Annotated in this window: 63 protein-coding genes and 1 pseudogene (2 of these 64 running past the window's edge); 35 read left to right on the top strand and 29 right to left on the bottom strand. The window is 68.5% G+C overall.

Features of this window, described 5'->3' with window-relative positions; translation table 11 throughout:
• Together BST10_RS01665 and BST10_RS01660 are read right to left on the bottom strand one after the other, a co-directional pair.
• A protein-coding gene (locus tag BST10_RS01665) for a hypothetical protein (RefSeq protein WP_013830020.1) crosses the window boundary here: on the bottom strand, window positions 1–172 show its 5' portion. The gene continues 125 nt to the left of window position 1, outside the view; the window shows 172 of its 297 coding nt (coding positions 1–172); the start codon lies at window positions 170–172; its stop codon lies off the left edge, out of view.
• Between the two features lie 15 nt (window positions 173–187).
• Window positions 188–1,225, bottom strand: a complete 1,038-nt coding sequence (locus BST10_RS01660; protein ID WP_083036039.1) for a hypothetical protein — start codon at window positions 1,223–1,225, stop codon at window positions 188–190.
• Window positions 1,226–1,357: 132 nt separating this feature from the next.
• On the opposite strand from BST10_RS01660, the gene BST10_RS01655 reads away from it, so the two are divergent.
• From BST10_RS01655 to BST10_RS23135, 5 genes are read left to right on the top strand one after another with little or no spacing between them, the layout of a single operon-like run.
• Window positions 1,358–1,927: a type 1 glutamine amidotransferase domain-containing protein gene (locus tag BST10_RS01655; protein WP_041318497.1), complete on the top strand. Its 570-nt coding sequence runs from the start codon at window positions 1,358–1,360 to the stop codon at window positions 1,925–1,927.
• Window positions 1,924–2,274, top strand: coding sequence for a hypothetical protein (locus BST10_RS01650; RefSeq protein WP_083036038.1), 351 nt, complete (start codon window positions 1,924–1,926; stop codon window positions 2,272–2,274). The genes BST10_RS01655 and BST10_RS01650 overlap by 4 nt, the downstream gene beginning before the upstream one ends.
• 57 nt (window positions 2,275–2,331) lie before the next feature.
• A complete protein-coding gene (locus tag BST10_RS01645; RefSeq protein WP_083036158.1) occupies window positions 2,332–3,792 on the top strand; it encodes an aminotransferase class I/II-fold pyridoxal phosphate-dependent enzyme in 1,461 nt (486 codons plus the stop codon).
• 36 nt (window positions 3,793–3,828) lie between these two features.
• Entirely contained in the window at window positions 3,829–4,392 is a 564-nt protein-coding gene (locus tag BST10_RS01640) for a hemerythrin domain-containing protein (protein WP_083036035.1), read from the top strand.
• The gene (locus BST10_RS23135; protein WP_013830014.1) at window positions 4,389–4,544 is read left to right on the top strand and encodes a hypothetical protein; all 156 of its coding nucleotides are present in this window, start codon (window positions 4,389–4,391) and stop codon (window positions 4,542–4,544) included. The genes BST10_RS01640 and BST10_RS23135 overlap by 4 nt, the downstream gene beginning before the upstream one ends.
• Before the next feature lie 30 nt (window positions 4,545–4,574).
• Here BST10_RS23135 and BST10_RS01635 read toward each other — a convergent pair whose 3' ends face one another.
• Window positions 4,575–5,510, bottom strand: coding sequence for an esterase family protein (locus BST10_RS01635; protein WP_083036033.1), 936 nt, complete (start codon window positions 5,508–5,510; stop codon window positions 4,575–4,577).
• A 311-nt stretch (window positions 5,511–5,821) separates the two neighbouring features.
• Between BST10_RS01635 and BST10_RS01630 the strand changes: the two genes are divergently transcribed.
• Together BST10_RS01630 and BST10_RS01625 are read left to right on the top strand one after the other, a co-directional pair.
• Entirely contained in the window at window positions 5,822–6,484 is a 663-nt protein-coding gene (locus BST10_RS01630; RefSeq protein WP_205277482.1) for a cutinase family protein, read from the top strand.
• A 108-nt stretch (window positions 6,485–6,592) separates the two neighbouring features.
• Window positions 6,593–7,879, top strand: a complete 1,287-nt coding sequence (locus tag BST10_RS01625) for an MFS transporter (RefSeq protein ID WP_235673634.1) — start codon at window positions 6,593–6,595, stop codon at window positions 7,877–7,879.
• Here BST10_RS01625 and BST10_RS01620 read toward each other — a convergent pair.
• A complete protein-coding gene (locus BST10_RS01620; protein ID WP_235673633.1) occupies window positions 7,876–8,310 on the bottom strand; it encodes an STAS domain-containing protein in 435 nt (144 codons plus the stop codon). The genes BST10_RS01625 and BST10_RS01620 overlap by 4 nt on opposite strands.
• 285 nt (window positions 8,311–8,595) lie before the next feature.
• Here BST10_RS01620 and BST10_RS01615 point away from each other — a divergent pair, with 285 nt between their 5' ends.
• The 4 genes from BST10_RS01615 (at window position 8,596) to BST10_RS01600 (ending at window position 12,029) form a co-directional block, all read left to right on the top strand.
• Window positions 8,596–9,585 (top strand): glycosyltransferase, encoded by a 990-nt coding sequence (locus BST10_RS01615; protein WP_083036029.1) that lies wholly within the window; start codon window positions 8,596–8,598, stop codon window positions 9,583–9,585.
• Between the two features lie 19 nt (window positions 9,586–9,604).
• The gene (locus BST10_RS01610; protein WP_083036027.1) at window positions 9,605–10,831 is read left to right on the top strand and encodes a glycosyltransferase; all 1,227 of its coding nucleotides are present in this window, start codon (window positions 9,605–9,607) and stop codon (window positions 10,829–10,831) included.
• A gap of 80 nt (window positions 10,832–10,911) precedes the next feature.
• A complete protein-coding gene (locus BST10_RS01605; RefSeq protein WP_083036155.1) occupies window positions 10,912–11,613 on the top strand; it encodes a GAF and ANTAR domain-containing protein in 702 nt (233 codons plus the stop codon).
• Window positions 11,610–12,029 (top strand): hypothetical protein, encoded by a 420-nt coding sequence (locus BST10_RS01600; RefSeq protein WP_109559351.1) that lies wholly within the window; start codon window positions 11,610–11,612, stop codon window positions 12,027–12,029. Before BST10_RS01605 ends, BST10_RS01600 begins: the two co-directional genes overlap by 4 nt.
• On the opposite strand, the pseudogene BST10_RS01595 reads toward BST10_RS01600, so the two are convergent.
• The 4 genes and pseudogenes from BST10_RS01595 to BST10_RS01580 form a co-directional block, all read right to left on the bottom strand.
• Window positions 11,969–13,781, bottom strand: a pseudogene (locus BST10_RS01595) (CheR family methyltransferase). The gene BST10_RS01600 and the pseudogene BST10_RS01595 sit on opposite strands and share 61 nt — an antisense overlap.
• A 70-nt stretch (window positions 13,782–13,851) precedes the next feature.
• Complete coding sequence (locus tag BST10_RS01590) at window positions 13,852–14,580, bottom strand: STAS domain-containing protein (protein WP_235673632.1); 729 nt, start codon at window positions 14,578–14,580, stop codon at window positions 13,852–13,854.
• A gap of 19 nt (window positions 14,581–14,599) precedes the next feature.
• Window positions 14,600–15,604 (bottom strand): chemotaxis protein CheB, encoded by a 1,005-nt coding sequence (locus BST10_RS01585; protein WP_109559365.1) that lies wholly within the window; start codon window positions 15,602–15,604, stop codon window positions 14,600–14,602.
• Between the two features lie 88 nt (window positions 15,605–15,692).
• A complete protein-coding gene (locus BST10_RS01580; protein WP_083036025.1) occupies window positions 15,693–16,361 on the bottom strand; it encodes a PAS and ANTAR domain-containing protein in 669 nt (222 codons plus the stop codon).
• A gap of 290 nt (window positions 16,362–16,651) precedes the next feature.
• On the opposite strand from BST10_RS01580, the gene BST10_RS01575 reads away from it, so the two are divergent.
• From BST10_RS01575 to BST10_RS01550, 6 genes are all read left to right on the top strand, one after another.
• A complete protein-coding gene (locus BST10_RS01575; RefSeq protein ID WP_083036023.1) occupies window positions 16,652–17,131 on the top strand; it encodes an MPT63 family protein in 480 nt (159 codons plus the stop codon).
• 55 nt (window positions 17,132–17,186) lie between these two features.
• On the top strand, window positions 17,187–17,381 hold the full coding sequence (locus tag BST10_RS01570) for an NAD-dependent epimerase/dehydratase family protein (protein ID WP_083036021.1): 195 nt from the start codon (window positions 17,187–17,189) through the stop codon (window positions 17,379–17,381).
• Between the two features lie 3 nt (window positions 17,382–17,384).
• Window positions 17,385–18,056: a UdgX family uracil-DNA binding protein gene (locus BST10_RS01565; protein ID WP_083036020.1), complete on the top strand. Its 672-nt coding sequence runs from the start codon at window positions 17,385–17,387 to the stop codon at window positions 18,054–18,056.
• Window positions 18,057–18,102: 46 nt separating this feature from the next.
• Window positions 18,103–19,920 carry a thiamine pyrophosphate-requiring protein gene (locus BST10_RS01560; protein ID WP_083036018.1) on the top strand — a complete coding sequence of 606 codons (1,818 nt, stop codon included), beginning with the start codon at window positions 18,103–18,105 and terminating at the stop codon, window positions 19,918–19,920.
• A gap of 138 nt (window positions 19,921–20,058) precedes the next feature.
• A complete protein-coding gene (locus tag BST10_RS01555; protein WP_371869224.1) occupies window positions 20,059–20,742 on the top strand; it encodes a HemK2/MTQ2 family protein methyltransferase in 684 nt (227 codons plus the stop codon).
• A complete protein-coding gene (locus tag BST10_RS01550) occupies window positions 20,739–20,966 on the top strand; it encodes a CDGSH iron-sulfur domain-containing protein (RefSeq protein WP_013829999.1) in 228 nt (75 codons plus the stop codon). The genes BST10_RS01555 and BST10_RS01550 overlap by 4 nt, the downstream gene beginning before the upstream one ends.
• Window positions 20,967–20,982: 16 nt before the next feature.
• On the opposite strand, the gene BST10_RS01545 is transcribed toward BST10_RS01550, so the two are convergent.
• Entirely contained in the window at window positions 20,983–21,195 is a 213-nt protein-coding gene (locus tag BST10_RS01545; RefSeq protein WP_242665656.1) for a hypothetical protein, read from the bottom strand.
• Entirely contained in the window at window positions 21,195–21,593 is a 399-nt protein-coding gene (locus BST10_RS01540) for a MerR family transcriptional regulator (protein WP_081465671.1), read from the bottom strand. Before BST10_RS01540 ends, BST10_RS01545 begins: the two co-directional genes overlap by 1 nt.
• Before the next feature lie 124 nt (window positions 21,594–21,717).
• Between BST10_RS01540 and BST10_RS01535 the strand changes: the two genes are divergently transcribed.
• Entirely contained in the window at window positions 21,718–22,140 is a 423-nt protein-coding gene (locus BST10_RS01535) for an Hsp20/alpha crystallin family protein (protein ID WP_041320097.1), read from the top strand.
• A gap of 492 nt (window positions 22,141–22,632) precedes the next feature.
• A complete protein-coding gene (locus BST10_RS01525; protein ID WP_235673631.1) occupies window positions 22,633–22,938 on the top strand; it encodes a J domain-containing protein in 306 nt (101 codons plus the stop codon).
• Here the strand turns inward: BST10_RS01525 and BST10_RS01520 are convergent.
• The 4 genes from BST10_RS01520 to BST10_RS01510 all read right to left on the bottom strand — a co-directional run bounded on the left by BST10_RS01520 (window position 22,868) and on the right by BST10_RS01510 (window position 25,207).
• A complete protein-coding gene (locus BST10_RS01520) occupies window positions 22,868–23,782 on the bottom strand; it encodes an MEDS domain-containing protein (protein WP_083036010.1) in 915 nt (304 codons plus the stop codon). The genes BST10_RS01525 and BST10_RS01520 overlap by 71 nt on opposite strands.
• Window positions 23,779–24,729, bottom strand: coding sequence for a sensor histidine kinase (locus BST10_RS01515; RefSeq protein WP_083036008.1), 951 nt, complete (start codon window positions 24,727–24,729; stop codon window positions 23,779–23,781). The genes BST10_RS01520 and BST10_RS01515 overlap by 4 nt, the downstream gene beginning before the upstream one ends.
• Window positions 24,730–24,802: 73 nt before the next feature.
• Window positions 24,803–24,958: a hypothetical protein gene (locus BST10_RS23130; protein WP_085975726.1), complete on the bottom strand. Its 156-nt coding sequence runs from the start codon at window positions 24,956–24,958 to the stop codon at window positions 24,803–24,805.
• Window positions 24,959–24,973: 15 nt separating this feature from the next.
• Entirely contained in the window at window positions 24,974–25,207 is a 234-nt protein-coding gene (locus tag BST10_RS01510; RefSeq protein WP_083036148.1) for a hypothetical protein, read from the bottom strand.
• Between the two features lie 144 nt (window positions 25,208–25,351).
• Between BST10_RS01510 and BST10_RS01505 the strand changes: the two genes are divergently transcribed.
• From BST10_RS01505 to BST10_RS01485, 5 genes are all read left to right on the top strand, one after another.
• Entirely contained in the window at window positions 25,352–25,849 is a 498-nt protein-coding gene (locus BST10_RS01505) for a hypothetical protein (RefSeq protein ID WP_083036146.1), read from the top strand.
• 13 nt (window positions 25,850–25,862) lie between these two features.
• Window positions 25,863–26,609 (top strand): gluconate 2-dehydrogenase subunit 3 family protein, encoded by a 747-nt coding sequence (locus BST10_RS01500; protein WP_083036006.1) that lies wholly within the window; start codon window positions 25,863–25,865, stop codon window positions 26,607–26,609.
• Complete coding sequence (locus BST10_RS01495; protein WP_083036004.1) at window positions 26,609–28,282, top strand: GMC family oxidoreductase; 1,674 nt, start codon at window positions 26,609–26,611, stop codon at window positions 28,280–28,282. Before BST10_RS01500 ends, BST10_RS01495 begins: the two co-directional genes overlap by 1 nt.
• Window positions 28,279–29,283, top strand: a complete 1,005-nt coding sequence (locus tag BST10_RS01490; protein ID WP_083036002.1) for an SDR family oxidoreductase — start codon at window positions 28,279–28,281, stop codon at window positions 29,281–29,283. The genes BST10_RS01495 and BST10_RS01490 overlap by 4 nt, the downstream gene beginning before the upstream one ends.
• A 76-nt stretch (window positions 29,284–29,359) precedes the next feature.
• Window positions 29,360–30,991 (top strand): HNH endonuclease signature motif containing protein, encoded by a 1,632-nt coding sequence (locus BST10_RS01485; protein WP_083036000.1) that lies wholly within the window; start codon window positions 29,360–29,362, stop codon window positions 30,989–30,991.
• Between the two features lie 9 nt (window positions 30,992–31,000).
• Here the strand turns inward: BST10_RS01485 and BST10_RS01480 are convergent, their stop codons facing one another.
• Window positions 31,001–32,101: an Rv2629 family ribosome hibernation factor gene (locus BST10_RS01480; RefSeq protein WP_083035998.1), complete on the bottom strand. Its 1,101-nt coding sequence runs from the start codon at window positions 32,099–32,101 to the stop codon at window positions 31,001–31,003.
• 116 nt (window positions 32,102–32,217) lie between these two features.
• Here BST10_RS01480 and BST10_RS01475 point away from each other — a divergent pair, with 116 nt between their 5' ends.
• Complete coding sequence (locus BST10_RS01475; RefSeq protein ID WP_083036143.1) at window positions 32,218–32,631, top strand: ChaB family protein; 414 nt, start codon at window positions 32,218–32,220, stop codon at window positions 32,629–32,631.
• A 23-nt stretch (window positions 32,632–32,654) separates the two neighbouring features.
• Here the strand turns inward: BST10_RS01475 and BST10_RS01470 are convergent, their stop codons facing one another.
• Genes BST10_RS01470 through BST10_RS01460 form a run of 3 tightly spaced genes read right to left on the bottom strand, consistent with a single transcriptional unit; the run spans window position 32,655 to window position 34,883 of the window.
• A complete protein-coding gene (locus BST10_RS01470; RefSeq protein WP_083035996.1) occupies window positions 32,655–33,398 on the bottom strand; it encodes a metallophosphoesterase family protein in 744 nt (247 codons plus the stop codon).
• On the bottom strand, window positions 33,395–34,198 hold the full coding sequence (locus BST10_RS01465; RefSeq protein WP_083035993.1) for a nucleotidyltransferase: 804 nt from the start codon (window positions 34,196–34,198) through the stop codon (window positions 33,395–33,397). Before BST10_RS01465 ends, BST10_RS01470 begins: the two co-directional genes overlap by 4 nt.
• Complete coding sequence (locus BST10_RS01460) at window positions 34,191–34,883, bottom strand: HAD family hydrolase (RefSeq protein ID WP_205277414.1); 693 nt, start codon at window positions 34,881–34,883, stop codon at window positions 34,191–34,193. The genes BST10_RS01465 and BST10_RS01460 overlap by 8 nt, the downstream gene beginning before the upstream one ends.
• Window positions 34,884–34,979: 96 nt before the next feature.
• On the opposite strand from BST10_RS01460, the gene BST10_RS01455 reads away from it, so the two are divergent.
• Window positions 34,980–37,124: a catalase gene (locus BST10_RS01455; RefSeq protein ID WP_109559350.1), complete on the top strand. Its 2,145-nt coding sequence runs from the start codon at window positions 34,980–34,982 to the stop codon at window positions 37,122–37,124.
• A gap of 35 nt (window positions 37,125–37,159) precedes the next feature.
• Here the strand turns inward: BST10_RS01455 and BST10_RS01450 are convergent, their stop codons facing one another.
• Both BST10_RS01450 and BST10_RS01445 read right to left on the bottom strand, forming a co-directional pair.
• Window positions 37,160–37,597 carry an STAS domain-containing protein gene (locus BST10_RS01450; protein WP_232062403.1) on the bottom strand — a complete coding sequence of 146 codons (438 nt, stop codon included), beginning with the start codon at window positions 37,595–37,597 and terminating at the stop codon, window positions 37,160–37,162.
• Between the two features lie 193 nt (window positions 37,598–37,790).
• On the bottom strand, window positions 37,791–38,810 hold the full coding sequence (locus tag BST10_RS01445; protein WP_083035990.1) for an iron-containing redox enzyme family protein: 1,020 nt from the start codon (window positions 38,808–38,810) through the stop codon (window positions 37,791–37,793).
• Window positions 38,811–38,900: 90 nt separating this feature from the next.
• Here BST10_RS01445 and BST10_RS01440 point away from each other — a divergent pair, with 90 nt between their 5' ends.
• Together BST10_RS01440 and BST10_RS22885 are read left to right on the top strand one after the other, a co-directional pair.
• A complete protein-coding gene (locus BST10_RS01440; RefSeq protein ID WP_083035988.1) occupies window positions 38,901–39,887 on the top strand; it encodes a TIGR03557 family F420-dependent LLM class oxidoreductase in 987 nt (328 codons plus the stop codon).
• A 44-nt stretch (window positions 39,888–39,931) separates the two neighbouring features.
• Window positions 39,932–40,216 (top strand): MFS transporter, encoded by a 285-nt coding sequence (locus BST10_RS22885; protein WP_049792916.1) that lies wholly within the window; start codon window positions 39,932–39,934, stop codon window positions 40,214–40,216.
• Here the strand turns inward: BST10_RS22885 and BST10_RS23630 are convergent.
• From BST10_RS23630 to BST10_RS01420, 4 genes are all read right to left on the bottom strand, one after another.
• Window positions 40,121–40,525, bottom strand: coding sequence for a GNAT family N-acetyltransferase (locus tag BST10_RS23630; protein WP_083036135.1), 405 nt, complete (start codon window positions 40,523–40,525; stop codon window positions 40,121–40,123). The genes BST10_RS22885 and BST10_RS23630 overlap by 96 nt on opposite strands.
• Before the next feature lie 13 nt (window positions 40,526–40,538).
• Entirely contained in the window at window positions 40,539–42,338 is a 1,800-nt protein-coding gene (locus tag BST10_RS01430) for an acetyl/propionyl/methylcrotonyl-CoA carboxylase subunit alpha (protein ID WP_083035986.1), read from the bottom strand.
• A 91-nt stretch (window positions 42,339–42,429) separates the two neighbouring features.
• On the bottom strand, window positions 42,430–42,846 hold the full coding sequence (locus tag BST10_RS01425; RefSeq protein WP_013829973.1) for a SufE family protein: 417 nt from the start codon (window positions 42,844–42,846) through the stop codon (window positions 42,430–42,432).
• Window positions 42,843–43,736 carry a sulfurtransferase gene (locus tag BST10_RS01420; RefSeq protein ID WP_083035983.1) on the bottom strand — a complete coding sequence of 298 codons (894 nt, stop codon included), beginning with the start codon at window positions 43,734–43,736 and terminating at the stop codon, window positions 42,843–42,845. The genes BST10_RS01425 and BST10_RS01420 overlap by 4 nt, the downstream gene beginning before the upstream one ends.
• Window positions 43,737–43,872: 136 nt before the next feature.
• On the opposite strand from BST10_RS01420, the gene BST10_RS01415 reads away from it, so the two are divergent.
• A complete protein-coding gene (locus BST10_RS01415) occupies window positions 43,873–44,457 on the top strand; it encodes a hemerythrin domain-containing protein (RefSeq protein WP_083035981.1) in 585 nt (194 codons plus the stop codon).
• A gap of 16 nt (window positions 44,458–44,473) precedes the next feature.
• Here the strand turns inward: BST10_RS01415 and BST10_RS01410 are convergent, their stop codons facing one another.
• The 3 genes from BST10_RS01410 to BST10_RS01400 all read right to left on the bottom strand — a co-directional run bounded on the left by BST10_RS01410 (window position 44,474) and on the right by BST10_RS01400 (window position 47,101).
• Entirely contained in the window at window positions 44,474–45,112 is a 639-nt protein-coding gene (locus tag BST10_RS01410) for a Maf family protein (protein WP_083035979.1), read from the bottom strand.
• A 73-nt stretch (window positions 45,113–45,185) separates the two neighbouring features.
• The gene (locus BST10_RS01405; protein ID WP_371869223.1) at window positions 45,186–45,428 is read right to left on the bottom strand and encodes an acyl-CoA carboxylase subunit epsilon; all 243 of its coding nucleotides are present in this window, start codon (window positions 45,426–45,428) and stop codon (window positions 45,186–45,188) included.
• A gap of 23 nt (window positions 45,429–45,451) precedes the next feature.
• Entirely contained in the window at window positions 45,452–47,101 is a 1,650-nt protein-coding gene (locus tag BST10_RS01400; RefSeq protein WP_083035976.1) for an acyl-CoA carboxylase subunit beta, read from the bottom strand.
• A gap of 150 nt (window positions 47,102–47,251) precedes the next feature.
• On the opposite strand from BST10_RS01400, the gene ligD reads away from it, so the two are divergent.
• Window positions 47,252–48,157 (top strand): non-homologous end-joining DNA ligase, encoded by a 906-nt coding sequence (gene ligD / locus BST10_RS01395; RefSeq protein WP_083035974.1) that lies wholly within the window; start codon window positions 47,252–47,254, stop codon window positions 48,155–48,157.
• Window positions 48,158–48,192: 35 nt separating this feature from the next.
• Here the strand turns inward: ligD and BST10_RS01390 are convergent, their stop codons facing one another.
• Complete coding sequence (locus BST10_RS01390; RefSeq protein WP_235673630.1) at window positions 48,193–49,089, bottom strand: alpha/beta hydrolase; 897 nt, start codon at window positions 49,087–49,089, stop codon at window positions 48,193–48,195.
• A gap of 155 nt (window positions 49,090–49,244) precedes the next feature.
• On the opposite strand from BST10_RS01390, the gene BST10_RS01385 reads away from it, so the two are divergent.
• Both BST10_RS01385 and BST10_RS01380 read left to right on the top strand, forming a co-directional pair.
• Window positions 49,245–50,057: a biotin--[acetyl-CoA-carboxylase] ligase gene (locus BST10_RS01385; protein WP_083035970.1), complete on the top strand. Its 813-nt coding sequence runs from the start codon at window positions 49,245–49,247 to the stop codon at window positions 50,055–50,057.
• Between the two features lie 8 nt (window positions 50,058–50,065).
• The gene (locus BST10_RS01380; RefSeq protein WP_083035969.1) at window positions 50,066–50,575 is read left to right on the top strand and encodes a PH domain-containing protein; all 510 of its coding nucleotides are present in this window, start codon (window positions 50,066–50,068) and stop codon (window positions 50,573–50,575) included.
• Here the strand turns inward: BST10_RS01380 and BST10_RS01375 are convergent.
• The gene (locus BST10_RS01375) at window positions 50,539–51,204 is read right to left on the bottom strand and encodes a GtrA family protein (protein ID WP_083035967.1); all 666 of its coding nucleotides are present in this window, start codon (window positions 51,202–51,204) and stop codon (window positions 50,539–50,541) included. The genes BST10_RS01380 and BST10_RS01375 overlap by 37 nt on opposite strands.
• A gap of 154 nt (window positions 51,205–51,358) precedes the next feature.
• Between BST10_RS01375 and BST10_RS01370 the strand changes: the two genes are divergently transcribed.
• The 3 genes in view from BST10_RS01370 to BST10_RS01360 are tightly spaced (at most 14 nt apart) and all read left to right on the top strand, a layout consistent with a single transcriptional unit that may run on beyond the window.
• Window positions 51,359–52,534, top strand: a complete 1,176-nt coding sequence (locus BST10_RS01370; protein ID WP_109559348.1) for a 5-(carboxyamino)imidazole ribonucleotide synthase — start codon at window positions 51,359–51,361, stop codon at window positions 52,532–52,534.
• The gene (gene purE / locus BST10_RS01365; RefSeq protein WP_083035963.1) at window positions 52,527–53,042 is read left to right on the top strand and encodes a 5-(carboxyamino)imidazole ribonucleotide mutase; all 516 of its coding nucleotides are present in this window, start codon (window positions 52,527–52,529) and stop codon (window positions 53,040–53,042) included. Before BST10_RS01370 ends, purE begins: the two co-directional genes overlap by 8 nt.
• A gap of 14 nt (window positions 53,043–53,056) precedes the next feature.
• Window positions 53,057–54,075, top strand: partial view of an acyl-CoA dehydrogenase gene (locus BST10_RS01360; protein ID WP_083035961.1) — the 5' portion only. It continues 151 nt past the right edge of the window; the window shows 1,019 of its 1,170 coding nt (coding positions 1–1,019); the start codon lies at window positions 53,057–53,059; the stop codon falls past the right edge of the window.

Below are 54,075 nucleotides of genomic sequence, written 5' to 3'. Positions count from 1 at the left end.
AGTACGCCAGCCGGCGCAGTCGCCCGGCCAGCGCGGTGCCCCACCGGATACTCAGGTCGTAGATGTGCCAATCGTGCACCTGGGCGCGTTGCCCCAGTTCCCGCAACGCGCGCACCTGCTCGGTGAGCACCGCGACATCGTCGTCGATGCGGATCCGCTCGATCGAGCTCACGTGGACCTCCCGTCGTCACAGCCGGGGTTTGGCGACACTGGCCACGACCGGCTGACCCCGCAGGGTCAGATAGACGCGGTCGGGTCCGATCGCCATGCCGGACAGAGGGGCGGACCGGGCCGGCCCGGACGGTAGACCGGCCCGGTAGTCGATGACACGCAGCACCGGGATGCTGCCGTGTGGATAGCCGGTGAACGGCGCCGACTCGAACACCGTCACGGCGGTGTCGGTGGCGGCATACACCCGGTTGTCGTCGGAACCCAGATAGCGGATCGGCGAGGACACCGGCGAGCGGCCGATCTCCTGCAAACCGTGTCCGCCGCGGGCGGATTCGACCGCGTAGAGCGTGTCGCCACGGCTGTCGGTGAGATAGATCCGGCTCGCCGCGGTGCCGTCACCGGCGGCCGCCATGACGGCGGTGTGGAAGCGGCCGCGGGGCTCCGGCGGCGATGACGTCCCCTTGTAGTGGGAGATTCCGTGCGGTCCCCAGACGTGGAATTCGATGGCACGCCCGCGGTTGGCGCCGTCGACGACGCCGGTGGCGCCGGCGGCCACCCGGGCGGCGGGCAGTTGGCGCAGCCCGTGCTCCTCGACCGGGGTCACCGTCGCTCCGTCGGCGGACAGCGCCAGCAGCACCCGCATGCCCGAATCCTCGGACAGGTAGGCCGGTGCCGGTCCGGCGTCGATGTCGCCGATCTGCTGCAGGCCGGCCAGCTCGATCGCCGCGACCCGGTTACGCCCCGGCTGGGGTACGAACACGGTCCGGTCGTCGGCGCGGCTGATCTGCACGTTGCGCCCGGCGTGCAGCGGCGCCGACAACCGGGTGGTGGCCGCGCCGGGCTGGTCGGGATTGTCGACCGCGGCCAGTCGCCCGTCGTCGGTGAGCGCGATCAGCGAGTCGGTCCGATAGGACCACACCGGGTCGCGCAGCGGTGTCTGCACCGGCACGGCGGCGGCAACGGGCGCGCTCTGCAGCGACTGCCCCGGCAGCGAACAGCCGGCGCAGACCAGCACACCGACAGCCGCAGCGCCGTACCACCCCCGCCATATCATTCCGGCGGGGTACCCCCGTCACCCGCCGGCTACACCGCGCCGTTTGTGCGGGTGGGGCATCGGGTATGGGATGTCCAGCACAAAAAGGGCATGAGCTGCCCGAAAGGCCCGAAGAAGGGAAGGGGGAGGTCGATGTCCGGATCGCGAGAGGGGCGCCGCGTCGCATTTCTGGTGGCGCCCGAGGGTGTGGAGCAGGTCGAGTTGACCGAGCCGTGGCGCGCGGTCGCCAAGGCGGGGGCGTCCCCGGTGCTGGTGTCGACGACCACCGGACCGGTTCAGGCGTTCAACCACCTGGACCGCGCCGACCAATTCGACGCGGACCGGGTGGTCGACGATGTCTCGGCGGATGACTTCGATGCGCTGGTGCTGCCCGGCGGGGTGGCCAACCCCGACCAGTTGCGCACCAACCATCGTGCGGTCGCGTTCGTGCGGGAGTTCTTCGATGCTGGCAAGCCGGTCGCCGTCATCTGCCACGGCCCGTGGACCCTGGTGGAGGCCGGCGTGGTGGCCGGGCGGCGACTCACGTCGTGGCCGAGCCTGCGCACCGACATCGTCAACGCCGGCGGCCAGTGGGTGGACGAACAGTTGGTGCGCTGCGACGGCGGCCCGTCGATCCTGCTGTCGAGCCGCAAGCCCGACGACCTGCCGGCCTTCTGCGACGCGTTGGTCAGCGAGCTGGAATCGCGGAAGGTGGCGCTGTGACCGGAGAACCGATGCCGGTACCGGTCCAGACCGACAACCATCGCGCTCGGCTCTGGGTCAACTGGGTGACGGCGCTGTTGACCGCCGCCGGGGCCGCCCTGGTGATGGTGGTCGCGACAGGGGCGGTGATGAGCACCGCCGCCTGCAGCACCACTGAGTGCCCCGACCTGGGCCCGAGCGGCGTGGTGTTCGGCATCTTCTATTACGGTGCGCCGGTCATCGCCGCGCTGGCCATCCTGATCTCGTTCTGGACCGCGGGCCGGCGGCGCGGATTCCTGGTCCCGCTGGCCGGCTGGGTGCTGTTGGGCCTCGACCTGCTGGCGCTGGTGATCGCCTTCCGGCGCTAGCAGCGGCGTCCGGTTACCCGATGATCGTCGTGGGTATGCCTAGCCGATATGGCCGAGATGGATCACCGCCGGGCACCCGTGCTGGAAGCCCTGGCCGACTATCACCGCAAGGACCGATACGGCTTCAGCCCGCCGGGACACCGCCAAGGCCGCGGTGCCGATCAGTCGGTGCGTGATGTGCTGGGGGACGACCTGTTCCGCGCCGACGTGCTGGCCCGCGGCGGGCTGGACGACTGGCAGGCGCGCGGCGAGGTGCTGACCGGCGCCGAGCAGCTGATGGCCGACGCGGTCGGCGCCGAGATGGCGTTCTTCTCCACCTGCGGCAGTTCGCTTTCCGTTCGCGCGGCGATGATGGCGGTGGCGGGCGGCTCATCCGGTGGGCTGCTGCTGCCGCGCGACAGCCACAAGTCGATCGTGGGCGGGTTGATCTTCTCCGGCATCCAGCCGCGCTGGATCACCCCGCGCTGGGACGCCGAGCGACATTTCAGCCACCCGCCGTCACCCGAACGGGTCGCCGGGGCGTGGGAGGAACATCCCGATGCCGCCGGCGCGCTGATCGTCAGCCCGTCGCCCTACGGCACCTGTGCGGACCTGGCCGCCATCGCCGAGATCTGTCACCGGCGCGGCAAGCCGCTGATCGTCGACGAAGCCTGGGGCGCGCACCTGCCCTTCCACGACGGCCTGCCGACCTGGGCGATGGACGCCGGCGCCGACGTCTGCGTGGTCAGCGTGCACAAGATGGGCGCCGGGTTCGAGCAGGGCTCGGTGTACCACATCCAGGGCGATCTCATCGACCGCGAGCGGCTCACCGCCTGCGCCGACCTGTTGATGACCACCAGCCCGAGTGTGCCGATCTACGCGGCGCTGGACGGCTGGCGGCGCCAGATGGTGCAGCACGGACACGAGATGCTAAACGCCGCACTGGCCTTGGCGCGTGACGTGCGTGCGCGCATCGACGAGCTGCCCGACGTCGAGGTGCTCGACGATGTGCTGCTGGGTGCCGAAGCCTCCCACGACCTGGACCGGCTGCAGGTGCTGGTGGACGTCGCGGCGACCGGCACGTCGGGGTATCAGGCCAGGGACTGGCTGCGCGAACAGCGCTGCCTGGACGTGGGATTGGCCGACCACCGTCGCATCCTGGCCACCATGTCGTTTGCCGACGACCGCGCCAGCACCGACCGGCTGCTGGATGCGCTGAGCGGGTGGCGCGCCGCCGCAACGTCTTTCGATCCCGCGGCGCCGGTCCGGCTGCCCTCGCCCGAGGAGATGCAACTGGAGAGCGTGGCACTGCCCCGCGACGCGTTCTTCGGCCCCACCGAGATGGTCGCCGCAGCACAGGCCGCCGGCCGTATCGCGGCCGAACAGCTCACGCCGTATCCGCCCGGCGTGCCGGCCGTGGTGCCCGGCGAACGACTCGACACCGCCGTCATCGACTATCTGCGGTCCGGCCTGGCGGCCGGCATGGCGTTGCCCGACGCCGCCGACCCCTCCCTCGAACACATCCGGGTGGTGGCCTGAGGGTTTACCCTTCCCGAGCCGGGGTAATCGGTAGCCATGACACAGACGTCGCTGCACACTCCGGTCGACGTGGTCGATTTCCTGACCGGCCAACACGACCGGATCAAGACGCTCTTCGACGAGACGTTGCGGGCCGCCGGTGGCGAGCGCGAGGAGTCGTTCGTCCGGTTGCGTCGGCTGCTGGCCGTGCACGAGACCGCCGAAGAGGAGATCGTGCACCCGCGGGCCGCCCATGAACTCGACAACGGCCGCGAGCTGGTCAAGGCGCGGCTGGCCGAGGAGAAGCAGGCCAAGACGGCCCTGAGCGAGCTGGAGGACGTCGACGTCGATTCGGAGTTCTTCACCGAGAAGCTACGGGAGCTGCGCGACGACGTCATCGAACATGCCGGCCACGAGGAGCGCGACGAGTTCGCCGGGCTGCGTGCCGAACTCGGTGACACCGAACTGCAGTTGCTGGAGCGGGCGGTCAAGCTCGCCGAGGCGATCGCGCCGACCAGGCCGCACCCGGGAGTCGAGAGCGCACCGGCCAATGCGTTCGTGGGGCCGTTCGCCTCGATGGTGGATCGCGCCCGCGACGCGATTCTGGGGTACGACTCATGATCGGACTCGGTCTGCTGCTGCTGATCATCGGGCTGGTGTTCGACGTGTACGTGCTGTGGGCGATCGGGATCGTGCTGTTGGTGATCGGCGTGGTGTTCTGGGTGCTGGGGGCGGTCGGCCGGCCGGTCGGCGGCAGGCGTTACTGGTACTGATCGCGCTGGCCGGCCGGGCCGTCCCGAGTGTCAGACCTGGCCGCCGGCACCCAACGTGCGCTGCATGTCCGGCTTCATCGCGACCAGCTGCGCGTTCCAGTAACCCCAGCTGTGTACCCCGTTGGTGTCGAGGTTGAAGGTCGCGTTGTGCCCGCCCGCGCCGGTGTAGGCGTCCCGAAAAGCGTTGTTGCTCTGCATGACCACCTGCTCGATCACCTGTCCCGGCAGGCTGCCTTCGCCGATCTCCGACGGGGTGCCGTTGCCGCTGTAGACCCACAGCCGGGTATTGGCGCCCGCCAGTCGTCCGGCCTGGACCGTCGGATCGTTGCGCTGCCAACCCGCACTGCCGGTCGGTCCCCACATGTCCTGCGGGTTGAAGCCGCCCTCGTCGTTCATCGCCATGCCGATCAGCATCGGGCCGTTGCCGCTGGACGGGGTCAATAGCGCTGAAAGCGATGCGGCGTAAGCGAATTGCTGCGGATGATAGGCCGCCAGGATCAGCGCCGACGATCCGGACATCGAAACGCCCACCACCGCGTTGCGGGTCGAGCGCACGCCCCGCCCGGCGAGGAAGCCCGGCAGCTCACTGGTCAGAAATGTCTCCCACTTGTAGGTCTGGCCATTGGCCGACCCGTACCAGTCGGTGTAGAAGCTGGAACGTCCGCCGACCGGCGCCACCACCGAGATCCCGGACCCGCTGTACTCGTTGAACGCCGGCGTCTCGATGTCCCAGCCGCTGCGGTCCTCGCGGGCCCGCAGACCGTCGAGCAGGTAGACCGCCGGCGCGCCACCGCCCTGGAATTCGACGGTGATGTTGTGGCCCATGCTCGGCGATGGCACCGAGAGGAATTCCGGAGCGGCGGCGCCGGCCGGCGTGGCCGCTCCCAGGCCGATCAGTCCCGGCAGCAATGCCGCCGCCGCGGCGGCGTGCGTGACCTTGCGCCGACGCGTCGTGTAGTTCCACATTTGTTTCTCCCCTTTCGCATACACCCGAGAGCCAACGCCGGCCGGCCGGGTGCGCGAGAGGGGAGAGATCGACACTGGGCCCGTGAGGCTTTGGTTTTGTCATCGCTCGGCGTCATGAGACGCCGCGGATGGTTGCCCTACAGTCTGAAGACACCACACCTAACCTTCTTGTCTTAACAAAGTGGGAGGCCGTTGTCCAGAGCGGGGCGCGGAAGAAAAAATTGAGATTCGCGGTTTGAGCCGGAGCCGCGGTGGGCACCTACACCGACATGTCCGCGCTTGGCTTCCGTTATCGCATCGGCCCGCTGGCGATGGCAGCATCTGCCGCCGGTGCCGCAATCCTTTTCACCCCCGGCGTGCCCGCCGCGAACGCCCAGCCGTGCCCCGATACCGAGTTGGTGTTCGCCCGCGGAACCGGTGAGCCGCCCGGCGTCGGACCGACCGGACAGGCATTCGTCAACGCGCTGAGCACGCGGCTGGCCCCCAACCCGTTGTCGGTCTACGCGGTCGACTACCCGGCCAACGACCAGTGGGACACCGGCGTCGACGGCATCCGGGACGCGGGTGCGCACGTGGTCTCGCGGGCCACCTCCTGCCCGCGCACCAAGATGGTGCTCGGCGGCTATTCGCAGGGCGCCGCGGTGATGGGCTTCGTCACCTCGGCGCAGGTGCCCGACGGTGTCGACCCGGCGACGGTGCCCAAGCCGCTGGATCCCGATATCGCCGAACACGTCGCCGCGGTCGTGCTTTTCGCGATGCCCAACGAGCGGGCGATGAGGTTCCTCAAGGAACCCACGATCGCGATCGGTCCGTCCTACCAGGCCAAGACCTTGCAGGTCTGCGCGCCGGAGGATGCGGTCTGCTCCGAGGGGCTGAGCTTCGCCGCGCACGACAGCTACGCCGGCGACGACGCAACGATGGTCGAGCAGGGGGCCGACTTCGCCGCTCGCCGGCTGCAGAGCCGGCTGGGATAGACCCTGGCCGGGCGTAGCCGCCGCCGGCGCTGGCGGCGCAACCAGATCCGGGTCGCCGATCCCGCGGATGTTCGCCGCTCCATCCAGGGCACCGCCATCGGCAACTTCATGGAGTGGTACGACTTCGGCGTCTACGGCTACCTCGCCACCACGATCGCGCGGGTGTTCTACCCCGGTGCCGGCAGCCTGATCGGCGCCTTCGCCACACTGGCCGCGGCGTTCGCGATGCGCCCGCTGGGCGGGCTGGTCTTCGGCCCGCTCGGCGACCGGATCGGGCGCAAACGGGTACTGGTCGCCACCTTGGTGCTGATGACGCTCGGCACCACCGCCACCGGCCTGCTGCCCGGCTATCGCGCTATCGGTGTGGCGGCGCCCATCCTGCTCGTCGCGACCCGGATGGTGCAGGGCTTCTCGGCGGGCGGCGAGTACGTCGGCGCGATGGTCTATGTCGGCGAACAGGCCCCGGACAGCAAGCGGGGCATGATGGCCGGATTCCTGCCGCTGAGTTCGCAGGCCGGTTACGTCGTCGCCGGCGCGCTGGTGACCGGACTGCGGACCTGGCTCTCCGATGAGGCCATGCTCAGCTGGGGATGGCGAATCCCGTTGCTGCTCAGCGCCCCACTCGGGCTGGCCGCGCTGTATCTGCGGCTGCGCCTCGACGAGTCACCGGCGTTCCGGCAGGCCGGCGGCGGCCGCGGCGATGGCTCCGGTGACGACGACTCGGCCGCGGCTCAGCTGCGTCGCACCACCAGGCAGTGGCGGCCGCTGGCGCTGTGCGTCGCCTTGGTGCTGACCTACAACGTGACCGATTACCTGCTCACCGGGTATCTGCCCAGCTACCTGCAGACCTCCGCCCGGATCCCGTACCCCGGCGGGCTGCTGCTGATCGTGCTGACACTGCTGGTGATGATGGCCACCGTGGTGCCGATGGCGCGATTGTCCGATCACATCGGCGTCAAGCCGGTGCTCTGGGCGGGAACCATCATGCTGGTGGCGCTGTCGGTCCCGGCGTTCATGCTGATCCGCTCCGCCGGCAGTTACCTGGTGGCCTTCGCCCGGGTGGTGTTGATCGGGGCGATGCTGCTCTGCTTCGACGCCACCCTGCCGGCGACGCTGCCGGCACTGTTTCCCACCCGGGTGCGTTACGGGGCGCTGGCCATCGGCTTCAACCTGTCGGTGTCGGCGTTCGGCGGCACCACGCCGCTGGCCGCCGAGGCCCTGGTGTCGCGCACCGGCAATCCGATGGCCCCGGCCTACCTGCTGATCGCGGCCGGTGTGATCGGCGCGCTGGCGCTGGTCTTCACCCCCGAGGTGGCAGGCCGGCGACTACCCGGCTCGGGGCCCGCGGTCGAGAGCGAAGCGCGGGCCCGCGAGCTGGTCGAGGGCAGAGACTAGTGGACGCGGCGCAGTCCCGGCACGGCGGCGAGGGCCTCGGCTACCGAGGATGTCGTCGGCAACGCGTTGTCGGGGTCGCAGATCCGTAGCAGCCGGCTGACCGCCGGCCCCGGCACCGTGGTGCAGTAGGTCACGGTGTCGGCGCACCGGGCAACGATGTCGCGCAGCGCTGAGAAACCCGCAGTGCCAATGAATTCCAAGTCACTGAGGTCCAGCACCAGCCATTGGCACGAGACCGCGCAATGGTGCACGTAGTCGGCCAGTTGGCCGGCGTTCGCGGCGTCGAGCTCACCGTTCACGCTGATCACCGCGCCGGCACGCCCCCAGCGGGTGACCGACCGGGCGGTGTGGCTCTCCCAGGTGTCGGATGTCGGAACGGAATCTATTCGAGGTGCCGGGAACACCGGCTCGGCCACTTTCAGAGCGGACATTTGATCACTCCATCAGTCGAAACTCGTACTGTGGGATCGCGTCGATGCGAGTTACACCTTCACGGACGAGATGAGAAACAGGGAGTGTGCCTCCCTGGTCTGCGTGCTTGACGCGTCTTCCGGGTGGCTGTGAACTCAACCTGTCCACGAACCTACGCTGATCCCCGCCACTATGCAACGGATTGGTAACGGTGCTGCGCTGATTCCTGGCGAATTGCCTTGCAGCAAACCGCTTCGGGGACCCTTTCGACGTTTAGAGCCGAGGACCGCGGGTAACAAGCGGTTATGGCGTTTCCGCTGACCACCCGGCGTTCGGTGCTCGTCTGGCACGTGCACGGCTCCTGGATGGACTCGTTCGTCGCCGGCCGGCACCGCTATCTCATTCCGGTCGACGTTCCGCATGATCCCGACGGTCGCGGGCTGTGCGGGCGCGACTGGCCGCGGGCCGTGGAGGTCCCGCTGGGCGACTTGCGCGACCAGGACGTCGACCTGGTGGTGCTGCAGCGCCCGCACGAGCTGGAGTTGGCTGCTCGGCTGCTGGGCCGCCGGCCCGGTATCGATGTTCCCGCGGTCTACGTCGAGCACAACACGCCGCGGCCGTTCGTGGTGGAGAGCCTGCATCCGATCGCCGACCGCGACGACATCCCGCTGATCCACGTCACCGACTTCAACCGGCTGATGTGGGACAACGGCCGTGCCCCCACCGCGGTGATCGACCACGGGATCGCCGATCCGGGCCACCTGTACACCGGTGACATCGCCGCGGCGGGCGCTATGATCAACGAACCGGTGCGGCGGTGGCGCACGGTGGGCGCCGACCTGCTGGGCGCGTTCGGGCAGTCGGCGCCGGTCGACGTCTGGGGGATCGGCACCGAAGAACTCAACGACCCGGCTCATCGCTGCGCCGGCGTCACCGGTCACGGCGACCTGCGAACCGCTCCGCTGATGAAGGAACTGGCGCATCGGCGCGTCTACCTGCACACCGCGCGCTGGACATCGCTGGGATTATCGCTGTTGGAGGCCATGTTCCTGGGCATGCCGGTGGTGGCGGTGGCGTCGACCATGGCACCGCTGGTGGTCCCCCCCGAGGCCGGCGTCGTGAGCGCCGACGTGGACACCTTGCGGACGGCGTTGCGCGGGCTGGTCGCCGACCGCTACCTGGCCGAGGTGGTCGGCAAGGCGGCCCGCGACCATGCCCGGGACCATTTCGGGCTCGAGAGATTCCTGCGGGAGTGGGATCGGGTCATCGAAGCGCAGTGCACGGCGGGGCCGTGACTACCGGGGGAGGATCGCGATGAGGATCGCAATGGTTTCCGAACATGCCAGCCCGCTCGCCGCGCTCGGCGGCGCCGACGCCGGCGGCCAGAACGTCCACGTCGGCGAGTTGTCGGCGGCGCTGGCCCGCCGTGGCCACGACGTCGAGGTCTACACCCGCCGCGACGACCCCGACCTGCCCGACCGGGTCGATACCGAGCAGGGCTACACAGTGGTGCACGTGCCCGCGGGGCCGGCGCGGTATGTGCCCAAAGACGAACTGCTGCAGTACATGGGGACGTTCGGACGCTACCTGGATCAGCAGTGGAACCGCGAACGCCCCGACATCGCGCACGCGCACTTCTGGATGTCGGGGATCGCCACCCAACTGGCCGCCAAACGCCGCCGGGTCCCGACCGTCCAGACGTTCCATGCGCTGGGCGTGGTCAAGCAACGACACCAGGGGCACCGCGACACCAGTCCCGCCGAACGGCTGCGGTTGGAGACCCGGGTCGCGCAGGAGGCGACCTGGGTGACGGCCGGTTGCAGCGACGAGGTGTTCGAGTTGATGCGGCTGGGCCGGGACCGGTTGCGGATCTCGGTGGTGCCCTGCGGTGTCGACGTGGACCGGTTCACGCCGCACGGCCCGACCGCCCCCCGATCGGGGCGGCGCCGCATCGTCGCGGTCGGGCGGTTCGTGCCCCGCAAGGGATTCGACACCGTGATCGAGGCACTGACCACCGTCCCGGCAGCGGAACTGGTGATCGTCGGCGGACCCGAACGGGCCGAACTCGACACCGTCCCGGAGGCCTGCCGGCTGCGGAAGCTGGCCACAGATCTCGGTGTGGCGGAGCGGGTTTCGCTGTACGGCTCGGTTGCCCGCGAAGATATGCCGGCGCTGTTGCGGTCGGCGGACGTGGTGACGTGCACGCCGTGGTACGAACCGTTCGGCATCGTGCCGCTGGAGGCGATGGCCTGCGGGGTGCCGGTGGTGGCGTCGGCGGTGGGCGGCATGCTCGACACCGTCGTCCACGACCTGACGGGCCTGCTGATCCCGCCGAAGGATCCCCGCGCATGCGCGAACGCGGTGACCGCGATCCTGCGGGATCGGCGCGGCGCGGCGGCCTTCGGCGCCGCCGGCCGGGAGCGGGCCCGCTCAAGGTACTCCTGGGAGCGCGTCGCCACCGACACGCTGCGGGTCTACGACCGGCTGCTGCCGGTGCGCGCGCCGGTCCGCACCGCCGCGCGGGCGTCGGGGCAGGGATGACCTCCGACGCTGTTGCCGCCCGCGGCGGATCGGAGGAACATTGGGTGCACTCGACCGGGGGCCTGGGACGGAGCGATGCGATGGCGCTGGCGGACCGCGATGACATGATGCGCGAGGTGGCGGACCTGGTCCGCACGTTGGACCAACGCCCGCACGTCGACGCAGATGCTGCGCTGGACGAGCTGATAACCAGTCTGCTCGGCCATATGCCTTGCGCCCAGCATGCCGGCGTCACCCTCGCGACGTCAGAAGCCGAAGTGCAGACGCTGTCGGCGACGGGCCGGTACCCGGCCGCGCTCGATGACATTCAGCGCCGACTCCGGGAGGGGCCGTGCCTGGCCGCGGCGTGGAAACAGCACCTCGTTCGCGTGGACGACATCTGCCGAGAGGAACGCTGGCCGTCGTACTGCCGAGAGGTCGCCGAGACGACACCGATCCGATCCGTCCTGGCGTTCGAGTTGTTCACCGGCCGCGGAAGCACCGGAGCCCTGAACTTTTACGCCGAGAGCGCGAGCGCCTTCGACGACGACGCGGTGGAGCTGGGTCTGACGCTGGCGACTCACGCCGCGCTGGCCTGGCACATGGTGCGCCGCGATGAGCAGTTCCGAAGTGCGCTGGCCTCCCGCGATGTCATCGGCCAGGCCAAGGGCATGCTCATGGAGCGGTTCGACATCGATGCGGTGCGAGCCTTCGAGTTGCTCAAGCGGTTGTCGCAGACCACGAACACCCCGCTTGCCGATGTGGCGCAACAGGTGGTCAGCCGGCAAGGGGCCGGGCAGTGAGTCCATCGGCGGCGGCCGCACGCGGCGAGCTGGCGCGGCTGCGGGCCGACGAACTGCAGCGACGGCGCGACGAATTGGCGGCCGGGCTGGCGGTGACTGCACACCACGCCGGGATCGCCCGTCAACGGGCCGATGCGTCGCGGGCTCGCGCCGAACAGGCGCACCGGGACGCCGCCGCCAGACACCTCGACGCGGTCTCGGCGCATCTGCGGGCCGCCGCCGCGCACGAGCAGGCGGCCCTGTTGGCCGGCAACGGCGACGGGGACGCCCACCTCGACGCCGCCGAACTCCACCGCGCCGAGGCGCAACTACACCGGCTGGCCGCCGCTGAGCAGGACCGGGCGGAGGTGACGGCTCAGGACCGTACCTCCATCAGCAACAGCGCCCCGTTCACGCCGCCCTCGGCGGGCGCCTGAAAGCCGGTGCACATCACCCGGACCGTCGCCGCGCGGCCCCGGCGATTGACGGCATCGACCAGCGCCTCGCCCGGATTGTCCGGATCGACGAACGCGTTGCCGATCAGCGGTCGGATGTTGTCCATGGGCAGTCCGACTATCCAGGCTGGTCAGCGCGGCCCCGACCGTCTCGTCCGAACGCAGCCCCCATAATTCCTCGCAGCCGCGGTTCCACACCACCACCCGCATCTCCCGGTCCACCACGACCATCCCGAGATGGACCGAGTTGACCAGTGAGTCCAGGAAGTTGCGCGCGTCGTCCAACTCGATGCTGCGCTCCCGCAGCGTGTCGTTGATGGTGTGCAGTTCGTCGTTGGTCGATTGCAACTCCTCGTTGGTCGTCTCCAGTTCCTCGACCGTCGACTGCAGCTCCTCGTTCGTCGTCTCAAGCTCTTCGTTGGTCGATTGCAGCTCCTCATAGGCCGCCTCGAGCTGGCGGTTGGTCGCGACCACCTTGTCGACCAGCGCCCGCGTGGCGGTCACGTCGAAGAACACGATCGAGACGCCCAGCAGACCGTTCTCGGCGTCCACTAACGGATTGACGTGGATCTCGAACCACACCGTTTCGGAGCCGGGGCGCTGCCAGCTGACGTCCTGGATCCGGGCGGAGCGCCGTTCCACCTTGGCCTGCTCCAGATAGGCGCGCAGTTCCACCGGGCGATAGGAGATCTCCAGATCGCGTAGCAGCCGTCCGATGTCCCGGGCCGACAGCCCGAACAGCGTCTCGGCGTGCTGGTTGATCATCGCCACGGTGTCCTCGCCGGTCACCACGATCTGCGCCACCGGGCTCGCCCGAAGCGCCATCTCCCGCACCGTTACCAACGCCGGCAGGTCAGCGTGCCGTTCATACATCGACGCCGCCGGGTCGTACCGTTCCAGGCCGCTGTGTGAGCCCGCGGCCTTGCGGAAGACCCGGTGCCGCAGGCTCATCGGGGTGAAGCGATCACTGTGACTCAACAGCATCTCGGCGTGGCCGAGGAACAGTGTGCCCTGCGCGGAGAGCGCGAAATGTAAGCGGCCCAACACATTGCGCTGTGTCTCGGCGTTCATGTACATCAAGGTGTTGCGGCACACCAACAAGTCCACCCGCGAGATCGGAGCGTCCTTCACCAGGTCGTTGCGGCCGAAGATCACGCCGCGTCGCAGATCCTTGTGAAAAACGTACCGGCCGTTGACGGCTTCGAAATACCGGTCCAGGTACTGCTGCGGCACCGACTCGACAGCCTTGGCGTCGTAGGTGGCGGCCCGCGCCTCGGTGAGCGCGTCCTCGTCGACGTCGGTGGCATAGATCTCGACCCGCTGGCGGAAACCGTCGGGGCCGAGCGCTTCGGCCAGCAGGATCGCCAGCGTGTACGCCTCCTGGCCCGAGGCGCAACCCGCACTCCACACCCGGACCGGGTCGTCGGGGCCGCGTTCGGCCAGAATCCGCGGAATGACGTCGGCGGCGATGTAATCCCAGGAGTCGGGGTCGCGGAAGAACGCCGTGACGTTGATCAGGATGGTGTTGAACAGTGCCGAGAACTCGTCGGAGCTGGCCTGCAACACGTCCAGGTACTGTTCGTAGGAATCGAATCCGGCCTGGCTCATCCGGTGGTTCACTCGCCGTACCAGCGACGCGCGCTTATAGCCGGTGAAATCGAAACCGCGGGAGTCCCGCATGTACCGCAACAGCGCCTCGAACGCCTCGTCGGCTTCCTGGTCGATCCCGTCCATCTCGCCCCGTCCGCTCGGAGAAACCTCGCGTTCACAAACCCTACTCGCGGATTTTGCGGGGCTGCGGAGGCTACAGCCGGCTCTCTGGACCGACCACCGCCCACACCGTCTTACCGCCGGGGGTGGGGCTGCTGCCCCAGGCGCGGCAGAGTGCGGCGAGCACGCTCAGCCCGGAGGCCCGGTAGGCGCCACCGGCGCCGGCTTCGCGGCGCATCGCCGGCGATCCGTCGGCGTCCTGGACGGCGATGGTGACCGTGGAGTCGGCGCTTTCCAGCAGGATCACCGGCGGACTTTCGGTATGGCGAAGCACGTTCTCCACCAGTACATCGACGATGACCTTGGCGGTCGGGATGAGCTGTTCCTGCGACCAGTTGGTCAGCAACTCGGCCACGAAGTCGCGGGCGCCGCGCAGACTGCTCAGTTGACGCGGCAGCTCGATGCGGACCCGGCGGCGCGGGCGCTGGCCGGCTGCCAGGGATACCAGTGCGCTCTCGACGTCGGCGTACACCGGGACGTAGCAGGTCACGCCGGTGCCCGAAATCTTGTCAGCGATCTCCGGCCGGGGGCAGACCAGCAGGATTGGGATATCGGGCCAGGTGTTCACATGCCAACGGGCGCTGGTGAACACCGACCACGCCGAGGGCGCCGGCACGTCCAGACCACCGACATCGACCATCACCGCCCGGGGTTCGTCCAGCGCCGCCTTGATCACGCTGTCGCGCAGCTCCAGATAGGTGCTGCTGTCGAGCCTGCCGAGGGCGCGCAGCAGACACGCACCGGCCACGGTCTCCGCGGACACCGTGAGCTGACTCGATCTCCTAGACAGGGCCCGCATCCTGCCTGTGATAGATGGCGGCCAGCCGGCTGCCCAACACCGACATGGCGTGTTCGGCCTCGCGGGCCAGCCCGTCGTAGCGTTCTCGCAGGAGTCCGGGGGGTACCTGGTCGGCCAGCCGGCGCGACAGCTTGGCCTTCTCCTGCAGGCTGCGTAACGCGACCCACAGCGCATTGCCGACCTCGTCGTCGCGGGCCTGCAACAACGCGTCGGCGGTCCAGGCGTGTCCGACGTGGCAGCGGTAGCTGCCGTCGCTGATCGCGATCAATGCGCCGTTGCAGTCCGGGCAGACGTAGCCCGATGGCGGCCCGAGTTCCTCGGTGTCGAAGTCGGTGGCGAACCGCCCGGCCATCGCGATGCGGTTCTCCAGCTCCATTCGGGTGTCCGGCTCCATCTCGGCTTCCTCGAATTCTCGACTGGTCAGCTTCTCCAGCAGCGCGCCGATCTCGGCGGCCGGCGCCTGGTGATCGACCAGCCCGGCGTCGATCGCGTTCTGCGGCATCGCCGGAAACAGCGCATCATTCGGTGCTTGGGCGATCGCCGTTCCGCCACGCGATCGGATGGCGGCCAGTCCCAGCACCCCGTCGTCGAGCACCCCGGACAACAGCACCCCCGTCGCCCGTGGACCGTGGGTGAGCGCGATCGACCGAAACAGCGCGTTGATCGCCGGCCGGTGCCCGTTCTCGGTGGGGCCTTCGGTGAGCACGATCCGACCGTCGTCGACCAGCAGGTGATGATCGGGCGCCGCGACATAGATCCGGCCGTGCTCCAACCGGGCCCCGGTGGTGGCGGTGACCGCCGGCAAGGTGCCGTGGCAATCCAGGATCCGCGACAGCACGCTGGGGGCTGCGGCCGGCATATGCAGCACGACCAGAATCGCACTGGGCAGCGTCGCCGGCAGTTCGGCGGTGAAACTCTTCAGCGCTTCGACACCACCGGCTGACGCCCCCACGCCGACGACGTTGAGGGGGCGAGGATCGTCTGCCATCGCGCTCACCACCTTCAGGTGGCTACCCACTACGGCGGCGTAGGCAACCTCAGTGCGCGATGCCCAGCGTAGTCTTCTCGCCGCAGCGTCAGTCGACGGTCAGTAGCGTGTGGTCGACCAACGAGACCGAGTCGGAGCTGAAGGCTCCGCTCATGGCTGCCAGGAAGCGTTCTGCGAGTTCGCGCACCTTGACGTTGGTCTCCTGGGAGCGCCACACCAGGATGTCGAACGCCCGCTCAGCGGAGATGCCGTAGGCGACCATCAGCACGCCCTTGGCCTGCTCGATCACGCCCCGCGACTCGGCGACCTCGGAGACCGCGGCGCTGACGTCGGCCTGCAGCACGTCGGTGACGTCAACGTAAAAACCGGCGGTGCCGGTCACCACCCCGGCATCGTCGACCATGCGGTCACCGACCACGATCACCCAGTGCTCCTGCTCGCGGGTGTCGATGATCCGATGCCGGCTGCTGAACGGCTCGCCCTGCACGACCCGCTCCAGCACCTCGGCGACCTGGGGGCGGTCCTCGGGATGCTTGTGCTGCAGCAACAACTCGGTGCTGGGTTCAACCGTTCCCGGCTCATAGCCGTGCATGCGCGCCACGGTGTCCGACCACTCCCAGCGCTGCTCGCCCAGCCAGTATCGGAACCGGCCGACACGTTGCGGCTCGCCGTGGCCCACTACGAGATCGAGGTCACTACGGACCTCGAGATCGTCGCCTGACGGCGTCGCAAATTGAGCATTGGTATCCCCGACCACCGCATACCCGCCTTCTCGTACTCACACGCTATGAGCTGATTCCAAGGGCCGGCGGCGAGCCGCGGTCCGGAATCACAGGAAGGAATGCAAGGACGTCCTGACCGGCGCTGTCTGCTGAACGCCCGAGCTTGCGTAACTATCCACAATTTCCGCACGCCGCGCAACCGAATCATGATTTGTTTCCCCGTCGACGCTGCCGGGTACCTGCGGGTGACGGGCGCGGTGCTCGTTCCAGCAAAGGGACCCCCGCCCCGATGACACCCGATCGAACTCAACGGAAGGAGTCCGACGTGAAGTTCTCCACGACCGCAGCCAAGACAGCCGCCGGCGCGGCGGGTATCGCCGCGGTGAGCGTCTTCGCCGCGACAACCGCGATGGCCGAACCGGCGATCCAACCGTTCGGCACACCCGAACAGCTCCACGACGGCGCACTGTCGACGTCCTACACGGTCAGCAACCTGAGGCCGGCCAACGTGGTCATCCCCGGCTACCAGCCGGACGGCAAGCTGTACCAGGCCGACGTGACGGCTCGCGCGGACCGGGGGACGGTGACCCCGCTGGTCACCGCCTTCAACGCCAGGGCGGCCAACAGCGACACCTACCGGGTGATCAACACCGTGCCCACGCCGGGCGGTATCAACCCGGGCCCCATCGCCCAGGGCGCGTCGGCCGATGGCAAGATCTACTTCGACGTCACCGGCCCGCCGCCCGACGGCGTGGTCTACAACGACGGCGTCCAGGATGTGATGATCTGGACGAACAAGGCTTGACGCCGACCCGAGATGGGCCCGATCGGCAGGATCGGGCCCATTCGGATGGTGTTCCATGCGTGCGCTGAAGCGTGCTCTGGTCACCGGCGGAGCCGGATTCCTCGGCAGCCGGCTGTGCGCCCTGCTGCTCGCCGAGGGCGCGCAGCGGGTCTGGTGCGTCGATGACCTGTCCACCGCATCGGAAGCCAATCTTGCTGTAGTACAGCAGCTTTCCGGGACTTCCGAGATCGCCCCGGAACTGGCGGCATGAGCCGTGGCGACGACGCAGGTGCCGGGAGCGCAACGGTATCTACCCGACCGGCGGACGCTGAGCGCACTGCGGGAGGCGGCCGCCGGCTGTCACGGCTGCGAGCTGTATCGCGACGCCACCCAGACCGTGTTCGGCGAGGGCCGCGGCGCACCGTTGATGCTGGTCGGTGAGCAGCCCGGCGACCAGGAGGATCGACAAGGCCATCCGTTCGTCGGTCCGGCCGGACGGTTGCTGGACCGGGCGATCCACGACGCGGGCATCGACCCGGAGCTGGTCTATGCCACCAACGCCGTCAAGCACTTCAAGTTCACCCGCCGGGAAGGCAAACGCCGGATCCACCAGAAGCCCGGCCGGACCGAGGTGGTGGCGTGCCGGCCGTGGCTGATCGCCGAGATCGACGCGGTGCGCCCGCAACTGGTGGTCTGCTTGGGCGCCACCGCCGCGCAGTCGCTGCTGGGCGCGGCATTCCGGGTCTCCACCGGACGCGGCGAGTTGCTGAACCCGCCGACCGGTGCCCAGTGCCGGCCGCCGGTGCTGGCGACCGTGCATCCCTCGGCGGTGCTGCGGGATCGCAGTGACCGGCGCGACGAGGCCTACCGGGCGTTCGTCGACGACTTGCGCGTGGCCGCCACCGCGGTGACCGGCGAGCACCGCTTGTACGACGGCGCTGTTTGACAACGAGGGTGACGGGTAACCGTGTGCCGATAGAAGGGAGCGCACCATGCCGAAGACCGCGGACTTCATCATCGACCGGTTACGCCAGTGGGGAGTGCACCGGATCTTCGGTTATCCCGGTGACGGCATCCTCTCCATGCTCGGCGCACTGGACCGGGCCGACGGCGATCCGGAGCTGATCCAGCCCCGGCACGAGGAGATGGGCGCCTTCATGGCGACCGGGCACGCCAAGTTCACCGGCGAGCTCGCCTGTTGCCTGGCCACCTCCGGCGGCGGGGCGATCCACCTGCTCAACGGCCTCTACGACGCCAAACTCGACCACCAGCCGGTGGTCGCCATCGTCGGCCAGCAGAAGCGGATGTCGCTGGGCGCGGCTTTCCAGCAGGAGATCGACCCGATGTCGCTGTACAAGGACGTCTCGTCGGACTTCATCCAAACCTGCATGGCGCCGGTACAGGCACGCCACCTGGTCGACCGGGCGTGCAAGGTGGCGCTGACGAATCGCACGGTGGCCACCATCATCCTGCCCGAGGACGTCGCCGAAGAGGACGCGGTGCCGTCGCCGCCACGGATGCACGGGGCGGTGTTCAGCAGCGTGGGTTGGTCCCGGTCGCGGATGCTCCCGACGCAACCGGAACTGCAGAAGGCCGCCGACATCCTCAACGACGCCGAGAAGGTGGCGATTCTGATCGGCGCCGGCGCCGCCGACGCGTCTGATGAGGTGGTGCAGGTCGCCGAGCTGCTCGGCGCCGGGGTGGCCAAGACCTCCCTGGGCCGGGCGTCGCTGCCCGACGATCTGCCGTATGTCACCGGCCCGATCGGGCTGCTCGGCTCCACGGCCAGCGAAGCGATGATGTCCGGCGCCGACACGCTGTTCATGATCGGGTCGAGCTTCCCCTACTCCGAATGGCTGCCCAAAGAAGGGCAGTGCCGGGGAGTGGAGATCAACCACGACGGCCGGATGATCGGCGTCCGGTATCCGATGGACGCCAATCTGATCGGCGACTCGCAGGACACCCTGCAAGAGCTGATTCCATTGCTCAAACGCAAAGAGGACCGGTCCTGGCGCAAAAAAATCGAAAGCGAAGTGCAGGAATGGTGGCGGGTGCTCGACAAGCGGGCCCACGACAAGGCCGACCCGCTCAACCCTGAGCTGGTGGTGCACGAGCTGTCCAAGCGGCTGCCTGACAACGCCGTCATCACCACCGATGCCGGCTCGGTGGCGAACTGGTGGGCGCGGCACCTGCGGCTGCGGCCGGGCATGGCCGCCTCACTGGCCGGCAACCTCGCCACCATGGGCCCGGGCACGCCGTATGCGATCGCCGCCAAGCTGGCGCACCCGGGCCGACCGGTGATCGCCCTGGTGGGCGACGGCGTGTTCCAGATGAACGGCATGGCCGAGATGATCACCGTCAAGCGGTACAAGGATCGGTTGTCCAAGGGTCCGTTGATTTTTTGCGTGTTCAACAACCAGGACCTCAACCAGGTCACCTTCGAACAGCGGGCGATGGGCGGAGAACCGAAATTCGAGGAAACGCAATACATTCCGGATGTGCCATATGCGGAGTTCGCCAAGCTGCTCGGGCTGACCGGTATCCGCTGCGATGACCCGAAGAACATCGGCCATGCCTGGGATCAGGCGCTGGCGGCGCCGGGCCCGGTGGTGCTGGAAGTGGTCGTGGATCCCGACGTCGCACCGGTTCCGCCGCAGCTCCGGATGGACATCGCGAAGAACACCGCCAAGGCGATGATCAAGGATCCGGACCGGGTCAGTGTCGCCACCAAGGGCGCCAAGCAGAAGATGCACGAGTTCACCGAGTCGGCCAAGCAGGCGGTGCGCGACCTGCGCGACAAGGACGATTGAGTGAGCCTGCTCGGTACGCCGACGACGCCGCCTAGGGATCCGGAGGGGTCGGCACGGTGTGCGATGCCCCATTACGGGAGTGACCAATGGCGTTTGTCGGCGGCTGCAGCCGGGTAAACCGGCTAGGTGAACCCCACCATCGCCACGTACGCTACCCGACCTGAGCTAGTGACCCCGGCCGGCGTCTATGCGCCGCAGCAGGATTCGCACCTACTGGTCGACGTCATGGAGTCATCGGGGCTGGCCCGCCGGCGCCGGGTACTCGACCTGTGTACCGGGTCCGGTGTGGTGGCGATCGCGGCGGCCGAACTGGGCGCGGGTAGCGTCACCGCATTCGACATCTGCCCCCGCGCGGTCCGGTGCGCCCGGGACAACGCGGGCGCGGCCGGGGTCGACATCGAGATCCGGCACGGGCCGTGGGCCGGCGCATTGAGCTGCGAGCCGTTCGACCTGATCGTGTCGAATCCGCCGTATGTGCCCAGCCCGCGCCACAGCGGGCCGGTCCCGGTGGCGGGCGGGCCGGAGTGGTCGTGGAACGGTGGCGTCGACGGCCGGATCGTTCTCGATCCACTGTGCCGCACGGCGGCCACGCTGTTGCGCAGCGGTGGATCGATGTTGCTGGTCCAGTCGGCGCTGGCCGATGCCGCCAGGTCGCTGAAAGCGTTGCGGGACAGCGGACTGGCGGCGGACATCGCGGCTACGCGGTGGATTCCGTTCGGCCCGGTGCTGTCCGCTCGTGCCGACTGGCTGGAGCGAACCGGCCGGCTGCCCCGCGGCTGCCGCGAGGAGCAGCTGGTCGTGATACAGGCGGACAAGCCGTGAGCGAGCCGCAGCCCCACCTGGTACAGCCGGTGCGCAATGGCCCGGTGCTGGTCGCCGGGCCGGTCCGCATCGAAACCCCCGACGGCGTCGTCGAGTCCGACCGGTTCATGGTCGCGATCTGCGCCTGCGGGCGCAGCCGCAGCTATCCGCTGTGCGACACCAGCCATCGGCGGCGCGACCCGTCATCCCGCCACGCTGACGGCGACGCGGCCGACGCCGAGTAGGTCGACCGAGGTTGCACTACGGCTCGGTGCCGTAGTCGTCGTGGGGAAGCGGAACGCTGATCGCCTGGTCGATCACGTCGGCCGGGTTGGCGTCCTTCTCGTCGATGTTCTCGAGCCGGGCCGGGTCCAGCCCGTCGTCCTCCTCGCCGGCGTCGGCGGCCAGCCACTGTTCGGCGCGGTCCGCCTCCGGGAGGCCCTCGCTCGGCGACAGTCCTTCAGCGTCGATCATCATGACCCCTTTCGGTTCCGCGCTTGCGCGCTCCGGCCTGCCAGCTCCGCCCGCTGCGCGACGAGCAGGGCATAGTCCGACTTCAGTTGGTCGTTATCCGATCTCAGTCGATTGTTGTCCGACTTCAGCCTGGTGTTGTCCGATTCCAGTCGGACGTTTCGGGCTTCCAGGCCCAGGATCTCCCCGATGCCGGCCACGTTGACCCCCACACCGGCCAGCTCGACGATGCGCCGCAGCCGTGCCAGGTCGTCGTCGCTGTAACGGCGGGTGCCGCCCGCGGTGCGCGCTGGGGTGAGCAGGCCGCGCCGCTCGTAGAGCCGCAACGTCTGCGGACCGATGCCGGACAACTCTGCAGCCACGGAGATGCTGTATACCCCGAGTCCGGATCGGGCATTCATGTTCTCGGTCAAGGCGCGTCGCTTCCGTTCGTCGGAGATCCTCTTGCACGAACCTACCATCGGTGCTATATAAAAATCTATGTCAGCGGACATAGATGATCTGCTGCAGATTGAGGAGGTGGAGATGATGTTGATGCGTACCGACCCGTTTCGCGATCTCGACCGCTGGACCCAGCAGGTCCTGGGCACCGCGGCGCGGCCGGCGGTCATGCCGATGGATGCCTGGCGCGACGGCGATCAGTTCATCGTCGAGTTCGACCTGCCGGGGATGAAGGAAGACTCGCTGGGCCTCGATGTCGAACGCAACGTGCTGACGGTGCACGCCGAACGGCCCGGCCTGGATCAGAGTCGCGAGATGGTGTCGGCGGAACGGCCCCGCGGGGTGTTCAGCCGACAGCTTTTCCTGGGCGACAACCTCGACGCCGAGCAGATCCAGGCCAGCTACCAGGACGGGGTGCTTCGAGTGACCATTCCGGTCGCGGAGAAGGCAAAGCCGCGCCGGATCAAGGTCGCCAGCGGACACGGCGAGCGGGCCATCAACGGCTAATTGCGAGGGGCCGGGAGGCGGCCTGCATGGTGAAGGAGGTGAGCAGCATGACCACCGACACATTGCCCGCGGAGGTGCTGGACGAGGCGGACCGCATCGTGCGCGCCGAATGGCTGCGCCTGCTGACCGCGGCGATCCCCGAGCGCTGGCACGCGGTGCGCACCGAAACGCCCGCCGCCCGGCCCCGACCCCCCAAGCTCGCCATTCGTTGCGCCACACCCGAGCGGCGTGGCGCGCCGCCACCGGGAAGCCCTCGGAACCGGTCGGACACGCGGCGGCGCAGCCGGCGAGTGTGGCCGACGCAACGGTCGCCTCCGGCAGGCCTCCGAGGTCCCGATGTTGTCCGCCGTGTGATGACGGGAGGTGATGGCCCGACGCGATGAGCACCGCGAGGTTCGGCGTGGCCCCGCTGCCCACCCTGCTCTCCCGGGCAGCGGGCCCGCCGGCCCGCAGCAGGAAAGTATGTCTTGGAGTTGGTGAGCGACCGTGGCGATGAGCGACAGCCCCGATCCCTACGACGTTCTGGGAGTGCCGCATTCGGCTACCCAGGCGCAGATCAGCCATGCATTCCGCACCAAGGTGCGTACCCTGCACCCCGACACCGGCTATGCGGGTTCGTCACCACCCGATGATGCGGCCGCACGGCTGCGGCGGCTGCTGTGCGCATATGACGCATTGCGTCAGGGCGGCCACCAAGACGCGGGGACCGGTCCGGTGACGATCCCCGTCAGCTACCGTCGGCGGCCGCCGTCATCGCAGGATTACCTGCGGGCAGGCCCGGTGCGCCGGCACCGCTGACCGTGAGCTCGCCCCCGGTCTCAATGTGGATGTGCTCGAAGCCGATCAGATCGAACAGCCGGCGCACCGCCGGCCGACTGCTGTGCAGCACCGCCACCCGGTCATGTGCGGCGCAACAACGGTCGAGCAGCAGCAGCTGCCGGTGGCCCACGAAGTCCAGCTCCCGGGCGTCGATCTCCAGGGTGGCCTGTGACAGCAACGGCAGGATGCGGTGCAAGGTGGCGGCGAACAGCGCCTCACTCGCGGCATCGAGATACCCGGCCAGTGCGATCGCGTTGCGCCGGGCGGGCTGGTTGTACAGCTGGAACGGGATAGCAGCCGGCCCGGCCGCCGCGTGCAGACACAGCAACCCGGCCGCCGTCTCGCCCAGCTCGGCGATGTTGTACCCGCACAGCGCCGCGACGGGCAGCGTCGAGATTCGCCGGTCCCCGAGGAACTCCAGTGCTGCCTGCGCCTCACGCTGCTCCGGTGTGCGGGCCACCGGCGTCACATCGATCACGACGCGCAGACCGCTGTAGCCGTCGGCGACCGCTGCGATCGCGGCGGCCGCATAACGCTCGGCCATGCCCGCGGCGTCCACGACGTCGCCGCCCGCCCGAAACACGAAGTGCTCCGGCACGGTTTTGACGTCCACCCCGTCGGCGGCGGCGCCGAGCCCGGCCGCGGCGAGGGCAGCTCGAATCCTGGTGGGCTCGTCGTCGCCGACGTAGCTGACCCGCTGGCCCAGATTCAGGCCGAGTGCCAGGTATTCTGTTGCGCGGCAAATGAATTCATCGTGATCACGGTACTGCCAGCCGATGTGGCCGAATTCCCCCGATGGGTCGGCCCGGCGGGTGGCTGTCATGCTGATTCCCTCATCCGCAGGTGCGCCTGCACCGTGGTCCCGGATGCTGCGGTGTGGATTCGCACCAGGTCCGCGGTGGCGTTGACCACGAACAATCCGAACCCTTGCTGGTCGTCGTAACTGACCGGCCGTCGGCCGGCCATCGGGTCCGCCAGGTGGCCGGCGTCGCGTACCTGGCAGACCAATTGGCCGGCTGACTCCCAGAGCAGCAGGGTGCACGGGCCGCGCCCGTGCTGCAGGCTGTTGGAGGCCAGTTCGTTGACGATCAGTTGCAGGTCGGCGATGTCGGCATCGGAGAATCCGAACCAACGGGCGTACTTGGCGGCGAACGCTCGGGCGAAAGCCAGGTCGGTGAGTTCGTTCAGGGTGCAGCTCGCCGCGGTCGGGCTGCTCGGCAACGGCTCGTTGTAGCGTGCCCAGGCCGCCTCCGGGGCGAAGGCCGCGCTGTTGCGCTCCGGATGCCCGGCACCGTCCAGGCGCGGATGGGTGATCTCGGCGTCGACCAGGATGTCGGAGTTCAGATTCGTTGCGTCATACGGGCAAAGAACCGTGACCTCCCGGCCGGTGAACGCCCGGTTGATGAGGGCTTCATGTTGGACACAGGCCGGATACTCCTGGTCGGATCGGCCCTGCCAGACCGGTTCGCCGACCATTCGCACCGGTCCGGTGGGATGTTGGGCGGCAAACGCGCCGAACACGCCGCCGAGGATGTGACCGGGATTGCGTCCGACCCGGCTCATATCCGCCGTCGTCACGGAATCGGCCGTCCCCTCGGGAAGGGCGTCTCGCAGCAGCGAGAGATTGGGTTCGGGCACCGCCACCAGGATTGGGATCCGGGCGGCCGCGCTGTCGGCGAGGAACGGCACCAGGTGCTCTACGTAATCCCTCGGCGATCGGTAGAACAGCGCGATATGACTGAAGGAGCCGTGGTCGGCAGCGGCAGCCATCGCATGTGCCCCCGTCATTGAGCGGGCCGCAGAACCCGGTCAGTTTAACGCTGCCGGGGGCGGCGCTGGTCAATCAATACCAGTAACGCCGACCCGCCACCGGACGCCCGATCGCTCCCAGAATCCACAGTGCCGCGCCGATCACCACCAGAATGATTCCGATCGTCCACAACACATTGATCTTGAGAACGAGCGCCAGAATAAGCAAGATCACTCCGAGTGCAATCATCACCGATCCCTTCTGTTAAACGATCCGAACGACCGCACCCTGCGACGAGGGCTGCGGTAAATGGCAATCCGTCACGACCGGGTTGAACCCGAGATAGTTCAGCGGACCGGCCAGTGTGGTGACCGCGATGGTTCCGGCAGTCGCGCAACTGGTCTGATGCCCGTGGAAATAGTCTCGCTGCCATGCGGCGAAAACGCCGATAAGCAGCCATATCAGCACAATCGCACCGGCCAGTCCACCGATCCGCATCCGTCCTCCATTCATCTGTACTCCCGATAATTCCCGCTTCTATCGCTGTCGAAACCTCGATGTTTGGTGCCTGCAGCAGCGGGGTACTGCGGCAAATCTGCGGACATCGACGAACGCGAGGAACGCGAGGACGGAGTGCGGCAGATGATGTTGCTTGGCCCGGGCGAATCCGGTTTGCGGGCAGGAAGTCACGCAGAATGGATCGGCGAAGCCGGCGACCTCGTCGATCACCTGCTGCGCAACGTCGCGCACGGCCGCTTTGAGCGGTCATTGTCGGCGATGACGGCGGTGGCCGCGGTGGTGACAACCGCCGAGATCTATCTCGAGCATTACAAGGCCGGCTTCGGCAACAAGTGGATGTGGAGCCCCGTGCTGGTCACGCCGCCGGTGGTGATCGCCGGTATCGGCGGGGTGTTCTCCCGCCGTTGGGCCAAACGCTGGCTGCCGTTGACCGCCGGGGTCTACGCCGCCAACGGCCTGCTCGGGGAGTACCTGCACGCCCGCGGGGTGGCACGCAAACCGGGCGGCTGGCGGAATGCGTCCTACAACGTTCCGATGGGCCCGCCGATCGCGGCACCCGGGCTGATGGCGATGGTCGGCGGAATGGGACTCCTGGCCGCGGTGCTGCGCCGCGAACGCTGACGGGCCGCAGCCCATGGCCGACACCTCCCGCCCCGACCATCTGCCGAACCTGCGCGCCGATCGCCAACCCCCGCACCCGTCCTGGCTGCCCCGGCAGCGCCGCGGCACCACACCGCAGATGATCGGGCGCTATCCCGATTTCGATGTGCTCGAGTCGCAAGACAGCTGGGACGAGGCCACCCGCAAGGTGGTGTTGGCCCGGCTCGAGCCGCCGGGACCGTTGCGGTTCTTCACCGCCGCCGAGGAGTCCACCCTGCGGGCTTTCTGCGACATCGTGCTGGCACAAGACGAGGACCCGCGGGTGCCGGTGGCCGAGTTCATCGACGACAAACTGGCCGACGGCCGGCTTGACGGCTACCAGTACGCCGACATGCCCGATGACGGTGACACCTGGCGGCTGGTGCTGCAAGGCCTGGACGAGGCCGCCAAACAGCGGTACGGCAGGCCGTCATTCGCCGACGCGGAGGTCCCCAGCCAACTGGCGCTGGTCGAACAGTTCTCCCGCGGCGGGTTGTACGGCGGCGCATGGTCGCGGTTGAACGAGAGCCGGGCGTGGTCGGTGTGCATGCGCATGGCGTTGACGGCGTTCTACTCGCATCCGTGGGCGTGGAACGAGATCGGATTCGGTGGGCCGGCTTACCCCCGCGGATACATGCGACTGGGGGGACCGAGCGGCCGGGCGTCGGTGCGTGAACCGTTCGAAAGTCGTGGCGCCGTCGACAAGGACCCGGTGAGACTGGTGCAAGAAGAGGGCTCGTAGTGGGCGATTTCTGGCGGGGCCTGCTCAAGGGATCGCTGGGCCCGCCCGACAATGACTCACGGTTCCTGCTCGACGTGCAATCGCGGCAGTTGCCCGGTGAGAACACGATGCGCCGGTATGCCACCGATGACGAGGTCGACCTGGTCGTCGTCGGGGCCGGCGCCGGTGGATCGGTACTGGCGCAACGACTGGCGCGGGCCGGCTGGCGGATCGTGATCATCGAGGCGGGGCCGTTCTGGCATCCCGACACCGACTGGGTCTCCGATGAAGCCGGATCGCACCCGCTGTACTGGACGCAGAAGCGCATCATCGGCGGCGGCGATCCGATCGAGCTGGGCAAGAACAACTCCGGTCGCGGCGTCGGCGGCTCGATGGTGCACTACGCCGGCTACTGCCCGCGGTTCCACCCCAGCGACCTTCGGACATACCGTCTCGACGGGGTCGGAGCGGACTGGCCGATCGCCTACTCCGACATCCGCCGCCACTACGAAGTGCTGGAGGCCGAACTGCCGGTGGCGGGGCAGAACTGGCCGTGGGGGTATCCGCACCGCTACCCGTCCTCGCCGCATCCGATCTCCAGTGCCGCGTCGAAGCTGTGGGAGGGCGCGCGCAACCTCGGAATCGAGATGCGGGTCGGTCCGGTCGGGATCGTCAACGGCACCTTCGGAAACCGGCCGCACTGCATCTACCGCGGCTACTGTCTGCAGGGCTGCAAGGTCAACGCCAAGGCCAGCCCCTATGTCACCCACCTGCCCGACGCGCTGGCACACGGCGTGGAGATCCGGGCCGACAGCATGGCCGCCCGGATCGAACTCGACGACACCGGTGCGGCCCGCGGTGTCGTCTACTTCGACAGCGACGGCACCGAGCACCTCCAGCGCGCCAAAGTCGTCGCGGTGGCCGGCTACTCCATCGAAACCCCACGGCTGCTGCTCAATTCGACCAGTTCCCGGTTCCCCAACGGGCTGGGAAACAACACCGATCAGGTCGGCCGATACGTCATGGTCCAAGGCGCCTCCCAGACCGCCGGCCGGTGGCCCGAGGAGCTGCGGATGTACAAGGCGCCGCCGCCGCAGGTGAGCAGCGAGCAGTACTACGAAACCGACGCCACGCGCGGATTCGCCCGCGGGTTCTCCATCCAGACCGTCTCACCGCTGCCGATCGGCTGGGCCGAGCACGTGCTCGCCGACGGGCACTGGGGACGGGCGATGCGCGAATACATGCGCGACTACAACCACTGGAGCACGATCGGTGTCCTCAACGAACTGCTTCCGCTGCCGGACAACCGGGTCACACTGGCCGACGAGGCCGACGACTTCGGCATCCCGGTGGCCCGAATGGATTACACCCGCTGCGACAACGACAAAGCGAACATGGCCTACTCGACCCGGGTGATCACCGACATCCTGTATGCGGCCGGCGCCCAGGACGTGCTGACCATCCAGCGCTATGCCCACCTGATCGGTGGCGCTCGGATGGGTACCACGCCGGAGAACTCTGTCGTCGACGCCGACCAACGGGTATGGGAGGTGCCCAATCTGTTCCTCTCCGACGGCTCGGTGTGCCCGACCCAGGGGTCGGCCAACCCGGCACTGACCATCATGGCGCTGGCCTCCCGGCTCGCCGAGCGGCTGGCCGGAAAACAGGTTCTGCAGAAGGGATTCCAGTCATGACTCAGACCGTCGTCATCACCGGAGCCAGTGCTGGGATCGGCCGCGCCGTCGCGCAGCGGTTCGGTGCCCGCGGCGCGAAGGTGGCCCTGCTGGCCCGCGGCGAAGCCGGATTGCGGTGCGCGGCAAGCGATGTCGAGGGTGCCGGTGGGACCGCGCTGCCGATTCCCACCGACGTCGCCGACTATGCTGCCGTGGCGGCCGCGGCCGACCGTGTCGAGAACGAACTCGGTCCGATCGACGTCTGGGTCAACGTCGCCTTCGCCTCGGTATTCGCGCCGTTCAGCGAGATCGGACCCGACGAGTTCAAACGGGTGACCGAGGTCTGCTACCTCGGCTTCGTCTACGGCACCATGGTGGCGTTGGCGAAACTGAAACCCCGTGACCGCGGCACGGTGGTGCAGGTGGGTTCGGCCCTGGGGGAGCGGTCCATCCCGCTGCAATCGGCGTACTGCGGCGCCAAACACGCCGTCAACGGCTTCACCGAGTCGGTGCGATGCGAGCTGCTGCACGACCGCTCCAGGGTCAACATCACCATCGTCCAGATGCCGGCGGTCAACACCCCGCAGTTCTCCTGGGTGCTGTCCCGGCTACCTCGCCATCCGCAGCCGGTGCCGCCGATCTATCAGCCGCAGCTGGTCGCCCGGGCGGTGTTGCGTGCCGCCGACCATCCGCGGCGCAAGCAGTACTGGGTCGGTGAGAGTACCGTCGCCACCCTGCTGGCGCAGCGCGTCGCCGCACCGCTGCTGGACCGCTACCTGGCCCGTACCGGCTACGACTCGCAGCAGACCGGTGAACGCGTCGACGGTGTGCCGCCGCACAATCTGTGGGAGCCGCTCGACCAGCAGCCCGGTAGCGACCACGGCGCGCGCGGGAAGTTCGACGACTCCTCGCACGCGCACAGCCCGCAACTCTGGGCGGCCCGGCACGCCCGGCTGGTCGCCGGTGCGGCCACCGCGCTGGGTGCGGCCGGCGCCGGTGTGCTGGCCGCCCGGCGGCGTTGATTCACACTGTTTCCTTAATCGCCGGGGGCCGAATCCGGACAGTTTTCTGTCGGAGGGTCGAACTAGTGTTCGGGTTATGGGTAGGGACGCGTTCGCCGATCGGGACGCCATCATGGGGTGTCTCGATGAGCAGGAGGCGATTAGTGCCCGGTTGGCGCAGTGTTCGTTCGACGCGTTGAGCCCCGAGGAGCTGGTAGCGGTGCTGGCCCGCCGGGAGGCGTTGGCGCGGCAGGCGCCGGTGATCGATCATCAGATCCTGGCCCGGCTGGTGGCCGAGGGCCATGGTGAGGTCTTGGCCGGGTGTTCGCTGGCCAAGGCGTTGAGTGAGCGGTTGCGGATCAGTTCGGCCGAGGCCCGGCGACGGGTGGACGAGGCCGCCGAGTTGGGCCCGCGCACTTCCATCACCGGTGAACCCCTTGAACCGGTGCTGCCGGCGCTGGCCGCGGCCCAGGCCGCCGGGCAGGTCGGCCCCGAGCACGTAGCGATCGCCCGTAAGGCCATGGAGAAGATCCCGGCCGGGGTGTCGGTTGCCGATCGCGAGCGCGCTGAGCGTGAGCTGGCGGAGCTGGCCACGTTGTTCGCCCCGCAGACCTTCCAGCGCCTGGCTGTTCACCTGATCGCGGTGCTGGATCAAGATGGCGACGAGCCCGACGACCGCCAACGCCAAGCCCAGTACGGGCTGCGGTTAGGTCCGCAACGAGCCGATGGACTGAGCAGCCTGTCTGGCAAGATCAGCCCGGAGCTGCGGGCGACCTTGGAGCCGGTACTGGCCAAACTGGCCGCCCCGGGGATGTGCAATGCCGCCGATGAACAACCCTGCGTGTCCGGCACCCCCAGTCAGGAACAGATTGAGCACGATCACCGCAGCCGCGATCAACGCCAGCACGACGCGTTGCTGGCTGCCTTACGGGCGGTGCTGGCCGGTGGGGACCTGGGGCAGCTCAACGGCTTGCCGGTGACCGTGATCGTCTCGACCACCCTGGCCGAACTGCAGGCCGCGTCCGACCACGCACCTGACACCGATCAGCCACCGACCGAACCGGCACCACCGCAGCCGCCGGTAGGCGAGTCCTGCATCACCGGCAAGGCGTACACCGCCGGCGGCAGCCTACTGCCGATGAGTGACCTGCTGCGGATGGCCGGCCACGCGTATCACTACCTGAGCATCTTCGACGGCCACGGTCGGGCGCTGTGGCTGGGCCGAGCGAAACGGCTCGCCTCCGCCGATCAGCGCATCGTGTTGCACGCACGCGATCGTGGCTGCACCCGGCCGGGGTGTTCGGTGTCGGGGTATCTGTCCCAGGCACACCATCTGGAACGCGATTGGGCTGACAACGGCCAAACCGACGTCGATTCCCTCGCGCTGGCGTGCGCGCCGGATAATCGGATGGCCTGCGAGCAGGGCTGGGTCACCCGACTCGGCGAATCCGGCCGGGTCGAATGGGTCCCGCCGCCCAAACTCGACCACGGCCAACCCCGTGTCAACCCCTTCCACTTCATCGAAGCCGTCATCGACTACCACCGCCGACCGCCGCCCGAGGAGCTGCCACCGCCCGAGGCCGAGTGGCCGTGGCCCGACGACCCGGTTCGCGATGATCCATTGTTCGACGACCCACTGTTCGACGAGGCCAGCTACGAAGCCGTTCCCGTCGAGGGCCCCGTCCAACGACACCTCTTCGAGGAAGACGACTGGGCGGAAGCCGGATAAGGACGGCGGCTAAGCGGATGCCGTCGGCGGGTAGCGCAGCACCGCTGCGACGCCGTCGGCCGGATGGATTGTGCCGCCGGCGGCCACCACGGCCGCGCCGACCGCGATCGCGCTCCACGGCAGTGCCTCGTCGGCGCGAAGCGTATATTCCGGTGCCGCACCGTATTCGGAGAGTACGTCGGCATCCGGCGCGGTAACCGCGAGGTCGGTGTCGGCCACCACCGTCGCATCGCCGATGTCGCCGATGATCAGCGTCTCCACCGCGCCCTGGCTCAGCCCGGCACACACTGCGGCGAGCCCTTCGACCGCCAGCCCGGACAGCCGGCCCGATTCGGCGGTGAAGCGCTGCACCGCGTCTTGGATGTTCTCGAGTTGCCTTCGCAGGCATTCGGCTTCGATCGCGTCTTGTATGTCACCGGCGTCGTGTCCCCGGGCGCCGACCGGGAGCTCCCGCGCCAGCGCCGTGATCCGCTTCGGCAACGCCTCCAGCAATGCCGACCGAGACTGAACCTCGCCGACGACGAACACCGCGTCGAGATCGGGCGGGTCGGCGAGTTCGGTGACCCGGGCGGCGACGGCGCGGACGTTTTTGCGAACGGCCTCCTCGATATGCGGTTGCACGTCCCCGTAGCCGGGGGTATCGGCTCCGGCGGCCTTGTGCACCGGATAGCCGCCGCCGTCAACGGTTTCCGAGCGCAGTGCGCCGTCGGCGTGCACGGTGATGTCAGCGCCGGTCTGGTCGACTTCGGCCAACACGTAGTTCGGGTACTCGAAGCCGTGCTCGATGATCGGCAGCAGGTAGGGAAGTCGGGACAGGCGAGCAGTGCTCGCTGCAGGCGCCTGCAGATGCTCGTTGAGCACGACGCCGTCGGCGTCGGCGATCACCGCGCGCCCACTCTTGCCGACCGGCGGCCGCAACTCCCGCACGGCGCGTTCGACCTCGCCGACCAGCTGCTGATCAGCGCCCTGTTGGGTGAGCTGTTCACAGACCGCGCGCCAGGTGAGGTCGAGTTTGGTGGCCGCGTCCTCGGTGTCGTGCGAGTCCTCGAAGTACACCGAGATGAACGGGGCACGGGCGGTGAGCAATCCACGGAATCGTTCGGCATCCACGGCTATCCGGGTTGCCCGGTGATCGGCCCGGCAAACGTGGTCGGCACGTTCGGCATGGTTGCCGAACCGGTTCGGCGGGTATGCAGACCGGAGTGCAGTCGCTGATTGGAGGTCTCATGCCCAAGACGACGAAGAGCGGCGCCGCCAAGCAAGGCGAGTTGCCCAGCACGCTGCAACGATCCAGCGCGAAGGCGCAACGCACCTTCGCCAAAGCGCACGACGCGGCCGCCAAGGAGTACGGCAGCGAACAGCGCGCCCACCGGGTCGCCTACGCGGCGCTCAAACACAGTTTCGAGAAGGTCGGAGACCACTGGGAGCCCAAGAAGAAGCGCGGCCCGTCGGATAAGCGTGCTCAGGGCGGGGGCCCGAACAACTCGGGACCGTCCGCCGAGGGTGTCGACGCCAACGCCAGCAAGCAGCATCTGATGGACGTTGCGCGTCGGCTGGACATTCACGGCCGCTCGACGATGAAGAAATCGGAACTGGTCACGGCGATCAAGAAGCACAACCGCCGTGTCCGGGGCAAGTAGCCGCACTCCGGTCACATCGGCGATCACCGGGCGTGGATGTCCGCCGCGCTGGCCGCCGCGGTGGGGATGCCGTTGATGACGGTGTAGGGCGCCCGGATCAGTGGTTGGGCCACATTGCGCACCGGCACACCGCCGGCGGTGCGGCCCGCCTCAATTCCAGAGTGGGCGTGGCCGTGCACCGCCAGGTCGGCCCCGGCGTCGTCGATGGCCTCGGCCAGCAGACATGACCCCAGAAACGGATAGATCTCCGGAGGCTCGCCGAGCAAGGTGTCGGCAACCGGGGAGTAGTGCAGCAGCGCGATCCGGTAGTCGGCGTGCAGCGCCCCAAGGCCCTCGCGCAACCGGGCCGCCGCGGTCGTGGTGGCGGCGACGAACGCCTTCATCTCCGGCTCGCCGAAGGCGGTCGCACACCGGCCGGCGAAACCGCCGCCGAAACCCTTCACGCCGGCGATTCCGACCCGCCGGCCCGCGACGTCGACGGTGTGGGTCTCGCCTTCCAGGACGACGATCCCGGCGTCGCGCAGCGCGTCGGTGATCTCGTCCTGCTGATTCCGGTGATAGTCGTGATTGCCGAGCACGCACACCACCGGTACCGGGCACCCGGACAATTCGTCGGCGACCACCCGGCCCTCGGCGGCGGTCCCGTGGCGGGTCAAGTCCCCGGCGACCAGCAGCATGTCGGCCCGATCATCGATATGGTGCCAGCGCATCGTGCCGCGCGAGTCCTCGCCCAAGTGGATGTCGCCGACCGCGGCTACCCGGATCACCCGGTCACCTGCTCGATGGGTTCGCACAGCTGCACCACTTCGATGTCGTTGACCACGACGCGCGGTTCGACGATGCCGCGAACGACCGTCTCGATGGTCGCCCGGCGTTGCGGGCCGTTGACCGACCCGGTCAGACACACGGTGTCGGAGTGGATTTCGATCCCGATGCCCAGCTCGCCGATCTCCGGGTCTTCGGCGAGCTGGCGTCGCACCGCCGCCACCAGATGATCCGGCGGATCGGGTTCGGCGGCATCATCGGCGTCGACGATGGACAGCCCGCACAACAGCTGCCAGAACGCCTCGGCGAACGGTGAACCCCGCAATCGCAGCCGCAGCCGGCCCCAATCGACCTGTTCGCGCAGGATGCGCGCGACGACGAGTAGCTCGGCGTAATCGCAGCGGTGACAGTCCAGCACCGCGAGCTTCTGCACCATCAGGTCGGTGGCGCTGATGACCCGTGCGGTCACCGAGCCGACCGGAAGCAGCGGGGCGCGCGCAATGGTCTCCGCGCTGACCGGGGTGTCGCCGAGCCGATGGATCAGATCGATGAGCACGTCGCCGTCGAACACCTTCAGCAGCCAGTCCTCCGGCGGCTGGAACCGCGACATTCCGGTGCGGGTGAGGGCTTGCGCGGCGCGTTCGGCGTCGGACGGTTCCAGCAGCAGATCGATGTCGTGCTGCGAGTGCGGGCCGCCGCGGGCATACACCGCGGCGCCACCGGCCAGTGCGAAGGGCACGTCGGCGCGTTGCAGCGCGCCGATGGCCCGGATCAGCGTGGTCAAGAAGGTGGCCTCATCCATGCCCGGGCCGCCCGTCGGGCAGGTCTGCGATCGGTGTCCGGTCCAGCTGTGTCAGCAGCTCCTCGGCGTTGTCGAAAACGCCCACCGCGCCTGCCGTTTCCAACTCGGCGCGGGACACGCCGCCGCTGAGCACGCCGATACACGGCAGGCCGGCGCGCACGCAGGCCGCCACGTCCCAGACCGCGTCGCCGACGAAAACCGCCCGCTCCGCCGTCGCGCCGATGCGATCGAGGGCGATCCCGATGATGTCCGGCTCCGGTTTGGCGATGTCGACATCGGCGGACGAGGTGACCGCGGCGATCAGGTCGTCGCAGTCGAGCGCCTTGCGCAACACCGCCAGCTCGTCGTCGGGCGCCGAGGTGGCCAGCACTACCGGCAGATGGAGGGCGGCGATGCGTTCCAGCAACCGCCGGGCGCCCGGCAGCGGTGACAGCAGCGGCGCCGACTCCAGGTAGAAGCGCGAGTGCAGCTCTTTGAGGCGCCGGCGGACGTCGTCGGGTGCGTCGTCAGACAGCAGCCGCACCAGCGCGGATCCGTCCATGCCGATGGCGCGGTGGATGCGCCAGGATTCCACCTCGATGCGCTGCTCGGCGAACGCCCGACGCCAGGCGTGCACATGCAGGTAGTTCGAATCGACCAGCGTGCCGTCGACGTCGAACAACACAGCCGATTGCGCGGTCACCATCGTCCCCTCTCGTTCGCGGATGGTCCTGGCCGTTTGCGGATGTCCCGGCTGGGATACCCCACGCAGGGAATTCCAAATACGCCGACGAGAGGAACCGTGGTGGCTACCGAGGACCCCAAGCAGCGACAGCTCGACGAGCACCGGTACGACCGGGAGTCCGGGTACCTGACCACCCAGCAGGGGCTGCGGGTCGACCACACCGACGACGCGCTGACGGCCGGGGAGCGCGGGCCCACGTTGCTGGAGGATTTCCACGCCCGGGAGAAGGTCATGCACTTCGACCACGAGCGGATCCCCGAGCGGGTGGTGCACGCTCGCGGGTCGGGCGCCTACGGCTACTTCGAGCCCTACGACGATTCACTCGCCGAGTTCACCGCGGCGAAGTTCCTGACCTCGCCGGGCACCAAGACCCCGGTGTTCGTGCGGTTCTCCACCGTGGCCGGCTTCCGCGGATCGGCCGACACCGTGCGCGACGTGCGCGGGTTCGCCACCAAGTTCTACACCGAGCAGGGCAACTACGACCTGGTGGGCAACAACTTCCCGGTGTTCTTCATCCAGGACGGCATCAAGTTCCCCGACTTCGTGCACGCGGTGAAGCCCGAACCGGACAACGAGATTCCGCAGGCGCAGTCCGCCCACGACACGCTGTGGGACTTCGTGTCGCTGCAACCGGAGACGCTGCACGCCATCATGTGGCTGATGTCGGACCGGTCCTTGCCGCGCAGCTTCCGGATGATGCAGGGCTTCGGTGTGCACACCTTCCGCTTCGTCAACGCCAAGGGGCAGGGCACGTTCGTGAAGTTCCATTGGAAGCCCAAGCTCGGTGTGCATTCGCTGATCTGGGACGAATGCCAGAAGATCGCCGGAAAAGACCCGGACTTCAACCGCCGCGACCTGTGGGATTCGATCGAGGCCGGCCAATACCCGGAGTGGGAGCTGGGTGTGCAATTGGTGGCCGAGAGCGACGAATTCAATTTCGATTTCGACCTGCTGGACGCCACGAAGATCATTCCCGAGGAACAGGTTCCGGTGCGTCCGGTGGGCAAAATGGTGCTCAACCGCAACCCGGACAACTTCTTCGCCGAAACCGAGCAGGTGGCCTTCTGCACGGCCAACGTAGTGCCGGGAATCGATTTCACCAACGACCCGCTGCTGCAGTTCCGTAACTTCTCCTACCTGGACACCCAGTTGATCCGGCTCGGCGGACCGAACTTCAACCACCTGCCGATCAACCGGCCGGTGGCGCCGGTGCACACCAACCAGCACGACGGCTACAGCCAACACGCCATCCCGGTCGGCAAGTCCAGCTACTACAAGAACTCGCTGGGCGGCGGCTGCCCGGCTTTGGCCGGCGGCGACGACGAGGTGTACCGGCACTACACCCAGAAGGTGGACGGCGACAAGATCCGCAAACGCGCCGCCAGCTTCGAGAACCACTACAGCCAGGCGCGGATGTTCTACAAGAGCATGTCCGAGCCGGAGGCCAAGCACATCGTCGCCGCGTACGCGTTCGAACTGGGCAAATGCGAAACCGTCGAGATCCGGCAGCGCGTGGTCGAGCAACTCAACCACATCGACCACGACCTGGCGCGCCAGGTGGCCGAGAAGCTGGGGCTGTCGGCGCCCGATGAGCGCCAGCTCGATGCCGCAGCCGAGAAGGTCGGGACGTCGCCGGCGCTCTCGCAACTGCACGCCGCCACCGTTCCGCCGGAGTCCCGGGGCGCGCCCACCATCGAAAGCCGCAAGATCGCGGTACTGGCGGCTGACGGTGTCGACGTTACGGGCGTCCAAAGCTTCGTCGAGGCGATGCGCCGGCGCGGCGCCGTCGCCGAAGTACTGGCCCCGACCGGCGGCGGCGAACTCGCCGGCGGCTCGGGTGGGCAGCTGGGCGTCGACCGGGCGATCACCACCATGGCCTCGGTGCTCTATGACGCGGTGGTGGTGCCGTGTGGTCCGGAGGCGATGCACACGCTCGCCGCCGACGGCTACGCCATGCATTTCATCACCGAGGCCTACAAACACCTGAAGCCCATCGGGGCGTTCGGGGCCGGTGTCGAGCTGTTACCCAAAGCGGGAATCGTCGAGCGGTTGGCCGAGGACACCGGGGTCACCGTCTCGACCGGCGTGGTCACCACCACGGCGGCCGCCGGCGATCTGGGTGAGGAGTTCTTCGACGCCTTCGCCGCGGTGCTGGCCAAGCACCGGGTCTGGGACCGGGCGGCCGACGCGGTGCCCGCCTAGCCCGCCGGGAGCCGGGTCCGGGTTCGGGCCCGGCTTCAGGTCACCGCGCGCAGCGGGCGCCCGGATTTCTGCACGTCGGCCAGGGCGTCGGCCAGCGAGGGCACCAGCGGCAGACGGGACTGCGGGTCGCAGATCCGCAGCACGCTGGTCACCGCCGGACTCGGTACCACCATCAGCCGGGTCTGCGCCGCGGCGCAGCGGGCGCTGACCGATTGCAGCGCGGTAAATCCGACCGTGCCAATGAATGCCAGCTCGGCCAGGTCCAAGATCAGCCACTCGCAGCAGTCGGCGCAGCGTCTGGCGTAGTCGGCGAACGGTGCGGCGTTGGCCGCGTCGATCTCCCCGTCCGCGGCAACCACCGCTCCCGACCGACCCCAGTGGATGGTGAATTTGGCGGTATGGCTTCGCCAGGCCTGCGTGGATTCCGTTGCGGGAGTGGCGAAAGCGGTTTCGGTAATCCTGCTGGTTGTCATTTGTGGCTCCATCAGTCGACGAATCGTGCTGTTGGATCACGTCAGCGTAATCTCTTGGCGAGCAACATAAAACACGGTGACGTTCAGTTGCGGCTGTGAACTCAACCGGAGGAACCAGACGTTACCCATGCCCGCTTCGATTGGCAAAGAGATCGGCGACAAACTCCGCAAAATCCCAGTGAAACCTTAACTTTCAATTTGCGAGTAACGAAGATCTTCCCGCCGACCAGGCCGCCATCATAAGGTCGGCGAGCCTGTTCTCGACGACATCACGGGCCCGCATGCCGAATACCACGTCGGCCTCCAGCTGCGGCGCGTGACGTATCAGGTCGCCGACCACGCCGGTGCGCACCACCTGTTCGTGCACCGCGTCGGCCACGACGTGCTCGGCGTAGAACGCCACGCACGGCTCCGGGGCGCCCAGCCGCCGCAGCGCGGCCACCAGGCGGGCCGACCCGGGCGGGGAGGTGATCTCGGTCGAGGCGAAGTGCCCGACGGCCGCCCCCCGCCACCGGCGGTGTAGCCCGAACAGCGACATCAGGTTGACCACCGCCAGCGACTCGGCGGGAACAACGTCGAGGTAGACGAGGTAATCGGCGTCCAAGCCGGCGGCGTTGAGCAGGTCGGCGAACAGTTGCTGATGCACCCGCGTCCCTCGACCGGCGCCGTACTCGTCGAACTCGACCGCGACGAAGGAGGCCTTGGCCTGGCCGGTCAGGCGCGGGATGGCAAAGGCGTGCGGATCGCCTTCCTTGAGGTGATACAGCGACCGGTGCACGAAGTACTCCCGAGCCTGTTCCCAGCTGCCCAGATCGCGCAGATACCACGAGGGTCCACTGCCGCGCACGGGTTCGGTTGCCGCAGCTTCCATTTCGTCGTTCACATTGATGTCCGCCGGTATCGGGCCGACGTCCCGACGAACACTATCGAGGAATACGCGCTCCATCCGCGCGCGTAGTTCCAATAAGGTGGCGTCCCACTCCCACCCCGGGTCCACGCCGGCGAAGCCGCGGTAGTGCAGCTCGTAGCAGACGTAGAGGGCCAGCTGCAGGTCCCGCCCGTAGGGGTCGGCGCCGGTTGTCGCGACGGCGACGTCGCCGGTCGCGCCCGCGGGCCGGCGGAGCAGCCCGCAGACCGCGGCCGACAGCGGCCCACACGCCACGGGTAGCTCGGGCTCGGTCGCGGGATCGGTGCGCTGCGGTGCGATGGTCACGCTCGCGGGTACCCGGGCCACGGCCGGGGCCAAACGACGCCGCGACCGTCCGCGCTGTTTCGGGGGCGGGCCGGTGGGTACCCGAGCACCATGACACGGTTCGGCTACACCCTGATGACCGAGCAGAGCGATCCCAAGGATCTTGTCCGTTACGCCGTCTCCGCCGAAGAACGAGGCTTCGACTTCGAGGTGTGCAGCGACCACTTCTCGCCCTGGCTGGCCTCGCAGGGCCACGCCCCGAACGCGTGGGCGGTGTTGGGGGCGGTCGCGCAGGCCACCGAACAGGTCGGCCTGTGTTCGTATGTGACCTGCCCGACGATGCGCTACCACCCGGCGGTGGTGGCGCAACAGGCCGCCACCGTGCAGATCCTGGCCGACGGCCGGTTCACGCTCGGGCTGGGCAGCGGGGAGAACCTCAATGAGCACATCGTCACCGGCGCCGGCTGGCCGAACGTCGGGCGCAGACAGGCCATGCTCGGTGAGGCGATCAAGATAATTCGCGAGCTGTTGATGGGGGAGACGGTCAATCTGCGCGGTGACCACTTCGAGGTCGACCGGGCGCGGCTGTGGGACCTGCCGGAGATTCCCGTCGCGCTGGCCGTCGCGGTCTCCGGGGACAAGGGCGTCGACAGATTCGCCGCCGCCGCCGACGACCTGATTGCGGTACAGCCCGACGCGGACCTGGTCAGCGCCTGGCACACCGCACGTCGGGCATCAGGGCTGGGCGACGGCCGGGTCATCGGGCAGCTACCGGTGTGCTGGGACCCCGACCGCGACGCCGCGGTGCAGCGCGCCCACCGGCAGTTCCGCTGGTTCGGCGGCGGCTGGCTGGTCAATTCCGAGTTGCCCACACCGGCCGCGTTCGCCGCCGCCACCCGGTTCGTCACACCGCAGGACGTCGCCGACGCCATCCCGTGCGGCCCGGACCTGGATCCGATCGTCGAGGCGGTGGGCGCCTACCGCGATGCCGGGTTCACCGACATCGCGCTCATCCAGATCGGCGGGGAGTCCCAGGATGCCTTCCTCAACGAGGCCGCGGAACCGCTGCTGGCGGCGCTGCGCGACGCCGCGTCCTGAGCGGTCCCGGTTTCGGGTGCGGCCGCGGCGGGTACCAGAGAGCCATGGACGAGACCGAGTACCCGATCGATGAGGCCCGTACCACGCGGCCGCGGGCCGGAATGATGTTCAAGGATCGCCGTGAGGCGCCGGGCCTGGCCATGCTGCTGATGGCGGTGCTGGCGCTGGTGGGCTTCATGAGCGCCGCCGTGCAGCATCACGCCGGCTGGTCGCTGGGATTCGGGATCGCGGCCCTAGCGCTGGCCGTCGGAGGCGTGGCCTGGATATGGGTCGGGCGAAACCGCGCCATCCGGGCGACCGGGGCCGGTAATCACCGGCGTCAGACCTAGCGCGCCTGCGGCGAACCGGGACACCGCCTGGGCCCCGGTCAGTGCCGCCTCCTGGTGGCCCGGCCGGCTGCGGGTGGCGATGTCACCCGAGGCCGGGTTCAGCGTGACCTCGGCTAACAATTCGCCGGTGGTCGGCTCGCAGACCGCCCACAGGTAGCGGGTGTCGTCGGCCCAGCCGGACTCCGCCTTAGCGACGTAGTCCCGGTCGGACTCCCCGAGGTCGGCCAGTGTCGGACGGTCATCGACGCGATCATCGGCCCGTGGCATCCGTAGATACCACGGGCCGGCGTTGATCTCGACGGGCTCGATGGCCGAGGCTCCGCTACTTGATCTCGCAGAGCACCGTGCCCTGGGTGATGGCCGCGCCGGCCTCGGCGGCCAGGCCGGTGACCACACCGTCCTTGTGCGCCGTCACCGGGTTCTCCATCTTCATCGCCTCCAGGACGACGACCAGGTCACCGGCGGCGACCTCCTGGCCCTCCTCGACGGCCACCTTCACCACGGTGCCCTGCATGGGCGCGGTGACCGCGTCACCGGAAGCCGCCGCCCCGCCGTGCGCACCGCGCTTGCGGGCCTTGGGCTTTTTGCGGATGACTCCGGCGGCACCGCCACCGCCACCGCCGCCAGCGAGGGCCAGGTCACCGGGCAGCGACACCTCCAGGCGCCGGCCGCCGACCTCCACGACCACTTTCTGCCGCGGCTGCGCGTCCTCTTCGTCGAGGGGCTCACCGCCGGTGAAGGGCTCGATGGTGTTCTCGAACTCGGTCTCGATCCAGCGGGTGTGCACCGAAAAGCCGTTCTCGTCGCCGACGAACGCCGGGTCGCGCACCACCACGCGGTCGAACGGGATGACCGTGGCCAGCCCCTCGACGTGGAACTCGTCCAGGGCCCGCCGGGCGCGCTCCAGCGCCTCGGTGCGGGTCGCCCCGGTGACGATCAGCTTGGCCAGCATCGAGTCGAACTGGCCGCCGATCACCGAGCCGGTCTCCACACCGGAGTCCATCCGGATGCCGGGACCGGTCGGCGGGTCGAAGCGGGTGACCGGGCCGGGGGCGGGCAGGAAGCCGCGGCCGGCGTCCTCACCGTTGATCCGGAACTCGATGGAGTGACCACGCGGCTCGGGGTCCTCGGTGATGTCGAGCTGCTCGCCGTTGGCGATGCGGAACTGCTCGCGCACCAGGTCGATACCGGAGGTCTCCTCGGTGACCGGGTGCTCCACCTGCAGGCGGGTGTTGACCTCCAGGAAGCTGATCAGTCCGTCCTGGCCGACCAGGTACTCCACGGTGCCGGCGCCGTAGTAGCCGGCCTCCTTGCAGATCCGCTTGGCCGACTCGTGGATCTCCTTGCGCTGCGCGTCGGTCAGGAACGGTGCCGGTGCCTCCTCGACCAGCTTCTGGAAGCGGCGCTGCAGCGAGCAGTCCCGGGTGCCCGCGACGACGACGTTGCCGTGCTGGTCGGCGATGACCTGGGCCTCGACGTGGCGGGGCTTGTCCAGGTAGCGCTCCACGAAACACTCGCCCCGGCCGAACGCCGCGATCGCCTCGCGGGTGGCCGACTCGAACAGCTCCGGGATCTCCTCGATGGTGCGGGCCACCTTCATGCCGCGGCCGCCACCGCCGAACGCGGCCTTGATCGCCACCGGAACGCCGTACTCCTTGGCGAAGGCCACCACCTCGTCGGCGTCCTTGACCGGGTCCGGGGTGCCGGGCACCAGCGGCGCCTTGGCGCGGGCGGCGATGTGCCGCGCGGTGACCTTGTCGCCGAGGTCACGGATCGACTGCGGGCTCGGCCCGATCCAGATCAGCCCGGCGTCGAGCACGGCCTGCGCGAAATCGGCGTTCTCCGAAAGGAAGCCGTAGCCGGGGTGGATCGCGTTGGCACCCGACTGGGCCGCGGCGTCCAAGATCTTCTCGAAGACCAGGTAGGACTCCGCCGAGGTCTGACCGCCCAGGGCGAACGCCTCGTCGGCGAGCCGCACGTGCGGTGCGTCGGCATCGGGCTCGGCGTACACGGCCACGCTGGACAACCCGGCGTCGCGCGCCGCGCGGATCACCCGGACTGCGATCTCCCCCCGGTTGGCGACGAGCACCTTGGAGATCTTCGAGCTGGCATGGTTCGCCACTGGCCCTCCTGATGGCATGTTTAAGAAATGTCTTTAAGAATGTAGTTCACAGCAGTGTAAGGCGCGACCGCCGAACCGGTTTCGGTGCCCCTTAGGCAGCCCGTAACCGCCTCTTGATCCGGGTCAGCATCGCCGACATCCCACGCAGCCGCAACGGGCTGATCAGCGCCGCCAGCCCCAGACTCGAGGCGAAATCCTCCGGCACTGCCAGGATGACGTCGGCGGGCTGGCCGTCGAGGCCCGCCGCCCAGATCGACGCGAACCCGCGCGTGGTGGGCGCCTCCGGGGGAGCGCTGAAATACAACCGCACCCGCTGCCGGTCGGCGGCGTCGACATGCAGGAACAACGGCGACTGGCACTCCGGCACCGGCTCCATGGCGGATTCGACCAGGTCGTCGGGCAGGTCCGGGAGCTCGTCGGAGAATTCCAGCAGCAGCTTGAGTTTGTCCTGCCCTTCGACTTCGGCGAAGTCGGACACCACCTGCGCCAGGCCCTCCGGAAGGCTCATCGGGCCGGCACGGCTCCCGGTGCTTCACCGTCCACGATGGGCACCCGCACGGTGTTGCCCCACTCGGTCCAGGAGCCGTCGTAGTTGCGCACGCCCGCCATACCGAGCAGGTGGGTCAGCACGAACCAGGTGTGGCTGGAGCGCTCCCCGATGCGGCAGTAGGCCACCGGATTGTCGCCCGGCTTCAAGAAGCCGTAGAGCTGTTCGAGCTCCTCGCGTTTGCGGAACCGGCCGGCGTCGTCGGCCGCCTTGCTCCACGGGATGGAGATCGCGGTGGGAATGTGGCCGCCGCGCAGCACACCCTCCTCCGGGTAGTCCGGCATGTGGGTGCGCTCGCCGGTGTACTCCTGCGGCGAGCGGACGTCGATCAGCGGCGCACGGCCGATGATCTCCAGCACGTCTTCCTTGTACGCCCGGATCGGGGCGTCGTTGCGCTCGACGACCGGGTAGCCCGTCGTGGTCTTGCTCGGCACCTCCAGGGTGGTCTCGCGGCCCGAGGACACCCACAGGTCGCGCCCGCCGTCGAGCAGCCGCACATCCTCGTGGCCGAACAGCGTGAACACCCATAGCGCGTAAGCCGCCCACCAGTTGGACTTGTCGCCGTAGATCACCACGGTGTCGTCGCGGGAGATGCCCTTGCGGTTCATCAGGTCGGCGAACTGCTCGCCGGAGATGTAGTCCCGGACCGGCGCGTCGTTGAGGTCGGTGACCCAGTCGATCTTCACCGCGCCGGGAATGTGGCCGACGTCGTAGAGCAGCACGTCCTCGTCGGACTCCACCACCACGAGACCGGGTTTACCGAGATTTCCCGCGAGCCAGTCGGCGGTCACCAACCGTTCCGGATGGGCGTAGGACTGCAGGGCGGGGCTGGGGTCGGCAGGCACTGGCACGGTGTCGAGCCTACTCACTCCGGTCCCGCGCCGCGCGCGAGACGGCGCTGAATGCTGCGGCAACCGCGGGGATTGGGTCCGCAGCAAGCGGGTACCCAGTTGCCGATGGCTGACGCACCCAACGGAGGAACGTTTCATGGCTGACAGCAAGCAGGCTTCGGTGACCACAGATGTCGTCGACATCCTCACCGCCGACCACAACGAGATGATCGAGCTGCTGACCGAAGTCGAGAGCACTGCCGACCCCGACGCTCAGCGTGACATCGCCGACACCGTCACCGCCGAGGTGATGCGTCACGCCGTGGCCGAGGAGATGTTCGTCTACCCGGTCATGGAGGACAAGCTGCCCGGCGGCTCCGACGATGTGAAGCACGACAAGGAAGAGCACGACGAGATCGTGAAGGTCATGAAGAAGCTCGAGGACGTCGCCGCATCGGATCCGGAGTTCCTGGGCCTGACTCGAGAGCTGAAGTCGCTGCTGCGTCATCACGCGCACGACGAGGAATCCGAGCAGTTTCCCAAGCTACGGGAACATCTTTCGGCCCGGGAGCTCGTCGAGATGGGCGAAAAGGTCCAGAACGCCAAGAAATTGGCGCCAACTCGCCCGCACCCGCAGGCACCGCATTCGGAGTTGTTCCACAAGACCCTCGGCGCCGGGGTGGGCATGGTCGACCGGATCCGCGACAAGCTGACGGGCCGACAAACCGGCTCGTCGTCGTGATTCGTTGCCGGCCCGGCTACACCGGATTGGCCGCCCACAGTGCGGCGACGGACAACCCGGCCCCGGCGAGCAGCGACCGCACCAGCGGCAGGCTGATTCCGACCACACTGGACGGGTCGCCGTCGACGCCGTCGACGAACCAGCCGCCCAGCCCGTCCAGGGTGAATCCGCCGGCCACCCGCAGCGGTTCGCCGGTGGCCAGGTAGGCCTCCAGATCGTCATCGGTGGGTATCCCGAATCGGACTGTGGTGACCGCCGTTTCCGCGGCGCGATGTTGAATCACATTGTCCTGTAACCGGATAACGCTGTGACCGGTGTGAAGCTGTCCGGCGCGTCCGGCCATCGACCGCCAACGGCGGCGTGCCTCATCCACCGACGGCGGCTTGCCGGCCAGCTCGCCGTCGATGTAGAGCATCGAATCGCAGCCGATCACCACGCAATCAGTCGCGACGGATCGGTCCAGGATGCTCGCGACGTGTTCGGCCTTGGCGCACGCCAGGGTTCGCACCAGATCGGCGGGACCGGTATCGGGACCCAAGTTCGCCATCACGGCGTCCTCGTCCACGCCGGACACCACCACCAACGGGTCGACGCCGGCTTGGCGCAGCACGCCCAACCGGCCCGGCGAGGCCGATCCGAGAACCAGGCGCGTCACCGGTTGCGCCTGTGGCGCCGTTCGCCACCGCAAGCGGGAGGCATCCCGGCGGCCTCGCCGGCGCTCGGCGTCGTCACCGGCGCATATGAGTGCGCTCCAGCAGGGTCACCCGCTGCCAGCTGAACAGCGGATACCGCAGCTTGTCGACCGGGTGGCCCCACATGTTGCGCTCCGGCGGGCCGGTCTCGGCCGCGCCGCCGCCGGCCGTGCCCAGCACCGCGACCAGGGCGGCGACCTCTTCGTCGGTGGGGTTGCCCTTGAGCACCCGGATATGCGGCTCGGCCGCGGCGGTGGCCTCGTCGGCTTCGGCGCTCACTGCGCTCACTCCGCTCACTGGGCTCACAGGGGGATGTTCCCGTGCTTCTTGGGCAGCGGCTGGACGATCTTGCGTTCCAGCAGCCGCAGCGACGTCGCGATGTAGCCGCGGGTGTGCGACGGCGGGATCACCGCGTCGACATAGCCGCGCTCGGCGGCCACGTACGGGTTCACCAGGGTGTCCTCGTACTCCCGCTGCAGGTTCAGCCGCAGCGCGTCCACATCCTCGCCGTTGCGGGCCGCCTCGGAGAGCTGCTGGCGGTAGACGAACCCGACCGCGCCGGAGGCGCCCATGACCGCGATCTGAGCCGTCGGCCAGGCCACGTTGACGTCGGCGCCCATCTCCTTGGATCCCATCACGCAGTACGCGCCGCCGTAGGCCTTGCGGGTGATGACGGTGATCTTGGCGACGGTGGCCTCACCGTAGGCGTAGAGCAGCTTGGCGCCGCGGCGGATGATGCCGTTGTATTCCTGCTCGGTACCGGGCAGGAAGCCGGGCACATCGACCAGCATCACGATCGGAATGTTGAAGCAGTCGCAGGTCCGGATGAACCGGGCGGCCTTCTCCGAGGCGTTGATGTCCAGGCAGCCGGCGAACTGGGTGGGCTGGTTGGCCACGATGCCGACCGGACGGCCCTCGATGCGGCCGAACCCGACCACGATGTTGCCGGCGTAGCCGGCCTGCACCTCGAGGAACTCGTCGTCGTCGAGGATCCGGGTGATCACCTCGTGCATGTCGTACGGCTGGTTCGGCGAGTCCGGGATCAGCGTGTCCAGCTCGATGTCCTCGGTGGTGAGGTTGTCCTCGATCGCACCGTCGGCCGGCGGCACCGCGAAGCGCGGCGGGTCGGCGTAGTTGTTCGGCGGCAGGTAGCTGAGCAGGTCGCGCACGTACTCGAAGGCGTCCTGCTCACCGGAGGCGACGTAGTGCGCGGTGCCGGATTTACCCATGTGGGTGTGGGCGCCGCCCAGCTCCTCCTGGGTGACGTCCTCGCCGGTGACGGTCTTGATCACGTCGGGCCCGGTGATGAACATCTGGCTGGTCTGGTCGACCATCACGATGAAGTCGGTCAGGGCGGGGGAGTACACGTGGCCGCCGGCGGCCGCGCCCATGATCAGCGAGATCTGCGGGATCACCCCCGAGGCCAGGATGTTGTTGTGGAAGATCTTGCTGTACAAGCCCAGCGAGACCACGCCCTCCTGGATGCGGGCACCGGCGCCGTCGTTGATCCCGATCAGCGGCCGGCCGGTCTTCATGGCCAGCTCCTGGACCTTGACGATCTTCTCGCCGTAGACCTCACCGAGGCTGCCGCCGAAAACGGTGGCGTCCTGGCTGAAGATGCAGACCTCGCGGCCGTCGATGGTGCCGTAGCCGGTGACCACCCCGTCACCGAGCGGGCGTTTCCCGGCCAGGCCGAAGTTGGTGCTGCGGTGCTTGGCCAGCGCGTCGAGCTCGATGAAAGACCCCTCGTCGAGCAGGGCCAGGATGCGCTCGCGGGCGGTCAGCTTGCCCTTGGCGTGCACCTTCTCCACCGCGGCCTCACCGACCGGGTGCAGCGTCTCCTGGGCGCGACGCTTGAGGTCGGCAAGCTTGCCTGCGGTGGTGTGGATGTCGACGACGTGCTCGCCCTGGGCTTCTACAGCGGACTGTCCGGAGTGCTCAGTAACGGTCATAAGAAATGATCTTAATCGCGAGCTATCGGATCAGCCGCGCGGACCCGCTAACACGACACCGGTGCCCGCGCCGCGATGCGGATTTCCCGGTCCGGGGGTTGCCCTCGGGTGCCGGTTTACCGGTTCGGTGGCAACGGGTACGCGGCCGCTATGAAGCCCAACGTCTCGATCACTCATCCCGACCGGGTGCTCTTCCCGGCGTCCGGCACCCACGAGGCGATCACCAAGGGCGATCTCATCGACTACTACGCCGAAATCGCGCCGGTGATGGTGCCGCACCTGGACGGTCGCCCGCTCACGCTGACCCGGTATCCCGGCGGTATCGACAAGGAGGGGTTCATTCAGCAGAACTTCGCCGCCACACTGCCGGACTGGATGGACCGGGTCGAGGTCGCCCGGAAGTCCGGCGAGGGCACCGTGGTGCATCCGGTGGTGACGCGGGAGGAGGCGCTGGTGTGGGCGGCCAACCAGGACTGCATCACGCTGCACTCCTGGCTGTCCCGGCGTCCGCACCTGGAGACACCCGATCGGCTGATATTCGATCTGGATCCCGCCGATGACGACTTCGCGGTGGTCCGGGCGACCGCCCGGGCGGTCGCCGACGTCGTGCAGGAACTGGGGATGACGGCCTACGTGCAGACGACCGGTTCGCGCGGCCTGCACATCGTGGCACCGCTGGGCGGGGACGCCGATTTCGACACCGCCCGCCAATTCGCCCGCACCATTGCCGGTCTCGTCGTCGACGACGACCCGCTGCATCGCACCCTTGAGATCCGCAAGGCCGGCCGCGGCGGCAGGGTGTATGTGGACGTGATGCGAAACGCCTACGGCCAGACCGGCGTTGCGCCGTACGCGGTACGGGCTCGCGCCGGGGCGCCGGTGGCACTCCCGCTGGAGTGGGACGAGCTCGACGTACCCGGTATGCGCCCGGACGGCTGGACCCTGCGCGATGTGCCCAAGCGGATGTGCGAACGCGGCGATCCCTGGGCCGACATGTACCGGCAGGCGTGCGCGCTGGCCCCGCTGCGGAATCGACTCGCCAAGCTCGGCGCGTAGCGGAAGGCAGGACCGGGTAGCAGAAAGCAACGGCGTCAGGCCGCGGCCGTCCCGGGTTCAGGCGGTTCGGTGACCCGCTTGACGAAGTCGCCGATGTAGCGGATCGCCCGCCGTCCCTCCGGTAGCACATCGGCGGCCAGCGGGAAATCGTGAATCTGGCCGTCCCACAGGTGCAGATCGCACGGCACGCCGGCGCTGCCCAGCCGCTCGGCCATGACCTCGGCATCGGGCAGCAGCAGCTCGTCGCAGCTGGCGTGGATGGTGACCGGTGGCAGTGCCGAGAGGTCGGCATCCACCGGCGACACGACTTGGGCGCGGCGGAGATAGCGGGTGAACGCCGGCAGCGCCCCGCACGGGAACATCGCGCACCGGTTCGCGTTGCGATGCCGCATCTTTGCCGTCGGATCGGCGTCGGTGAACGGTGAAACCACCGCAATACCAGCAGGGTTGGGAAGATCGTATTGCGCGGCGGCCAGGGAGGTCATAAAGGCCAGATAGCCGCCGGCCGAGTCGCCGGCGATCACGATTCGTTCCGGGTCGTAGCCGCGCCGGAGCAGCCATCGCAAGCCGTCCAAGCCGTCCTCGATCGCGTCGGATACCCCGTGCGAGGGCAACATTCGGTAATCGATGTTGAGGACGGCTGCCTCCGCCGCCCGCGACAGCCGGGCCACCAGGGCGCGGTGGGTGTTGAGGCCACAGGTCAGGAATGCGCCGCCGTGCAGGTAGAGGATCGCTCGCTGCGTCGACGTCTGCTTGGCCTGAACACGTTCGGCGACACAGGAACCCAGCCGAACTCGTTCGACCGTCACGGCCGGCCGGTAAGGTACCCAGCCGGCGAAGCGGTCGACCGAGGCGAACGGCCACGGCATGTCCGGCCGAATCGCCCATGCGCGCACCACGTTCTTGACTACGAGCCTGCTCGCCAGCGACACCGCAACCGATTGTGTGCTGTGACATCGGTGGATTCGTCGCCTCGACCCCCCGGTGCCCACTCCGATCACCCCCCTAAGTGCCGCTGAGGGGCCGGGTACCCCGCGGTCGGGCGTTTCAACCGGCGCCGCCGGGATCCCGGCTCTAAGCTGGCGAAATGAATGTTCCGCCGCTCGACGCAACCGTTCTGCGTGACGGGCTCACCGGGCTCGGCCGGCCGTGGCGTGCACTGGACGTGGTCGCCGAGACCGGGTCCACCAATGCCGACCTATTGGCCCGCTCGGCCGCCGGTGAGGACATCGACGGCGCGGTGTTGCTGGCCGAACACCAGACGGCCGGACGTGGACGGCACGGCCGGGACTGGGTGGCGCCTGCGGGCAGCCAGCTGGCCGTGTCGGTGGGGGTGGCCGCCGACATGGTGCCGACATCGGGCTGGGGCTGGCTGACGCTGGCGACCGGCGTCGCGGTGGCCGACGCACTCACCGAGGTCTCGGGCCTGCCGGTCGGTCTGAAGTGGCCCAACGACGTGATCGTGGGCGCAGACCACCAGGGCAAACTGGCCGGGATCCTCGCCGAGGTGGCTGCCCCCAAACAGCTCGTCGTGGTCGGACTCGGCCTGAACGTCACCATGACCGCGCAGCAGGTGCCGGATCCGCGGGCGGTCTCATTGGCCATGCTGGGCGCTGCGGCGATCGACCGAAACGTCTGGGCGGACAAGATTCTTCGGAACCTGGCGGCCCGGATCGCGGCCTGGCGTGCGGCCGGCGGGGCCGACGAGGCGCTGACCGCGGACTACCGCGGGTACAGCTGCACGCTGGGCGCCCGGGTGCGCGCGGAGATGCCCGGCGGCCAGCAGATCGAGGGCCTCGCCCGGGCCATCGACGACACCGGCCGACTGGTCATCGACACCGGAAGTGAAACGGTCACCGTGTCGGCCGGCGACGTCACCCGGCTGCGGCCGAACAGCTAGGGCCGGCCGTGGGTTATCCCGAGAGCGTGCTGGCCGACGACGAACAGGTGGTACTGCACCGGCACCCGCACGTCAAACGCCTGCTCGGTCCGGTGCTGGCGCTGCTGCTGGCCACCGCCTGCGCCGGCTTCGCATCCGGGTTCGTCAACCCGCGGGCCTGGGATCCCAACGCCAAGAACGTGGTCTTCGCGGTGATCTGGGCGATCTGGCTGGTGGTGGTCGGCTGGCTGGCGCTCTGGCCGTTCCTGAGCTGGCTGACCACGCATTTCGTGGTCACCGACCGGCGCGTGATGTATCGGCACGGCTTGCTGACCCGCAGCGGCATCGACATCGCGCTGGCGCGGATCAACAGCGTGGAATTCGTGCACGGGCTCATCGACCGGATGCTGCGCACCGGGACGCTGATCATCGAGTCGGCGTCACAAGAACCGCTGGAGTTCTACGACATCCCGCGCGTGGAACAGGTGCACGCGCTGCTCTATCACGAAGTCTTCGACAACCCGTCCGCTGCCGGTTGATGCCGGGCCGGGCGCCGGAACAGGGTCACCACACCGGCGTGGCCGTCGGGTGAGGACTCGGCGGTCTCTTCCAAGGTGTCCTCGAGAGCCTCGACGAGCGCGCCGTCCTCGATGGAGGCGCTCAACGCCGAGTCCGGGGTGCGGCCGAACTCGTCGGGGAAGACCCAGCGGCGGAACGCCCAGAACCGGAACGCCATCTGCAGCAGGTTGCCGATGATGTAGGCCGAGATGAAGTCGGCGATGTTCTCCATGGTCAGCGACACCATCGGTGCCCGCAGCTGTAGGACGTAGCTGGAGAACCACAACGGCGCCATCGACAACAGCACGCCCACGCCGCTGACCCCGAAGAACAGCAGTGCCTCGTGGTGGCGCTCCCGGCCACCCCGGTCCTTGAAGCTCCACTCACGGTTGAGGATGTAGGACGCGATCACCGCGACGATGCCCGAGATGACCTTGGCCGTGACCGGCTTGGGTTCCAGGATGGTCAGCTTGAGGGTGTAGAACAGCGCCGAGTCGATGACGAAGGTGGTCGCGCCGACAATGGCGAATTTGATCAACTCGTGGTGGCGCTCGGCCAGCGGCCGGATCACCCGCGGCAACCGGGCGATCGTGGCGTCGGTAAAAGACACAAGTCGCCAGTGTACGGACTTTGCCGGATCCCTGCCTAATGACTGGATAACGCCGTAGCCGGGGCGGCGTGACACGATATTGCCCGTGCCAGTGCCCTCCACGCCCCCGGCTGCAACGCCGGCGCCCGCAACCGGGCGCTACCCCCAGGTCGCCATGGTCGGCGGCGGTCAGTTGGCCCGGATGACCCACCAGGCCGCGATCGCGCTCGGTCAGCGACTACGGGTGCTGGCCGGCGCGGCCGACGAACCGGCGGCTCAGGTCACCCCCGATGTGGTCATCGGGTCGCACACCGACCTCGACGATCTGCGTCGGGTCGCGGCCGGGGCCACCGTCTTGACCTTCGATCACGAGCACGTCCCCGGCGAGCTGTTGGACAAGCTGGTGGCCGAGGGAGTCAACGTGGCCCCGCCGCCGGCGGCCTTGCGCCACGCCCAGGACAAGCTGGTGATGCGTCGCAAGCTGGCGGCGCTGGGGGCCCCGGTGCCCCGGTTCGCCGCGATCGAAACCGCTGCGGGCATGGCGGCCCTCGACGAGTTCGGGGCGCAGACCAGTGGCGCGATGGTGGTGAAGGCGGCCCGGGGCGGTTACGACGGGCGCGGGGTGTCGATCGTCGACGATGCGGCCGGGGCGCGGGCCGCCGTCGCCGACTATCTGGCCTCCGGGGTGCCGGTGCTGGTCGAGGAGCGGGTGGCGATGCGCCGGGAGCTCTCCGCGCTGGTCGCCCGATCACCATTCGGCCAGGGCGCGGCGTGGCCGGTGGTGGAGACGGTGCAGCAAGACGGGATCTGCGTGGCGGTGATCGCGCCGGCCCCCGAGCTGTCCGAGGAGTCGGCGGCCGCCGCACAGCGACTGGCGCTGCGGCTGGCCGATGAGCTGGGCGTGGTCGGGGTGCTCGCCGTTGAGCTCTTCGAGACGGTGGACGGCGAGTTGCTGGTCAACGAGCTGGCGATGCGGCCGCACAACTCCGGGCACTGGACCATGGACGGCGCGGCCACCAGCCAGTTCGAACAGCATCTGCGCGCCGTACTGGACTATCCGCTCGGCGCCACCGACCCGGTGGTGCCGGTGACCGTGATGGCCAACGTGCTCGGCGCGCCCGAGCCGCCAACGATGACGATCGACGAACGGCTTCACCACCTGTTCGCCCGCTATCCCGACGCGCGGGTGCACCTCTACGGCAAGGATGAGCGGCCCGGCCGCAAGATCGGGCACATCAACCTGCTCGGTGACGATGCGGCGGGTTCGGCGGAGCTGCGTGAGCGAGCTGAAAGCGCGGCACACTGGTTGTCGCACGGAATCTGGACGGACGGATGGGACCCGCATGAGTGAGCACAAGCCCGGTCCCCGGGTCGGCGTGATCATGGGCAGCGACAGCGACTGGTCGGTGATGGAGGAGGCGGCCATGGCGCTGGCCGAGTTCGACATCCCGTTCGAGGTCGGGGTGGTCTCGGCGCACCGCACCCCGCAACGGATGTTCGACTACGCCCGTGACGCCGCCGGCCGCGGCATCGAGGTGATCGTCGCCGGGGCGGGCGGCGCGGCGCACCTGCCCGGGATGGTGGCTTCGGCCACACCGCTGCCGGTGATCGGCGTGCCGGTTCCGCTGGCCCGGCTCGACGGGTTGGATTCGTTGCTGTCGATCGTGCAGATGCCGGCCGGGGTGCCGGTGGCCACCGTTTCCATCGGCGGCGCACGCAACGCCGGTTTGCTGGCAGTGCGAATCCTGGCTGCCGCCGACCCGGCGCTACGGGCCCGGATGGCGGCTTTCCAGCAGCAGCTGGCGGACACCGTGCTTGCGAAGGACGCCGCACTTCAAGGTAAAGTTACCGGCGAGTAGCTTAGGAGGCTGTCATGGCTGGGTGGGCCGGAAATCCGTCGTTCGACCTGTTCCAACTCCCCGAGGAGCACGATGAGTTGCGGGCAGCGATCCGCGCCTTGGTCGAGAAGGAGATCGCTCCGTACGCCAAGGAGGTCGACGAGCAGGCCCGCTTCCCCGAGGAGGCGTTGGCGGCACTGAATTCGTCGGGTTTCAATGCGGTGCACGTGCCCGAGGAGTACGGCGGGCAGGGTGCGGACTCCGTGGCGGCCTGCATCGTGATCGAGGAAGTCGCGCGCGTCGACGCATCTGCATCATTGATTCCCGCCGTTAACAAGCTGGGCACCATGGGGCTGATCCTGTCTGGCTCCGACGAGCTGAAGCAGCAGGTGCTGCCGGGCCTGGCCGCCGGTGAGGTGATGGCCTCCTACGCGTTGAGCGAGCGGGAGGCCGGCAGTGACGCCGCGGCGATGCGCACCCGCGCCAAGGCCGACGGCGACGACTGGATTCTCAACGGGTCCAAGTGCTGGATCACCAACGGCGGCAGGTCCAGTTGGTACACCGTGATGGCGGTGACCGACCCCGACCTGGACGCCAACGGCATCTCGGCGTTCATGGTCCACGTCGACGACGAGGGCTTCACCGTCGGGCCCAAGGAGCACAAGCTCGGTATCAAGGGCTCGCCGACCACCGAGTTGTACTTCGAGAACTGCCGCATCCCCGGCGACCGGATCATCGGCGAGCCCGGCACCGGGTTCAAGACGGCGTTGCGGACCCTGGACCACACCCGCCCGACCATCGGCGCGCAGGCCGTCGGCATCGCGCAGGGCGCCCTGGACGCGGCGATCGACTACACCAAGGATCGCAAGCAGTTCGGCAAGAACATCAGCAGCTTCCAGGGCGTGCAGTTCATGCTGGCCGACATGGCGATGAAGATCGAGGCGGCCCGGCTGATGGTCTACTCGGCTGCGGCGCGCGCCGAGCGCGGCGAGACCGAGCTGGGCTTCATCTCCGCGGCGAGCAAGTGCTTCGCCTCCGATGTGGCCATGGAGGT

The organism is Mycolicibacter algericus DSM 45454 (assembly GCF_002086455.1).
Taxonomy (GTDB): Bacteria; Actinomycetota; Actinomycetes; order Mycobacteriales; family Mycobacteriaceae; genus Mycobacterium; species Mycobacterium algericum.
This window is presented reverse-complemented; position numbering and strand designations above follow the sequence as displayed.

Excerpts from the sequence above, each read along its gene's own strand:
- BST10_RS01415 (WP_083035981.1), top strand. The coding sequence starts at position 43,873 with ATGGCTGACAGCAAGCAGGCTTCGGTGACCACAGATGTCGTCGACATC.
- BST10_RS01400 (WP_083035976.1), bottom strand. The coding sequence starts at position 47,101 with ATGACCGTTACTGAGCACTCCGGACAGTCCGCTGTAGAAGCCCAGGGC.
- BST10_RS22885 (WP_049792916.1), top strand. The coding sequence starts at position 39,932 with ATGGACGAGACCGAGTACCCGATCGATGAGGCCCGTACCACGCGGCCG.
- BST10_RS23135 (WP_013830014.1), top strand. The coding sequence starts at position 4,389 with ATGATCGGACTCGGTCTGCTGCTGCTGATCATCGGGCTGGTGTTCGAC.
- BST10_RS01425 (WP_013829973.1), bottom strand. The coding sequence starts at position 42,846 with ATGAGCCTTCCGGAGGGCCTGGCGCAGGTGGTGTCCGACTTCGCCGAA.
- BST10_RS01510 (WP_083036148.1), bottom strand. The coding sequence starts at position 25,207 with ATGCGGATCGGTGGACTGGCCGGTGCGATTGTGCTGATATGGCTGCTT.
- BST10_RS01615 (WP_083036029.1), top strand. The coding sequence starts at position 8,596 with ATGGCGTTTCCGCTGACCACCCGGCGTTCGGTGCTCGTCTGGCACGTG.
- BST10_RS01645 (WP_083036158.1), top strand. The coding sequence starts at position 2,332 with ATGGATCACCGCCGGGCACCCGTGCTGGAAGCCCTGGCCGACTATCAC.
- BST10_RS01505 (WP_083036146.1), top strand. The coding sequence starts at position 25,352 with ATGATGTTGCTTGGCCCGGGCGAATCCGGTTTGCGGGCAGGAAGTCAC.
- BST10_RS01535 (WP_041320097.1), top strand. The coding sequence starts at position 21,718 with ATGATGTTGATGCGTACCGACCCGTTTCGCGATCTCGACCGCTGGACC.
- BST10_RS01605 (WP_083036155.1), top strand. The coding sequence starts at position 10,912 with ATGGCGCTGGCGGACCGCGATGACATGATGCGCGAGGTGGCGGACCTG.
- BST10_RS01485 (WP_083036000.1), top strand. The coding sequence starts at position 29,360 with ATGGGTAGGGACGCGTTCGCCGATCGGGACGCCATCATGGGGTGTCTC.
- BST10_RS01625 (WP_235673634.1), top strand. The coding sequence starts at position 6,593 with ATGGAGTGGTACGACTTCGGCGTCTACGGCTACCTCGCCACCACGATC.
- BST10_RS01620 (WP_235673633.1), bottom strand. The coding sequence starts at position 8,310 with ATGTCCGCTCTGAAAGTGGCCGAGCCGGTGTTCCCGGCACCTCGAATA.
- BST10_RS01520 (WP_083036010.1), bottom strand. The coding sequence starts at position 23,782 with ATGACAGCCACCCGCCGGGCCGACCCATCGGGGGAATTCGGCCACATC.
- BST10_RS01440 (WP_083035988.1), top strand. The coding sequence starts at position 38,901 with ATGACACGGTTCGGCTACACCCTGATGACCGAGCAGAGCGATCCCAAG.
- BST10_RS01560 (WP_083036018.1), top strand. The coding sequence starts at position 18,103 with ATGCCGAAGACCGCGGACTTCATCATCGACCGGTTACGCCAGTGGGGA.
- ligD (WP_083035974.1), top strand. The coding sequence starts at position 47,252 with ATGAAGCCCAACGTCTCGATCACTCATCCCGACCGGGTGCTCTTCCCG.
- BST10_RS01500 (WP_083036006.1), top strand. The coding sequence starts at position 25,863 with ATGGCCGACACCTCCCGCCCCGACCATCTGCCGAACCTGCGCGCCGAT.
- BST10_RS01630 (WP_205277482.1), top strand. The coding sequence starts at position 5,822 with ATGGCAGCATCTGCCGCCGGTGCCGCAATCCTTTTCACCCCCGGCGTG.
- BST10_RS01655 (WP_041318497.1), top strand. The coding sequence starts at position 1,358 with ATGTCCGGATCGCGAGAGGGGCGCCGCGTCGCATTTCTGGTGGCGCCC.
- BST10_RS01450 (WP_232062403.1), bottom strand. The coding sequence starts at position 37,597 with ATGACAACCAGCAGGATTACCGAAACCGCTTTCGCCACTCCCGCAACG.
- BST10_RS01515 (WP_083036008.1), bottom strand. The coding sequence starts at position 24,729 with ATGGCTGCCGCTGCCGACCACGGCTCCTTCAGTCATATCGCGCTGTTC.
- BST10_RS01475 (WP_083036143.1), top strand. The coding sequence starts at position 32,218 with ATGCCCAAGACGACGAAGAGCGGCGCCGCCAAGCAAGGCGAGTTGCCC.
- BST10_RS01460 (WP_205277414.1), bottom strand. The coding sequence starts at position 34,883 with ATGGTGACCGCGCAATCGGCTGTGTTGTTCGACGTCGACGGCACGCTG.
- BST10_RS01545 (WP_242665656.1), bottom strand. The coding sequence starts at position 21,195 with ATGATCGACGCTGAAGGACTGTCGCCGAGCGAGGGCCTCCCGGAGGCG.
- BST10_RS01640 (WP_083036035.1), top strand. The coding sequence starts at position 3,829 with ATGACACAGACGTCGCTGCACACTCCGGTCGACGTGGTCGATTTCCTG.
- BST10_RS01540 (WP_081465671.1), bottom strand. The coding sequence starts at position 21,593 with ATGAATGCCCGATCCGGACTCGGGGTATACAGCATCTCCGTGGCTGCA.
- purE (WP_083035963.1), top strand. The coding sequence starts at position 52,527 with ATGAGTGAGCACAAGCCCGGTCCCCGGGTCGGCGTGATCATGGGCAGC.
- BST10_RS01610 (WP_083036027.1), top strand. The coding sequence starts at position 9,605 with ATGAGGATCGCAATGGTTTCCGAACATGCCAGCCCGCTCGCCGCGCTC.
- BST10_RS01385 (WP_083035970.1), top strand. The coding sequence starts at position 49,245 with ATGAATGTTCCGCCGCTCGACGCAACCGTTCTGCGTGACGGGCTCACC.
- BST10_RS01370 (WP_109559348.1), top strand. The coding sequence starts at position 51,359 with ATGGTCGGCGGCGGTCAGTTGGCCCGGATGACCCACCAGGCCGCGATC.
- BST10_RS01570 (WP_083036021.1), top strand. The coding sequence starts at position 17,187 with ATGCGTGCGCTGAAGCGTGCTCTGGTCACCGGCGGAGCCGGATTCCTC.
- BST10_RS23130 (WP_085975726.1), bottom strand. The coding sequence starts at position 24,958 with ATGATTGCACTCGGAGTGATCTTGCTTATTCTGGCGCTCGTTCTCAAG.
- BST10_RS01465 (WP_083035993.1), bottom strand. The coding sequence starts at position 34,198 with ATGGATGAGGCCACCTTCTTGACCACGCTGATCCGGGCCATCGGCGCG.
- BST10_RS01525 (WP_235673631.1), top strand. The coding sequence starts at position 22,633 with ATGAGCGACAGCCCCGATCCCTACGACGTTCTGGGAGTGCCGCATTCG.
- BST10_RS01635 (WP_083036033.1), bottom strand. The coding sequence starts at position 5,510 with ATGTGGAACTACACGACGCGTCGGCGCAAGGTCACGCACGCCGCCGCG.
- BST10_RS01585 (WP_109559365.1), bottom strand. The coding sequence starts at position 15,604 with ATGGCAGACGATCCTCGCCCCCTCAACGTCGTCGGCGTGGGGGCGTCA.
- BST10_RS01660 (WP_083036039.1), bottom strand. The coding sequence starts at position 1,225 with ATGATATGGCGGGGGTGGTACGGCGCTGCGGCTGTCGGTGTGCTGGTC.
- BST10_RS01490 (WP_083036002.1), top strand. The coding sequence starts at position 28,279 with ATGACTCAGACCGTCGTCATCACCGGAGCCAGTGCTGGGATCGGCCGC.